Raw genomic sequence first — 56,896 nt, 5'->3', positions numbered from 1 at the left:
CGCCGAGTCGCCGCCGTCGTCGACGGGTTCGGCGCTACACCCGGCGACGAGCGCCGACACACCTGCTGCGCCTGCCGCTTTGATGAAGTTCCGTCGTCTCATTACGTGGTTGTTACACCGAGTGATATTTAACGGCGGTGGTACGCCTCTGCTCGACTGCCGGACCCATGTACTCTCACACGCAGAAACGCCTCATTCGAACCGGTGGGTCGGACCACACCCGAACGGCTATTAGGGTCTCCTCGGAACCTCCGGCGTGACTTTCGACAGACGGTACGTGCTCGGCGGACTGTTCGTCGTCACGGCGCTTCTCGCCGCAGTGATACTCGCCGACGTGTTGGCGACAGTGTTCTTCGCAATTACGGTGGCGTATCTGCTCTCGCCGCTCCGGCGGGAACTGACTCGCCGCGGTCTCTCCGCGTGGACGGCGAGCGCCGTCGCCACCGCGGGGGCGTTTCTCGGCGTCGTCGTCGTCGCGGCACCGCTCGTCGGTGTTCTCGTCCTCCGATTCGAGGCGCTTCGTGGGTTGCTCGATATCGTTCCGGACGCGGTGACGCTGGAGTTGGCAGGCTACGTGTACACCGTGACGTTCGACGAGGCGACGGCGGTGACGCTCTCGGTGCTGCGGTCGCTCGCACAGGACGTGGTGGTCGCCGCACCGGTTCTTCTCATCAAACTCTCGGTGTTCGCGCTCGTCGTCTTCGCCCTCCTCATTCGAGCGGGGACGACGCGGGAGTCGGTGTTCGCACTCGTCCCACCCGGCTATCGGGACGTGGCGACGGCGCTCGACGAACGCGCACGCGACACGCTGTTCGCCATCTACGTGCTGCAGGCGGCGACGGCCGTGGGAACGTTTCTCGTCGCCATCGTCGTCTTCGCGCTCTTGGGCTACGACTTTCCGGTGGCACTCGCCACCGTCGCGGCGGTGTTGCAGTTCATCCCCGTACTCGGGCCAAGTCTTCTTCTCTTGCTTCTGGCGGCGTACCACCTCACCATCGGACAGACCGTCGCTGCGCTCCTCGTCCTCGTCGTCGGCGGGTTCTTCGTGGCGTTTCTCCCCGACGTTCTCATCCGGCCGCGTCTCGCCCAGCGAACCGCGAACCTCCCCGGAAGCATCTACTTCGTCGGCTTCGTCGGCGGACTGTTGAGTCTCGGTGCGCTCGGCGTCATCGTCGGACCGCTCGTCGTCGCCCTCGTGTTGGAGTCCGCCGAACTGTTGTCCTCGGAACTCAAAGCCGACGCCTCGAATAAATTAAACTGATACGTCCCCGGTCTTTTCCGTCGTCAGTGACTAGATACGGGCCGTGTTTACGCAATGACTCTCTACGCCGAGTTCACCCTCCCACCCGACGTTCTCCCGTTCGGGTCGATTCTTGCGGCGTCCTCGGACGTACGCATCGAACTCGTCCGGGTCATCCCCACGAGACCGGACGTCTTCCCGTACTTTCGCGTCAGCGGTGCCGACGAAGACGCGGTTGTCGACGTATTCGCCACGCACGACGCCTTCGAGAGCGTCGAGGTGCTCGGCCCCGACGGCGACGGCACGCTGTTTCGGAGCCGCTGGACGGACGCCGCAGACGAACTCCTCGCGGGCTTTGCCCGCCTCGACGTAGCGCTTCTGAATGCGACGGGCACCTCCGACGGTTGGACGTTCAAGTGCCGCGCGCCGACGCGCGACGGACTCTCGGCGTTTCGGGAGTACTGTGAGAACTGCAACATTCCCCTGAGTCTTCGCCAACTCCGGCGACTCGACGGTACTCAGCCACAGTCGGAAGGGCTGACCAAGGCACAGCGGGAAGCGCTGTTGCTCGCATTCCACCGTGGCTACTTCGACGTTCCCCGACAGGCCTCACTCGACACGTTGGCCGACGAGTTCGACATCAGCAGACAGGCCGTCGCCGACCGCCTCCGTCGCGGCTACCGCAACTTGGTCCGTCGGAGCCTCATCGAGCAGTGACCGCGGATACGGGGGTGATAAATGACGTTACATAATCAGAGGACAGACTCTCTAAGTTCCACGGATACCCGATGTTGTGACAATCACCTCCCCGCTTATCACTCCCGGGCCAAACGCGAAAACTTACGAATGCCGCAAAGGCGAACGACCGAGCGACACCGTCGTCAGGGCCGTCGCCGACGCGACGACGACGGACGAACTCTCGCTGCCGCCGCTCCTTGACGCTCTCGACCCCGACGCACTGGACGACCTTCTCCGCCCGTTCGAGGCGAATCCCACGCGTGGCCGAGTCGTCGAGTTCCACTACGCAGGCGTTCACGTCTCGGCGTTCGCCGACGGCCGCGTCGTCGTTCAACCACACTGACTACGCTGTCGTTCGACGTGCCGACTCCGTCGGTTCCTCTTTCGTTCTCTCTCGGTCGTCCTTACTCGGCTTCGTCGCCTTCGAGCGGGCCACCGCGCTCTCGCCACTCGGTGAGACTCCCCTCGTAGAACGCGAGGTCCTCGTAGCCCAGATGACGAAGCACGAGGTAGGTGTGGCTGATGCGGCGGGCAGTGTTGCAGTATAGAAGCACCCGTTGGTCCACCGAAACCCCGTTGTCGGCGAGAATCGATTCGAGTTCCTCGCGCGGTTTCAACCCGCGCGTCTCGTCGTCGACGAACTCGCGCCAGTCGAGTTGCACCGCCCCGGGGAGATGCGCTTCCTCGTACTCCCACGCTTCGCGCGTGTCGACGATGGTGACGGCGTCGTCGTCGAGGCTCTCGCGCACCGTCTCGTAGTCGACGAGCGTCGCCCGGTCGGGAGTTCGGACCTCGTACGTCGTCTCCTCGGGGTCCGGTGTCTCCGTCGTCGTCTCGTACTCCCGACTCCACGCGCTGTAATCGCCGTCGAGCAGGTGGAGACGGTCGGTGTCGTGGCCGTACAGTTCGGCAGTCACGAGAAACCGAGCGGCGAACACGCCGTGGGTGTCGTCATAGGCGACGAGATGGTCGTCGATTTGGACGCCGGCCTCGCTCAGCAGTCGTTCCCACGTCTCCTCGCCCGGGAGCATCCCTTCATCGTCTGCTCCGGCGGGTTCGCCACCTTCGTCAGGAGACGTCTCCGACGTCTCGCCGCTTCGGAACTCGTCGAACGGAACGTTTACCGCACCCGGTAGATGGCCGATACCGTCGAACTCCCACGCGTCGCGCACGTCGACGACTCGCACCTCGTCCAGTCTGTCGGCGACCCACGACGCGCTCACGACGGCGTTCTCGTACATGACGCGGCCTACGGTCGGATGGGATTTAGCTGTCGGCGTCGCGGTCAGGGTCGCGTCCCGTCACGAATACCAGACGATTTTGCCGCAATTGGCGGGGTCCGGACCGGTGCACGCATCGACCGAGTGACACGGCTACGAACAATGGGCAAAAATCACCGCTACAACTCACGAACGGCCGTACATGCCGGGGGTGTTGGCATTATGCTTTTGCACGTCCTACTCGCGGATGCGATGGCAGATTACGCAAAAGACGTACTCGTCTCGGCGGACTGGGTGGAAGACCATCTCGACGAATTCGAGAGCGACGACCCCGCGTATCGACTCGTGGAAGTCGACGTCGACACCGAGGCGTACGACGACGCTCACGCGCCCGGCGCGATTGGGTTCAACTGGGAGACCCAGTTGCAAGACCAGACGACCCGCGACATTCTCACCAAGGAGGACTTCGAGGACCTCCTCGGCTCTCACGGCATCAGCGAGGATTCGACGGTCGTACTCTACGGCGACAACTCGAACTGGTTCGCGGCGTACACCTACTGGCAGTTCAAATACTACGGCCACGAGGACGTCCGCCTGATGAACGGCGGCCGCGACTACTGGGTCGACAACGACTACCCGACGACCGACGACGTCCCCGAACTCCCCGAACAGGAGTACGACTCCCGCGGCCCGTTCGAGTCCATCCGCGCGTACCGCGACGACGTCGAGAAAGCCATCGACCGTGGTCTGCCGCTCGTCGACGTTCGCTCCCCCGAGGAGTTCTCCGGCGAGATTCTCGCCCCGCCGGGACTGCAGGAGACGGCCCAGCGCGGCGGCCACGTCCCCGGCGCGCGTAACATCTCGTGGGCGGCCACCGTCAACGACGACGGCACGTTCAAATCCGCCGACGAACTCCGCGAACTCTACGAGTCCGAGGGCGTCGACGACAATCAGGACGTCATCGCGTACTGCCGCATCGGCGAGCGCTCCTCTATCGCGTGGTTTGCGCTCCACGAACTGCTCGGCTACGACAACGTCACCAACTACGATGGTTCGTGGACCGAGTGGGGCAACCTCGTCGGCGCACCCGTCGAAACCGGCAGCAACGACGACTAACTGTCTAAGCGGTCGTCACTCCGACTTCGATTTTTCTGCGAGAAGACTGCCCCGACGAGCGACAGCGCTCGTCGAATAGTTTTCTGAGGATGGGGGGGGTACGAGGCGAGGGGCGCCTCGTCGAACGCGGCGCACCGAGACTGCATGGCTTGGCTTAGTTCGTTGGCACGCGAACTGTGGTGGGGGTTCGGCACGCCCGCGTTTCGCATCTGTCACTTGCCGTCCCATCCACTAAACGACGCCCCCAAACATGTTAGGCTTCTAGTTAGATTCGAACACAGTTAGGACTCACAACTCGTTGTAGGTACTACTGTGAGGTGAGGAGACGCATCGCTCGGGGTCTGTTAGTTCGAGGATGGGGGAGAACGAGGCTACTGCCTCGCTTCACTGCACACGGCACGTCCGGATTGCATGGCTTTGGCAAGTTCGTTGGCACGCGAACTGTGGGTGTCCGGGGCGTCCGTGTTCGCATATTGTAGTAAGCGCCCTATTCACTAAACGACTTTGCCCAACAAATGAGGTATCGGTCCGAGTGACCACCATCGACTGGTGAATAACTGGACCGGTACTCTGACCCTACATCTGCCTCAGGTGGCCTTCTGAGGGCATCCGGGCGCCTCGGAGCGACGTCTCGGAAAGTCAAACCGAATCAGTGACACCACGAACGTCTCTCGTCCGGTGGAGTCCGGACGTCTGACCTTCGAGTGTCGAGACGCGTTGCTCGGAGAGTTGGTCCGAAGAGAAGTACGAGGCTGATGCCTCGTCGAACGCAGCGCACCGGGACAGCATGGCTTGGCTTAGTTCGTTGGCACGCGAACTGTGTTGTGGTCCGGCGCGTCCGCGTTTCGCATATTTGGATAGTAACTCTGTCCACTAAACTCTCCCACCCAACAAATTAGGTTTCCTAGCTGTAGAAACGAAACTCACTCAAAGACAAAAATAACGCAGAGATGATTGTATTCGAAGTCGACTATCCACCGAGGACGAACGCGGCGATTCGGGGCGTCAGGAACGCCTCGACGAACGAGGCGACGACGAAGACGACGGCCAACCCGACGAGTACGCGGAACGCGTCCCGCAGCGCTTCCGCCACCCCCGCCGCGTCGGTTCGTCCGCGGAAGGCACGCCAGCCGACAGCACCGAGGTGTAACCCGAGTGCGCCGGCGACGACCAGTCCGGGTAGTTCGATAACGCCGTGCGGGGCGACGAGCGCCAGAAACGGCGTCAACTCGAAAATTCCGGCGAGCGCTCCGATGAGGAGACCGTTAAATGCGAGACTCACCGCCGCCGGAACCCCGAAAACGAGGCCACCGTAGGCGCTTGCGGCCCCGACGAGCCAGTTGTTCGCCGCGATGTTGACGAACGTGTCGATGGGGAAGACGCCGAACACGCCGGCGACGTCGCCCGGCGTGCCGATTTGGATGCCGTAGCCCGCCGTCGCGGCGTATCCCGCGAGGATGCTCCCACCGAGGACGAGCGTCGAGACGAGATTCCACACCGGGTGGTCGACGACGAACCGCCCGAGTGCGCCGACACCGTCTCGCGTGCGCGCGGACACGCGACTGCGATACCCCGGTCGGTCGGCACCGTACTCGTCGTCGCGTTCGCCGAGTCCGCGTTCGGCGTACAGCGACATTTTGAACCCGTCGAAAATCGGCGAGACGAGAAGCACCAACAGCAAGGCTCCGGCCTGTGTTACGCCGAGGAAGCCGGCGGTTCCGACGACGATGCCGTTGGCGACGAACGCCGCTCCGGCGACGAGCACGTAGAACAGGAAATCGACCGGGCGCCGAATCGGAAACCGAACGCTCGCTCTCAGTGCATCCACCAGGCCGTCGCCGTCGGCGACGAGTGCCTGTTCGGTGAACGCCAAGAGGAGGGTGACGACGACAGCCAACACGACACCGACGACGGCGACGAGCACACTCAGCGCCGCGCCAACCGGACCGAGCACGACGAAGAGTGCCGCGACGAACACCGTTGCGACGACGATACTACCAATCAGCAGTCCCCGAAACAGGAGGTAGGTGACGAACGAGAGCCAGAACCGTCTCGCCCCACGAACGCCTTCGACTGTCGGCTCTCGGTCGTCGATTGCCGCCAGTACCGCCGAGAGCGTGCCGGCGCGAACGCCGGCGGTCACGAGCAGGCTGACCGCCACCGCTACCAGTGCCGAGAGCGCGAAAACGGTGACCGTCACCGGTGTCACGAGTACGGCCAGTGCCTCGGCTAATCCGGTCGGAGGGGTCGGTTCGGCGGCGTTGAGCGTGGTGAAATCGACCTGCTGGATTCGTTCGGCGAAGGTGTCGAGACGGCCGCTCGACGAGAGAACGGCGACGACGACGGCGATACCGACGAACAGCGGCACGCGGGTGACGACGCCGACGCTCGCCGTCAGCAGGTAGAACGGCAGGACTGCGATGGGATACCGGTCCGGGAGACGGAATCCCGAACGGAGGGCTGTGGAGATGCGCACGTTCGACAGTTGACACCCATCCCCGTAACTGTATCTCCCGGTGACCATTTTCCAGCATGCGTCGGACGCCCGAGAGAGTTACGACCGATTCAACTACGAACGGCCCAATCACGACCGACTCAACCACGACCGACCCTGTCGCCCCACACAGATACAGACACAGGCGCAGGCGCAGACGCGGAGACGAAGGGAACGGATTGACGACGACGGAGGTTACAAACGCCCGACCCGCGTACGTCGTCACATGAACGGCAACCGACTCATCGAGACGCTGCGCGACGACCACGAGACCGCTCTCTCCCGACTCGGTTCCTCGAAGGCGCTGTACGCACTTACTGGCGGCGAGATGGACGCACCGGCGGTTCGCGCGGCCGCCGCCGACGAAGCGGAGACGGCTGCCCGCCTCTTCGAGGAGTGGGCCGACACCGAGAGTCACGACGACGCCGCGGGCCTGTTCTCGTCTGTCGCCGACGCGGAGGCCGACCACCGAGACGCCGTCGACAGCGACGAGACGACCCCGGACACGAATCGCCCGATGTACGAGACGCTCGACGGCTTCGAGACGACAGAAGAACGCGTCGGTGGCTTGCTCGCGCGCTCTATCGTCGGCGACCGCCTCGCCGGCCAGATGGTCGGCTTCTTCGTCGGCAGCGCCGACACCTCTTCGGCGGACGCCTTCCGGAGCATCCGCGACGACTACGACGACCAACTGGACCGCGCCGCCGAGACGCTCGACTCAGTCTGCGAAGACGACGCCGACTGGGAACACGCTCGCGCCGCCGCCGACGCCGTCGTCGACGCGGCTTACGACCACTACGTCGAGACGCTCGAGTCGATGGGCGTCAAGCCGAAGAACGTCTGCTGACCGTTTCCCCGACTGTTTCGCCCAGCTGACGCTCTCGAATCTCCACGCGAACTGAAGGGGTTCGACCGATGTTTCGGCGGGTCGTCGTGCTTGCTTAGCGACCAGTACGTGCGCGTTGGCGACCCGCGCGTCGACAACTCGCGCGCCGGCGACTCACACGCCCGCGACGCCGGAACGGTACTCTGTGATGGCTTCGCTTGCGTTCTCGACGTGCGTTTTCGCCTCGCCGTCGAGTTGCGCTTCGAGTTCTCGGAGCGCGTTCAGATGTCTGTCGAGGCGGCCGTGGTCCGGCCCGCGTGACCGGTCTGCGAGGCTGGCTAACTGGTCGGACTGGTTCTGCAATCGCTCTCGGAGTTCCCCGTTGGCCTGTTCGCTTGCTCGGCGAAGTTCGTCGCTCGCGTCCTGCAGTGGCGTTCGGTCCATGTCGAACTGTAGCACACACCGGCGCAAAACGCTTCGGACGGCTCGCTTGCCTCGACGACTCACTGACCGACGGCTCACCTGCGGCGACTCGTCTCTCGTCTCGCCGTGTTTGGACCCACTTACGCCCGAGTATGGTGTGAGTAACAATGCTGTTTCTCTCGGAACTCGGAGTGATGACCGTATCGACCAACGAGCGTCGCAATGGCGAGGCTCGTCCCGACTCGGGTTCGACCGCCGACACCACAGGCGACGACCCTCAGTCGTCCGACATCGCCCCGTCGTCGGAGGGCTCCGCGCCCGCACCCGCCCCCGACGGCGGCGACCCCACAGACGCCGCTTCCGCGGCAGTCGACTCCACCGACACCTCTACGCCCGTCTTCCGCCCGTACGACTCGACCGACCGAGATGCAGTCCACTCGCTGTACGAGGCGGCGACCGGCGACCCGATGGATTCGGCGTGGTTCGACCGACTGTTCGTCGACAACCCGTTCACCTCCGACGGGGTTCCGATACACGTCGCCGAAGACGGCGACGAACTCGTCGGCGCACACCTATCGACTGCCGTCCGCGTTCGCGTCGGCACCGATGTCGTGACGGCACTCCACGCTATCGACTGTGTCGTCCACCCTGACTGCGAGGAGACCGACCTCTCGGAGCAGCTTTCGACGGCCGCCGAGGAGCGGTACGCCGACTCGTCGGCCGCCTTCGCCTTCGACTTCCTCGGCGGCGACGCCCTCGGTGACGTGCTGGATTCGGGTTTCCGCGTCGTCGGCGAGGTGCCGACGTACTACCGCATCCAGAACCCCGCGGCGCTCGCGGCGCAGCGAGGACCGGTCGCCGGCACACTCGGTCGACTCGGCGGCGTCGTCACCCGTGGCTACCTCGGCGCGAAACGTCGACGGGCCGCTGTCGACCACGACGTGACCGTCTCCCGCGTCGACGGCGTTCCCGCCGAGCGACTCGGGGCGCTGGCCGAGCGAGTAGACACCGAGGCCGCTCGCGTCGTCCGCGACGCCGAGTTCTACGGCTGGCGCTTCGACGACGACGAGACGTACCGGACGTACGTCGCCGCTCGTGACGGCGAACCGGTCGCCGCCGTCGTCGTCGCCGACCGCACCGAGGAGCAGGGACGCGTCAGTCTCGTCGACGTGCTCCCGGCCGACACGAGTTCGTCCTCGTCCGCCGAGGTGGACGACTCGACGCTGTCGGGCGACTCGACGCTCTCATCCGACGATGCCGCGCTCCGGACCCTCCTCGTCGCTGTCGCCGAGCAACACGCCGACGCGAACCTCCTAACGGCGTTCGGGACGGCGTTCCCCGAGGCCGCCATGCGTGCGGCCGGATTCGTCCGCGACAGCGACTACCCGCTGTCGGTGCTGACCTCGCCGGCGGCGCTCGTCGCGTACCCCTACGTCGACGGCGACGCGGGCAACGCCGACTCGTGGCGCTGTGGCGGCGAGATGCTCACCGACGGAACCGTCTGGTCGACGACGATGGCCGACCACCTCTTCTAGCCGACGCCTTTTTAGACAGACTCAGAGGCCCGAAACGAGCGCCCGCCGTGTCGGTAAAGTAGCTCCGTCACGTACCACGGTCGATGAGTGACACCGACTCCGGACCGCTGTCGCCCGACCGGCCGGAGGCAGACCGTCGGTTCCGCGTCGACGCGCCGTTCGACCCCGCAGGCGACCAACCGGAGGCCATCGAACAGTTGGCGTCCGGCTACGCCGAGGGGATGCAGAAACAGACGCTGCTCGGGGTGACCGGCAGCGGGAAAACCAACACCGTCTCGTGGACCATCGAGGAGATTCAGAAACCGACGCTCGTCCTCGCACACAACAAGACGCTCGCCGCCCAGTTGTACGAGGAGTTTCGCAATCTCTTTCCAGAGAACGCCGTCGAGTACTTCGTCTCCTACTACGACTACTACCAACCCGAGGCGTATCTCGAACAGACCGACACGTACATCGACAAGGACATGTCCATCAACGAGGAAATCGACCGCCTCCGCCACTCGGCGACGCGGTCGCTTCTCACCCGCGACGACGTCATCGTCGTCGCCTCCGTTTCGGCTATTTACGGCCTCGGTGACCCGCACAACTACAAGGACATGGCGCTGGAGTTGGAAGTCGGCGAAGAGATAGACCGCGACGAGTTGTTGAAGCGACTCGTCGACCTCAACTACGAGCGAAACGACGTCGACTTCTCACAGGGCACCTTCCGCGTGCGTGGCGACACCGTCGAGGTGTTCCCGATGTACGGCCGCTACGCCGTCCGCGTCGAGTTCTGGGGCGACGAAGTCGACCGGATGATGAAAATAGACACCCTGCAGGGCGAAGTCGTCTCCCAAGAACCCGCCGTGCTGTTCCACCCGGCGGAGCACTACTCCATCCCCGAAGGGCGTCTCGAACGCGCCACCGAGGAGATAGAGGAACTGATGGACCAACGCGTGCGGTACTTCGAACGCAACGGGGATTTGGTCGCCGCCCAGCGCATCGAGGAACGAACGACGTTCGACCTCGAAATGCTCAGAGAAACGGGCTACTGCTCGGGCATCGAGAACTACTCGGTGCATATGTCCGACCGCGAGTCGGGCGAAGCGCCGTACACGCTTCTCGACTACTTCCCCGACGACTTCCTCTGCGTCGTCGACGAGAGCCACGTCACACTGCCCCAAATCAAGGGCCAGTTCGCCGGCGACAAATCCAGAAAGGACTCGCTCGTCGGCAACGGCTTCCGCCTTCCCACCGCCTACGACAACCGCCCGCTGACGTTCGAGGAGTTCGAGGAGAAGACCTCCAACCTGCTCTTCGTCTCGGCGACACCGAGCGATTACGAACGCGAGCAGTCGGAGCAAATCGTCGAACAGATCGTCCGCCCGACTCACCTCGTCGACCCGAAAGTCGAACTCTCGGACGCGACAGGGCAAGTGGACGACCTGATGGACCGCATCGACGCCCGCATCGAACGCGACGAGCGGGTACTCGTGACGACGCTCACGAAGCGGATGGCCGAGGACCTCACCGAGTATCTGGAGGAAGCGGGCGTCGAAGTCGCGTACATGCACGACGAGACCGACACGCTCGAACGCCACGAACTCATCCGCGACCTGCGACTCGGAAACATCGACGTGCTCGTCGGTATCAACCTCCTGCGCGAAGGACTGGACATCCCCGAAGTGTCGTTGGTCGCCATCCTCGACGCCGACCAAGAAGGGTTCTTACGCTCGGAGACGACGCTCGTCCAGACGATGGGCCGCGCCGCCCGCAACGTCAACGGCGAAGTCGTCCTCTACGCCGACGAGATGACGAACTCGATGGAAGCCGCCATCGAAGAGACCCAGCGCCGCCGCGAGATTCAGACCGAGTTCAACGAGGAACACGGCTACACGCCCGAGACCATCCAGAAAGAAGTCGGCGAGACCAGTCTGCCCGGCAGCGACACCGACACCTCCGACACGTCGGTCGACGACGTCGAAGACGCTGACGACGCCGCTCGGAAGGTCGAACTGCTCGAAGAGCGGATGGACGAGGCCGCGAGCAACCTCGAATTCGAACTCGCCGCGGACATCCGCGACCGGATTCAGGAACTCCGCCGAACGTTCGACCTCGACAACCCCGACGACGGCGTCGCCCCCGAAATCGACCCCGAGTTCTGAACCGTCTCGGGTTTCTACGGCATCGAAAACGGTTTGTAGTTCCTGTCAGACTGCTATGACGAGATGAACCCGCCGTCTGACGCCTCCACCGCGCTCCAGTTGCTCGCCAGATACACCCCGGACACTCGTCGGTGGCGACGAGTCGTCGGCGGTGTCGCCGCTATCGGGGGTGTGCTCGCGGTGTGGGCGCTGTTCGCCGTCGCCTCCGGCGTCAAAACCGGCGCCGTCTACTATTGGTTCATGTTTCTGTTTTCGATACTCGCACTCACGCTTCCGGCGTTCGGAACCGCCGCCCTGCTCGCCCCCGACTCCGGTCTCACGAGGACGACGGCCACCGAGGACGACGACGCGACGGAGACGCTCAAACAGCGGTACGCCGCCGGCGACATCTCTCGTGAGGAGTTCGAGCGACGACTCGACGGCCTCATCGAGAACACCGACACCGAACTCACGCAGCACCCTCGGCCGGGAGTACACTCACAGATGGAACGCGAGCCAACACTCGACTCAGCCAACACACAGAAGTAGACAATCACGGCGAAAGTCAGTCGAATATCGAGTATTGTGTAGAATTCATCACGGTCTTCTATCGTGTTTATTTCAGGCCACAAACCTTTTTGACGACCTTCACCAACTGAGTTCCACGATGATTCTTGACCGGGCTACGTCACACGTAGCGATGCCTACCCAATCGGATGCGGTACGCACGGTTCGGAACCACGGACAGCCAGTCTCTCAGGAGGGTATCGTTTAGATGCCCGACGGAACACCCTCGACGCGACATCAGTTGCAGGAGGGCTTTCTGCGTAACCAGCACTGGTTCGTCTTCGCCGCGCCCGTCCTGTTCGTGGCTGCGGTGCTGACAATCGCGCCGACGCCTGCCGACGCCGGCCTCGACTACTGGGTGGAGTACTGGTGGCTGTTCCCGGCGTTCCTCGCAGGGGCGACCATCGTCAACACGGTCGGTATCAGCGGGTCGGCCATCTTCGTGCCGTTTCTCATCTTCATCTTCCCGTTGTTCGCCCAGCCACTCGAACCCGAGACGCTGGTGAAAATCGGCCTCATCAGCGAAGCGTTCGGCCTGTCGAGTTCGTCGGTCGCGTTCGTCCAGTACGGACTGGTCGACCGGAAACTGGCGCTGACGCTCGTCGCCGGCGGCCTCCCGTTCGTCGTCGGCGGGGCGCTGCTGTCGTTCGTCATCCCGGAAGTGGTGTTTCACGCACTGCTCGGGATTGCGCTCTTGGCGGCGTCGTACATGCTGTTCAAAGCCGACTTGGACCACGGCGGCGGGTCGAGCGACGACTCCGGCGCGACTGCGGCCACCGACGGCGGGACAAACGTCGACCTGCCGAACGACCACGGCAAACTCGGTCCGGCGGGCGTCCACACCGCCGACGACGGAAGCGTGACGCGCGTCGACCGCGAGGGCGACGACTACCGATACGACCGTGGCGGCTACCTGCGTCGGTTCGGCAACTACAGCATCGGCGGCGTGTTCCAGGGACTTGCCGGCTTCGGCATCGGTGAACTCGGTATCATCTCGATGCTGAAAACCAAAGTCCCGGTCCGCGTCGCCATCGGCACGAACCACATCGTCGTCGCGGTCACTGCGGTCATCGCGTCGCTCGTCCACGTGTTCGGCGGCGGCCTCGTCGGCGGCCACGGGATGAACCTGGCGACGACGCCGTGGAACATGGTCGTCTTCACCGTTCCGGCGACGGTCACCGGCGGCCAAATCGCGCCGTACGTCTCCGCCGCACTGGAGACCGAGACCATCAAGACGTTCGTCGGTGGCCTGTTCGCCGTCATCTCCGTCGCGCTGTTCCTGATGGCGTTCGGCGGGTTCTAAAGCCCGCACAGGACCGATACGGCGGGCGCTTTTCTCATCTACTTTCACCTCTCTCACCCGCTCTCGACGCTTCAGCCCTGCGCTAACTCCTTGGTGTAGACGTTCTCTCTGTAGCTTTCGCCGCCCATCGTCACCTCTCCCTCACCAGTGTGCTCGAAGCCGAGGTGTCGGTAGAACTCGTTGCCCATCTCGTTGTCCGCGAGAACGATAGCCTCGACACGCTTCATGTTGAAATCTTCGAGGTCCGAGCGAAGGCGGTCGTAGAGCGCCGACCCGACGCCCTCGCGCCAGTGGTCGGGGTCGACGTAGAGACGGACGACGTCGCCCTGTTCGGCTTCGACGACGCCGTGACAGAAGCCAATCAGTTTGCCGCCATCGTCGACACTGCCATCGCCTATTTCGGCGACGAGAAACGCCGTTCCGGGTCTGTCGAGTGCGTCCGAGAGCGTCTCGTCGGAGTACCACTCCGAGACGGTCTCTTCGACCGTCTCGCTGCCGAGGATGTCGTCGTACGTCGCCGCCCATGACTGCCGGGCGACGCGTCGAATCGCCTCGATATCGTTCGTCTTCGCCGGTCGTATCTCCATGTCGTTCAGTACCACACCGCCACCGAAAGCCGTTGTCCGCGTCGAGCGGTACGAGAGGTTCTCGAACACCCCTATGTTGGGGGTGTCGCTTCCCGTTATTCGGCGTTCGCGTTACCTCCGCCCGCCTCGTCGGCGTCGCCGTCTTTGCTCTTGTCGACGAGTCCTTCGCCGTCGTCTACCTCGCCGTCGCCGTCGAACCCCTCGTCCACGAGTTCTTCCTTCGGTGGCGTCGCGTGGTCGTCGACGTACAGGTCGGCGTGGCCTTTCTCCATCCGGATGCCGTGCCAGTCGACGCCCCACTCAGTGAGACGAGCGACCGTCTCTTGGGCGGCCTCCCACGGCCGCGCGGTCCAGATGATGATAGTGTGGCCCTGACGGTACTGGTAGTTCACCCACTCGACCATCTCCTCGTCGGGTTCCTCGGCCTCGCTCGTGATGTACGACTCCCCGCCTTTCGTCAGCGTTTTGTCGAAATCGACGGCGATTCGTTCGTGGTCGGCCTCGAACGGTTCTTCGCCCTCCGGCATCACACTCTCTCCGTCGCCGTCGCTGTCGTTCATCCCGTCAAAACTCGGCGGCAGCACAGTTAGAGATGGTGGCACCCCGGAGGTCGCGTCTCAGTTCCGCTCGGTTTCGAGTTCGGCTTCTTCGGGTACGACGTCGACTATCTGTTCTCGGTCACCGTTGTCGATGCCGTCGAGAATCTCTTCGACGTCGTCGAGGCCGAGCATCTCGCGGGTCTCCTCGTCGAACGACTGCGAGTCGAGTTGCGGGACCGACTCGCTCACGTCGCTTCCCGACAACTGCTTGCCGTAGCGACCGACGAGCGAGGTGAGTTCCTGGGGAAGGATGAACGTCGTCGACTCGCTGGAGCCGATTTTACCGAGCGTCTCCATTCCTTTATCGATGATGGCGCGTTCGCCCATCGATTCGGCCGACCGCGCCCGCAACACCGTCGAGACGGCGTCACCTTGGGCTTCGAGAATCTGGGCCTGCTTTTCACCCTGTGCGCGGATGATGTTCGACTGTTTCTCACCCTCGGCGCGTTCGACGGCGCTCCGGCGCTCACCTTGGGCTTCGAGAATCATCGCGCGACGGCGACGCTCGGCGGAGGTCTGCTGCTCCATCGCGGATTCGACGTCTCTGCTGGGTTTCACCTCGCGGACCTCGACCGATTCGACGCGGATTCCCCACTCGTCGGTGGGTTCGTCGAGTTCCTCTCTGATTCTCGCGTTGATTTCGGCGCGCCGCGACAGCGTCTCGTCGAGTTGCATGTCGCCCAGCACCGCGCGGAGCGTCGTCTGTGCGAGATTCGAGGTGGCCGTCACGTAGTCTTCGACCTCCAAGAAGGCTTTCTTGGCGTCCATCACGCGGATGTAGACGACGGCGTCGGCGGTCACGGGAGAGTTGTCCTCGGTGATCGCTTCCTGTCGCGGGACGTCCAGCGTCTGGGTGCGCATGTCGAAGCGGTGTGCTTGCGAGACGAACGGCGGGACGATGTTGAGGCCGGGTTCGAGCAGTTTACGGTACTCGCCGAACACCGTCAGCGCGCGTTTCTCGTACGCGTTGACGATTTCGACGGCGCTGACCAGCGTTGCGACGGCCAGCGCCAGCACCAGGAGGCCGACGATGGTCGCCGGGGTGATGGGGACGAACGTCAGTGCCAGCGACGCGGCGACGACGAGAAAGAGGACTGTCCACAGTTGCTTGGGGACGCCCCCCGCTGTCGCGCGCCCGACTTCGCGGAAGAGGCTTGCCATACAGTGGCTAGCGACCGACCGAAGATAAGTGTCACTCGTGATTCACCGCCTCGCCGGACCCCTTCGCTTCCACTGCAACGTGTGCGTCGACACTCGCCACACCTCCGGACCCCGCCTCGCCGCACCTGTCGAACTTATGTGCTCCCGCACGTAGTCGGTGCCGATGAGAGACTCCCCCAGTTCGCGGCGGACGGTTCTCCGCCGCCTCGGCGCGGTGGGAGCATTCGGTGCACTCGGCGGGGCGGCGACTGGTTGTCTCGGTCGTGCGCCACCCGTTTTCGTCGCTAACGCGAGCGAGTCGACGTCGCTTTCGGCCGACACGAAACGACTCGACGAAACCACTTTCGACGGCTACGTCTCGCGGATGGGCCGTCGATACGGCGAGAGCGGCGTCTGGGGAACTGGGGCCGCTCCCGCGCCGACCGAAGCCGACTTCGAGCGCGCGACACGCCTCTCGCTTCGGGCCACGTCCGACGGTGAGGAGTACGCCGTCGCCGACGCCGCCGTCGCCCGCTACGGACTTCGACGGTTCGACACCGAGGGTCGCCGTCACGTCGCCTACTGGCTCTGGTGTGCGGCGAAACCGCTCGCCGACTCGGTGTGGGTCGACACGCTCGACCGCTCGCTTGCGGTGACGCTGTCGAGTTTCGAGGTCGGTCTCGACTTCGACTCCAGCGCCGACCTGTTCGACTCCGCGCCGTCGACGCGGGTAAGCGGTCCGCAGGCGGTGTCCGTGGCGACGCCCGGCGAGACTGGCGGCGGCGACGTGTTCGACGTCGACTTCCCGCTCCACGAAGGCCGAGTTCGACCCCGCGTCTCCGGCGGAGACGACGCTGTGAGTAGCGGAGACGACGGCAGTAACGCAGACGGAGAAGACGACCACGACAGCTACCGATTGGGGTGGCGTGGCCGCTTCGACGGTATTCAGTCGGTGAACGGACTCTGTGTCGCCGGCGAGTCGGTCTCCGACTCCGACGCTACTGCCGACTGGCACGTCTCGCTCTCGGCGTCGGGGTGGGCCTGACGTGAGCTACAGTCTCAACGTCCCGGTTCCGGGGGCCGTCGAGCGGCTGACGACCGACCTCTATCCACAGTTGACCGCGTTCGACACGATACGTGACCGCCACACACTCGTCGTCAAGCGATTCGAGAACCAGTCGTACGACCGCCTCCGCGAGACGCTCCGAACACCGCTGGCGAATGAACCGGCGTTCGAGGCCCGTATCACGGGAATCGACACGTTCGAGCGACCGACTCGCGGCGACGGTCCCGTCGTCTACCTCACCGTCGACAGTCCCGGACTGTTCGCGCTTCACGACCGACTCGTCGACCGGTTCGGCGCAATCGAGGGACTCGAAGGCGACGACTACGTTCCGCACGTGACGCTCGCTCGCGGCGGGTCGCCGTCCGCAGTAGAGGCACTCCGAGACGTCGAGTTCGACCCGGTGAGGTGGACCGTCACCGAACTCGATATCTGGAGCGCCGAGTACAGAGAAGTCGCCGGGTCGATTCCGCTTCGGGGTTGATGTTAGATATCCGGATAATCTATTACCACCGACTTCAGAAAACCGGCCATGAAAATGGACGATACGTATCTCAGGCTGAGGTCAAGAGAAGACTTACTTCAGATTATACAGGACAAACTCATCCCCCATCTCGACAACACAGAGTGGAGAGAAGAATATCACCCCGACAATGACTCCGTCGAACAGTCGGCTGAAGCACTGGCAGAAGAGTTCTATGATTTGGCAGTGCCAGGATGCTACAGTCTGGTGGTCGTCGTTATCCTCCTTAGCGCAGTCGACTATCTAATACACCTAAACCCACAAGTATACGGTCTCTTCATTGATGTTTGGGCTGCTTTGTTTTTCGTCTTTCCGTCACTGAAGGGAAGATACGTAATGGCTACTGCCGTCGATGGACTGCCAAGAGAGGCAATGAACCGGTTGGAAGCTCAAAATATGGTTTCGAATACTGTTGGGTTCGTCATGCTGGCAGTTGGTTTCTTGTTACAGATTGTGGCTGTACAGATGTTCTCGTCATCCGAATTTCTTCAGTCTAATATTCTGGGTGATTTTGCTCCCAACTGGATAGCACTGCTGTTCCTTGGGTTTGTGCTGTTCTTTGGATTCAAATCACTCTACCACTTTCGCGGAAAGCGGCTTTCGGGCCGAGACTCTCTACACTCGCGGTAAGGACCTATCTTGAGTGCAACTGCATCTCCATCGGATTCCGCGGATGCATCGTCAGCGACCCCCGCAGCGTCAGCGAGTCGTCCTCGCCGACGTAGTCGAGCGAGTACTTTTGCGCGACGGTCCCCAGAATGAGCTTCGCCTCCAACATCGAGAACTGCTTGCCGATGCAGTGGCGCGGACCGGCCCCGAACGGGAAGTACGAGAGCCGAGGCCGTTTCGAGCGCTCGGCGGGCGTCCAGCGGTCCGGGTCGAACTCCAGCGGGTTGTCGTAGTACCGCGACGAGCGGTGGACGGCCCACTGCGGGAGCATCACCGCCGCACCCTCCGGCACCCGATAGCCGCCGAGTTTCACGTCGACGAGCGGTTCGCGGAACAGCGTGTACACCGGCGGGTAGAGGCGCATCGTCTCCTGTAACACTTGGTCGGTGTACCGCATCTTCCGGGTGTCTCGCGCTGTGGGTGCGTCACCGCCGAGCACCTCGTCGAGTTCGGCGTGGACTTTCTCTTCTACCTCGGGATGCTGCGAGAGCATGAACCACGCGTACGTGAGCGTCAGCGCGGTGGTGTCGTGGCCCGCGAGCAACATCGTCATCATCTCGTCGCGCAGTTGCTTGTCCGTCTGTTCGCCGCGCGCCTGCGCGCGCATGAGAATCGAGAGGAGGTCCATCCGCTCGGGGTCGCTCTCGGTACCGCGGCGGTCGGAAACGATGTCGTCGATGATGTCTTCGAGCACCGAGATGGCCTCGTGGTACTCGCGGTTCTCGCGCGTCGGTGCCCAGTCGGGAATCAGAAACCTCCGTGGGTCCGGTTCGAAGCGAGCACCGAGCGGTTCGAGGTGTTCTTGAACGCGCTGGACGCGTTCGTCGCCAGCCGAGGAGCCGAACATCGCCTCGACGATGATTTTCACCGTCAAGCGCGCCATCTCAATCTGGACGTTCAGCGTCTCGCCGTCGTGCCAGTCGTCGAGCATCGCCTCGGTGTAGTCGGTCATCGTCTCGTCGAGCGAGGCGATGCGCTGCATGTTGAACGCCGGTTGCGCCAACTCGCGCTGCTCGCGCCACGTCTCGCCCTCGCTCATCAACAGTCCCTCTCCGAGCAGGTCGCCGATGGCGTCGTCCTGAAAGCGTGGTTTTCGGTACTTCTCGGCCTCGCTCACCAGTACCGTCTCGATGTCGTCGGGGTTGGTGAGCATATACGTCTCCAGCGGGCCGAGGTCGAAGTGGACCACGTCGCCGTAGGCGTCGGCGCAGGCGGTTAGAAAGCTGAAGGGGTCTTTCGCGTACTGCTGGCTGTTGCCGAACAGCGGCACACCGCGGGGACCCGGGGGTCGCGCTCGCATATCCCGGCTTAGGATGGAGTGCGGATAAGCGTTCGCCCGAACGCGCTTCTGACGCCCTCTCGTGGTCGGAATCGGTGAGTTAGGGCTTCGAGAGCATCGGGCAATCAGGGGCTCGGCGGTTCGCCGTCGTAGGCGTCGTGACCGGCGTAGAAGTTCAGCATGGCGAACTTCAACTTCTCGGGACCGACGTCGATGAGTTCCGCGCGCTCCTCGGGCGGGAACGTGTCGCGGACACCGTATTTGCCCATCGTGTCGCTCGCCGACGTGTAGCGTTTGTCCACCAGCGCACGGACGCCGAAGTCCTCCGGCGAGCGGATGACGCGTCCGAGCGCCTGTCTGGTCTTACGAATCGTCGGAATTTCGACGGCGTAGCGCCACCCGGGGTCGCGGCCTCTGTCGGCGTACGCCCGGTCGTACGCATCCTGCACCGCCTCCATCCGCTCGGAGAGGTGCGGGTAGGGGACGCCGACGACGAGCACTGTTCGCGCGTCGTCGCCGTCGAAGCTCACCCCTTCGGCGAGCGTTCCCCACAGAGAAGTGAACAGCGTCGCGTTCCCGTTCGAGACGAACCGCTGGCGGAGGTCCTCGGTTCGTGTGCCCGCCTCGTCGAGCATCAGCGAACCGAGCGACGCGCCGGTCAGACCGCCACCGCCGCCGAGCATCTCGTGATACCGCTGGGCCTCGGCGTAGGAGGGGAAGAAGACGAGCGTGTTGCCCGGCGTAAACCGAATCGCGTCCGAGAGGACGCCCGCGATGGTCTCCTGCGTCGACTCGTCGTTTCGCTCCTTGGCGAACAGCGCCGGCGTCTGCACCGCAAACGTACGTCTGTTCTCCTCGGGATACTCCATTCCGTAGGCGAGCGTGACGGCGTCTTCGATGCCGAGAACGTCTTCGGTGACGTCGAAGGGGCGGAGCGTCGCGCTCATGAGGACGCTCGCGTGGACCTCCTCGAACAGCGTCTCGGTCACCTGCCGGGGGATGCAGGTATAGAGTTCGGCACGGCCGTAGATTTCCTCAGTACCGCCGTCGCGACGGACCGACACCATCGGATGTTGGCCGAGTTTCGTGCCGTCTTCCATCCACGAGGAGAGAAACGCCGCCGCCTGCAGCGTCTGACACTCCTTTCGGCTGGTCGTCTCGCCGTCTTTGTACGCCTGTTCGTACTGCTCGTCGAGCGATTTGCCCAACTGGAGCGCGAGTTCGACCTCCACGTCGATGCCGCGACCCTCGTAGTTCTGGAGGAATTCGAGCGTCAGGTCGTCGCGGCGGTCAGGGTTGGCGATGCCGATGTCCGACCAGTTCTCGCCGACTTGCTCGCGTTCGCCGAACCCGAAGCTGTCGTCGTAGGTTCGTCGGAGCGCTTCCACGAACGCTTCGAGCACGTTCGCCGCGGGTTCGCTCCGGGAGTCGTCGGCCTCCTCCAGTTCGTGCAGTGCGCTCTCGATGGTGTTCTCGGTGAGCGTTCGACTGGCGTGGTCGCGTGCCGCGCCTTCGATGTTGTGCGCCTCGTCGAACACCGTGATGACGTCGCTGGGGTCGCGGTCCAACCACCGGAAAAACTGCTCGCGAATCATCGGGTCGAGCAGGTGGTGGTAGTTGCAGACGACGAGGTCGACGCCCTCCATTCCCTCCTTCAGCAACTCGTAGCCACAGAGGTGGTGTTCGTCGGCGTACTCGTAGACGTCGTCGGGCGTGCGAACGTCGTCGAACAGCCACGAGAAGAACTCCGTGGTGTCCTGCATCAGGTTGTTGTAGTAGTGCTCGCAGACGTTCGTCTCGCGGAGGTCGTCGAGTTCGTCGCCTATCTGGTCGAGTTCGTCCATGACGGCGCTGCGGGCTTCTGCGGCACCCGAGTCGCCGTCGCGGCTCTGCTCCAGTAACTGCTCTTGGCGGCGTTCGAGTTGCTGTTTGTCCTCCTCCTTTTCGACGACAGAGCGCGTCGTGTCGCGGAGGCTCTGACACTCCTCGTAGCCCACGTCGATGTGACACATCGACGCCTTCCCGCGGAACACCACGGCGCGAATCGGTTCGGTGCGCGTGATGGCGCGGGCATCCTCGACGAACTGGCGCATCTGCTGGTGGACGTTCGTCGTGATGACGACGGTTTTGTCGTTTTCGCGGGCGAACTCCAGTGCGGGGACGAGCGCCGAGAGCGTCTTGCCAGTGCCGGGTGCGCCCTCGATGAGCACGTCCTGCTCGCGTGCGAACGCGTTGGCGATGCCGTCCATCGCCGCTCGCTGGTTGGGGTAGGGCTCCTCGTACGGGAAGAACCGCATGTGTCCGTTCGTCTCAGCCACTACTCCTCGCTTGCGCGTCACCGGGTTAAAAGGCTCGGACAGGCGTGACCGTTCGCTGTCATCTCGTATATGAAACTACCTCCCCGGTGCGAGCGCGGCGCATCGCCGGCGCGTTGCTATGTCAACTCATACCAAATATTCTCTCGCAATGTCGACACGAACTGAGACACCCACTGCAACCGCACCGGTAACCGAACAAGACTCGTGGAGAGGCGGCGTCGTCGCCGGACTCGTCGGCGGTGCCGCGATGGGTCTGCTGCTTTCGGTGATGATGACGCCCGTCATCGAGATGGCGATTCCGGCGCTGTGGGGCCTCTCGGGGGGGTTCGCGGGCTGGGTCGTTCACATGGTCAACAGCGCGGTCCTCGGCGTCGTCTTCGCCGCAGTCGCCGGCGTTGCGAACGTCGGCGAGTCGACGGGTCGGAGCGCGGCCGCAGGTGTCGCCTACGGCGTCGTGCTCTGGGTCGTGCTCGCGGCGTTCGTGATGCCCATCTGGCTCGGAGCCGTCGGCTTCCCCGAGGTGCCGCCGCTGCCGAACTTCAACCTGATGAGCCTCGTCGGCCACGTCGTCTACGGCCTCGTCCTCGGCGCGGTGTACCCGAGCGTCCGTAATCTGTAGTATCGAGTCGTCGAATTTCCTTTTTCAGTCTTCCCCCGTCGTCCGAATCGTGTTCTGGCTAACACTGAGAGATGCGCCTTCGACGGAGTCGACTACGGCTGCCGGACACGGCGAGATGCCTCACCCTCCCCAACCGACTCCTTCGCTCGCGTCACGACGCTCGCTTAGTCGTCCACCGGAGCGGCATAGCCGCTTCGAGCCTTCGGTCGCTTCGCTCCCGAAGACCTCACGCGTCTCTCGCGCGGATAAACCGGCGCTCCGGCGCGCGCCGGAGGGCGGCTCCGTTCGCCCGACAGATGCGCGAGGGAGGTGGCGACTCGTGTGTCGCCACCGAGGCTGGGGAGGTCCGAGGCTTGGGAGGTCCGAGGCGGGCGGTGGCGGTGCGTCGTCTCGGTGCGCCCGGCAACACGCTTCGACCCAAAGTGAGTGTCTTGTGGTCTTTCCACCGTGCTTCGCCCGTCACGACCCCCGAATTCGAACAGCAACGCTTGCCGCCCCGAAAGCGTTTAATAGCGTCCCCATATTACGAATCCAGTAATGACGCGCACTCGCTGCGCCGGACCGGTCGCCCCTGTCCGAGCCGTGCGAGCGCCGCGACCGGGCCTCTAGGCCCTACTCTATCTCACCCCATCGTCGTCGCACTTGCTCCAACTGCCAAGTGCAGATTTTACCCTTTTCGGCCGCGTAGCCTCCAGTATCCGTATTTATTCCAAATATAGAAACGCAGAATTTAATACCCTGACTCTCCGACGATGGTGTAATGACACGCGTGGCACTCGCGTTTAGCGGCGGACTCGACACGACAGTCTGCGTCCCGCTCCTCGAAGAGGAGTACGGGTACGACGAAGTAATCGGCGTCACGGTCGACGTCGGACAACCCGAGGAAGAGTTCGACGAGGCCGAAGAGACGGCCGAAGCGTTGGACCTCGAACACTACGTCGTCGACGCGCGAGCCGAGTTCGCCGACCAGTGCCTCGACTCCGTCCGCGCGAACGCGGAGTACCAAGGCTACCCGCTCGGAACGGCGCTCGCACGCCCGGTCATCGCCGAAGCCATCCTCGACGTGGCGAAAGAACACGACTGCGAGGGCATCGCCCACGGTTGCACGGGCAAAGGTAACGACCAACTGCGCTTCGAGGCGGTCTGGCGCGCCTCCGACCTCGAAGTCATCGCCCCCGTGCGCGAACTCGGCCTCACCCGCGAGTGGGAGATGGAGTACGCCGCTGAGAAGGAACTGCCCGTCGAGGGCGGCAACGAAGGTGTCTGGTCCATCGACACCAACCTCTGGAGTCGCTCCATCGAGGGCGGCAACCTTGAAAACCCCAACTACGTTCCCCCGGAGAACATCTACGAGTGGACCGACGCACCCGGTAGCGAGACGGAACTCGTCGAAATCGAGTTCGAGGAGGGCTATCCGGTCGCCGTAAATGGACAAGAAATGGAACCGCTGGCGCTCATCGAACAGCTCAACGAGCTCGCGGGCGCGTACGGCGTCGGTCGCACCGACATGATGGAAGACCGCATGCTCGGCCTCAAAGTCCGCGAGAACTACGAACACCCCGCGGCAACCGTGCTTCTCACCGCCCACGAGGCGCTCGAAGGACTCGTCCTCACCAAAGAGGAGCGCGACTTCAAGACGACAATCGACAACGAGTGGGCCCAGAAGGGCTACGAAGGCCTCGTCGATGCCCCGCTGATGGACTCGCTGAACGCCTACATCGACGACAGCCAAGAGACTGTCACTGGTACGGTGACGGTCAAACTCCAAGGCGGCCAAGCCCGCCCCGTCGCCCGCGAGAGCGAATACGCCGTCTACTCCGAGTCGGCCGCCTCGTTCAACACCGAGACGGTCGACGGCATCGAACAGGCCGACGCGACGGGCGTCGCCAAGTACCACGGCTTCCAGTCGCGCCTCGCCAACGAAGTGGCGAACAACGTCGAAAAACCCGAACTCGCCGCCGATGGCGGCGAAGAAGAGGACGAGTAACCCATGACCGAGGAGTCCGCAGGCGACGTCATCCGCCGCGACCGGTTCAGCGGCGGCCCCGCCCGCGACTTCCTCTCCAGCCTCGCGGCCGACAAACGGATTTTCGACGCCGACCTCGCCGTCGACCGCGCACACGTCGTGATGCTTGCCGAGCAAGGAATCATAAGCGACGGCGACGCCGCCGACATCCTCGTCGCCCTCGAATCAGTCGAAGAGGCGGGACACGCCGAACTCTCCGGCGGCGAGGACGTCCACGAGGCCATCGAGGCCGCGGTTATCGGACGCGTCGGCGAACGTGGTGGAAAGATGCACACCGCCCGCAGTCGCAACGACGAGGTGGCGACCTGTATCCGCTACCGCCTCCGTGAGGACGTCCTCGACGCTATCGAGGGGACACTCGCACTGCGCGAGGCGCTCCGCGAAACCGCCGCCGAGCACACCGAGACGGTGATGCCGGGCTACACGCATCTGCAACCCGCCCAACCCATCACCGTCGCGCACTTCCTGCTGTCGTACGAGGCGGCGGTCGCCCGCGACACCGCCCGCCTCTTGGACGCCTACGGCCGCATCAACCACTCTCCCTTGGGAGGCGCAGCCTTCGCGGGCACGCCGTTCGACATCGACCGCGAGCGCACCGCCGACCTGCTCGGCTTCGACTCCCTCTTGGGGAACTCGATGGACGCGTCGTCCTCTCGGGATTTCCTCGCGGAGACGCTCGCCGCGTTAGCGACGCACGCGACGACCATTTCGGGACTCGCAGAAGACCTCATCATCTTCGCCAACAAGGGGTACGTCGACCTCTCGGACGACTACTCCTCGACTTCCTCGATTATGCCGCAGAAGAAGAACCCCGACACGCTCGAACTCGTCCGGGGAACCGCGGGCGACGCCGTCGGCGGCCTCACCGGCCTCTTGACCAACCTCAAGGGTCTCCCCCGCGCGTACAACCGTGACCTGCAACTGGCGCATCCACACGCGTTCCGCGCCGTCGACGCCGTCGTCAACGCGACGGACGTGGCGGCGGGCGCAGTCGCCACCGCGACGTGGAACTCCGAGGAACTGGCGGCGGACGCCGGCGACGGCTTCTCGACGGCGACGGGCGTCGCCGACGCGTTGGCGATGACGGGGATGCCGTTCCGTACGGCCCACGAAATCGTCGCCGCCGCCGCGGAAGATATCGGCGATACGGACGACGCGGCAACTACTGCTGCAAAACTTGACGCGGCCGCAGAAGCGGTATTAGGTGAGTCCCTCTGGTCGCGCGTGAACCGCGAGACCGTCGAATCGCTGCTGGACCCCGACGAGAGCGTCGCCAGCCGCGACTCCCTCGGCGGACCCGCAGCGTCGGCGGTCGAAACCCAACTCGACGAGGCGGGCGCACGCTTCGACGCCGACGCTCATTCCGTATCTGCGTGCCGCGAGGCGCTGGCCGAGGCAGACGAGAGATTACAGGCGGAGGTCGACAGCTATGTCTGAGCGCCTGCGGCGACTTCGGCGACTCCGACGACCGCGAGCCTCGGCTCCGCGACTCCCGCGACTCCCGCGACCACGACCGAGCGCGGACCGACCACGCCCGCCGCGACGAACGCCGATTCGACTCGTCGCGGGCGTGCCGGTCCGAACGCTCGCTGGTGTGCCACTGCCGCCGCCGTCCCCCTCGGGGGACAACATCACTCGGAATCTCGACACCGAATTCCAAAACGGCGGCTACGAACACTCTATCCTCGCTTAGCGACGACTTCGTTATTAAATTTCAGTTATAAATTCGCTGCATTTAAGGTGGGTAACCCACAAGAAGTGGATACACCATGACCGAAGCAGAATGCGCCGAGTGCGGGGCCACACTGGACCTCGCCGACGACCTCGAAACGGGCGAAATCATCGACTGCGGCACCTGCGGTGCGGAACTCGAAGTCATCGACGTCAACCCGCCAGTCCTCGACCGAGCCCCCGAGCTCGAAGAGGACTGGGGGGAGTAGCTGTGAAGATAGGAATCCTCTACTCGCGCATCCGCAAGGACGAGAAGCTCCTCCTCTCGGAGCTTCGTGAGCGCGGCCACGACGTCACGAAAATCGACGTTCGCAAGCACCAGTTCGGGCTGCACGACACGACCGCACCCGTCGACGACCTCGACATCGTCGTCGACCGTTGTCTCGCGACGTCGCGCTCGCTGTACGCGACGCGCTTCATCGAGAGCTACGGCGTGCCCGTCGTCAACTCGCCCGAAACGGCCGAAATCTGCGCCGACAAGGCGAAGAACAGTCTCGCGCTCGCGGAGGCGGGCGTGCCCACGCCCGAGACGAAAGTCGCGTTCACCAAGGAGAGCGCGATGGACGCTATCGAGTCGTTCGGCTACCCTTGCGTGTTGAAACCCGTCGTCGGCTCGTGGGGTCGTCTGATGGCGAAAATCGACTCCAGAAGCGCCGCCGAAGCGATTCTCGAGCACAAAGCGACGCTGGGCCACTACGAGCACAAAGTGTTCTACGTCCAGGAGTTCGTCGAGAAACCCGGCCGCGACATCCGCGTGCTTTCGACCGACGGCGAACCCGTCGCCGCGATGACTCGCTCGTCGGACCACTGGCTCACGAACGCCGCGAAAGGTGGCGAAACACAAGCATTTGAGTTGGACGACGAGGCACTCGAACTCGTCGCAAAGGCCAGCGACGCCGTCGGCGGCGGCCTGCTCGGGGTCGACCTCATGGAGACCGGTGACTCCTACACCGTCCACGAGGTAAACCACACCGTCGAGTTCAAGGCGCTGAACGGAACGACCGACGTGGACGTTCCCGCGACAGTCGTCGACTGGCTGGAAGCCAAAGCATCAGAAAAAACGGCCGCGGAGGCAGTCGCGTGACGCTCTCGGCGGCCGTTGTCGGCGGTTCCGGCTTCACCGGCGGCGAACTCCTTCGCCTGCTCGCGGGTCACCCCGAGTTCGAGGTGGCGCAGGCGACGAGCCGTCAGTACGACCGCAAGACGGTTGGCTCCGTCCACCCCAATCTGAGAGAACTGGACCTCCGCTTTTCGTCGCCCGAGGACCTCGACTCGGTCGACGTGCTGTTCGCGGCGACACCCCACGGCGTCTCGATGGAGCACATCGACACGTTTCAGGACGCCGCGGACACCGTCGTCGACCTCTCGGCGGATTTCCGCCTCCAAAGTGAGGAGCAGTACGACGAGTGGTACGACGGCCACGTCGCAGCCGAGTACTTGGAGAAATCGGTCTACGCGCTCCCCGAACTGACGCGCGACGAACTCCCCGGTGCGGACCTCATCGCCGCCGGGGGCTGTAACGCGACGGCGACGATTCTCGGCCTGAAACCCTTGTTCGACGCCGGAATTATGAACGGCGACGAGCAGGTCGTCGTCGACGTGAAAGTCGGGTCCTCGGAAGGTGGCGCGTCGGCCGGCAAAGCCTCCTCGCACGCCGAGCGCTCGGGCGTCGTCCGCCCGTACGCGCCGACCGGACACCGCCACGAGGCCGAAATCGAGCAGTTCCTCGGGCTCTCGGTGTCGTTCACCGTTCACGCGGTGGACATGGTGCGCGGGGCGTCGGCGACGTGTCACGTCTTTCCCAGTTCCCCTGTTACGAAAGGCGACCTCTGGGGGGCGTACCGCGAGAGCTACGAGGACGAACCGTTCATGCGCATGGTCGCCGGCGGCGGTGGCGTCTACCGCTACCCCGAACCGAAGGCCGTCGCCGGAACGAACTACGGCGAGGTCGGCTTCGAGGTCGACCCCGCGAACAAGCGTCTCGTCGTCTTCTCGGCCATCGATAACATGATGAAAGGCTCCGCCGGGCAGGCGGTCCACGCGGCGAACGTCGCGCTCGGACTCGACGAAACGGCTGGACTCGAATTCTCGGGTCTGCACCCGGTCGGGACGCCCTGAACCGAGAACCGAACTCGACCGAACCGACCCGAACAGAACCGAACCACAGAGACACACCGATGACACAGAGCACCTACACGCGCGAGGAGTTGCTTGCGGCTCACGAGCAACTCGTCGACAACGACTGCGGCACAGCCGACGACCACCTGTACACGGACGGAGGCACCGCCTCGCCACGGGCCGACGGCGGTTCCGCGAGCGACGCGAGCGGAATCTCGTCGGGAGCGAAGCGAACCGACGGCGGGAGCCGAGAGCCGCCGGTCGTCGTCAAAGTCGGCGGCGCGAGAGCCGTCGACCCCGCGGGCGCAGTCGCCGACGTGGCCCACCTCGTCGCAAATGGACGAGAAGTGGTCGTCGTCCACGGCGGGTCGACGGCCGTCGACGACACCCTCGAAGACCTCGGCGAGGAACCGACGTACGTCGAGACGCCGTCTGGCGTCGTCGGCCGCTTCACCGACGAGCGCGCGATGGAGGTGTTCTCGATGGTGATGCCCGGCAAACTCAACACCGACCTGACGGCCACGCTCCGCAACGCCGGTGTCGACGCGGTCGGTCTCTCGGGTGTCGATGGCGGCCTCCTCAGTGGTAAGCGTAAATCGGCTGTTCGCGTCGTCGAAGACGGCAAGAAGAAAATCAAGCGCGGCGACCACTCCGGGAAGATAGAGTCCGTCAACGCACAACTCCTCGAAACGCTGCTCGGAGACGGCTACACGCCGGTCGTCACGGTCCCGATGCTCGGAGAAGAGCAAGACGGTTCGGTTACACCCGTCAACGCCGACGCCGACCGCGCCGCCGCCGCCGTCGCGGGCGCACTCGGCGCGGAACTCGTCGTTCTGACGGACGTTTCGGGCATATACAAAAATCCCGACGACGAGACGACACTCATCGATTCGGCGAAGACGCCGGAGGAACTGAAGAGCGTGGAGACCGCTGCCGAGGGGTTCATGACGAAGAAAGTGATGGCGGCCAAAGAGGCACTGACCGGCGGCGCGTCCGCAGTAATCGTCTCCGATGCGAACGTCAACGACCCCATCGTCTCGGCGCTCACCGGCGCGGGGACGCGCATCGAACCCGGTGCGCTCGGCGAGAACGCGCCCGGCCTCGACAGCGCGGGTGCGACGCTCGGGGGTGACTCCGCGTGAGCGGTTTCGTCTTCTCGGAGAAACCCATCCAGATACAGTCGGGCGAGGGGATGTCGCTCTTTGCCGACGACGGGACCGAGTATCTCGATTTCGGCGCGAGCTACGCCGTCGCGGCGACGGGCCACTGTCACCCGGACGTCGTCGACGCGGTCCAGAAGCAGGCCGGCGAGTTACTCTACGTCCAAGGGTCGTACCCCGTCGCCGCACGGACCGAACTCTACGACAAGTTAGCGACGCTCGCCCCCGGCGACGTCTCGAACGTCTGGCTCTGTAACTCGGGCACCGAAGCCAACGAAGCGGCGATGAAGTTCGCCCGCAGCGCCACTGGTCGCTCGAAAATCGTCGCCACCAAACGCGGCTTCCACGGCCGCACCCTCGGCGCGCTGGCGATGACGTGGAAACAGAAGTACAAGAAGCCGTTCGAACCCCTTGCGGGAGGGGTGGAGTTCGTCTCCTACGGCGACAGCGAGGAACTGGCCGAGGCCGTCGACGACGAGACGGCCGCAGTCTTTCTCGAACCCGTGCAGGGCGAAGGCGGCATCCACGCCGCCGACACGGAGTACCTGCAGTCGGCCCGCGAGATAACCGAAGAGACCGGGTCGGCGCTCGTTTTCGACGAGATTCAGACCGGCGTCGGCCGGACGGGAACGCTGTGGGCCTGTGAGCAAGCGAACGTGACGCCCGATATCCTCACGACGGCGAAAGGCATCGCCTCGGGGCTGCCGCTCGGCGCGACGCTCTGTGCGGACTGGATTGCCGAGGCGTGCGGCGACCACGGGTCGACCTTTTCGGGCGGTCCGGTCGTCTGCGCCGCCGCCAACGCGACGCTCGACGTTATCGTCGACGAAGACCTTCCGACGCACGCCAGCGACGTGGGTGCGTATCTCGCCGAGTCGCTCGAAGCAGCCACCGAAAAACACGACCTACCCGTCCGCGAGGTGCGCGGACAGGGGCTGATGCTCGGCGTCGAGGTCAAGCGCGGGTCGAACCGCATCCTTCGTGATTTGGCGCTCTCCGAGCAGATTCTCGCGCTACCGGCGGGTCGGTCGGTCGTCCGCCTGTTGCCGCCGCTGGTCGCCGAGCAGGAACACGCCGACCGCTTCGTCGAAGCGTTCACGGAGGTGCTCGGATGAACGCCCTCGGCACCGCCGAGAGAAACGAAGCATATCACGACGCCCTCGACACCGCGGGCAAGCAACTGCTGTTCGACCTCGTCTCGACGCCCTCGGTCTCGGGTGACGAAGCCGACGCCGCTGCGGTGCTCGTCGACTTCTTCGAGGCCCACGACCGCGAGGTGTGGGTCGACGAGGTGGGTAACGTCCGCGCGCCCGCTGACGACTCCGTGCTCTTGACCTCGCACATCGACACCGTTCCCGGCCAAGTGCCCGTCGAAATCCGCGCGGGCGACGAGAGCGGCGGCGACGCCGACGACGGCCCCCAACTCTGGGGGAGAGGCAGCGTCGACGCGACCGGTCCCCTCGCGGCGATGGCCGCCGCAGCGGTCGAAACCGGCGTGAGCTTCGTCGGCGTCGTCGGCGAGGAGACCGACTCACGCGGTGCGCGCCACCTCGCGGCGACACGCGACGAACCCGACGCCGTCGTCAACGGCGAACCCAGCGGGTGGGACGGCATCACCTTGGGCTACCGCGGTTTCCTCGCGGGGACGTACGTCGGCACGAGCGAACTCGGTCACTCCTCGCGCCCGGAGAACAACGCCATCCAGTCGGCGGTCGACTGGTGGTCGCGCGTGGCCGACTTCTTCGAGTCCGAGGACTCGGAGGGCGTCTTCGACACGGTGACGACGAAACCCATCACCTTCGACGGCGGCCCCACCGAGGACGGTTTCGCCGTCGAAGCGACCGTCGACGTGCAGTTCCGCGTCCCGCCCAGTCTCACCATCGACGACGTCCGCGAAGTCGCCGAGGGCGAACTCACCGACGGCAGCGTCCACTGGCAGGAACCCATCCCGCCCGTCATGGAGAGTCCCCGCACCGACGTAGCGCGGGCGTTCCGCGTCGCGATTCGACAGGCCGGCGGCGACCCCCGTCTGCTCAGAAAGACCGGAACCAGCGACATGAACCTCTTCGCGGGTGTCTGGGACTGCCCGATGGTCACCTACGGACCCGGCGACTCGGACCTCGACCACGCGCCCAACGAACATCTCTCGCTGTCGGAGTTCGACAACTCCGTGTCGGTTCTCACCACCGTCGCCGAGAAACTCGGAGGTGCGAACTGATGGCTACCGTGGGTGAACTGGAGACGACGAACGTCCTCGATATCGACGACCTCTCTCCGACGGAGGTCGAGACGGTCCTCGACCGGGCGGCGGCGCTCAAAGCCGGCGAAGACGACGTGCAGTTCCCGCAGGCGACGCTGGCGATGCTGTTCGAGAAACCGAGTACTCGGACGAGGGTGTCGTTCGAGACGGGGATGACGCAACTCGGCGGCCACGCCATCTTCCTCGGCCCCGACGACGTCCACCTCGGCCACGGCGAACCGGTCAAGGACACCGCCCGCGCGCTGTCGGGCTACGTCGACGCCATCATGGCGCGACTGTTCGACCACGCCGACCTCGAAGAACTCGCCGAATATGCGACCGTGCCGGTCGTCAACGGCCTCACCGACGACGCCCACCCCTGTCAGACGCTCGCGGACCTACTGACGATTCGCGAGACGTTCGGTGACTTCGACGTGCAGGCAACGTGGGTCGGCGACGGCAACAACGTCGCGCAGTCGTTCGTTCTCGGCTGTGCGCTCGCGGGTGTCGACCTCACGGTGGCGACGCCCGAGGGCTACGGTATCGACGACGCGGTGCTGTCGCAGGCGGCCGAACTCGGCGGGACTCCCGAGACGACGACGGACCCCGAATCGGCTGTCGCCGACGCCGACGTGGTGTACACCGACGTCTGGGTGAGCATGGGCCAAGAGAGCCAACGCGAGGAGAAACTGGCGGCGTTCGACGACTTCCAGTTGAACGACGGCCTACTCGCCGATACCGACGCGAAAGTGATGCACTGTCTGCCCGCCCACCGCGGCGAGGAAATCACGGACGGAGTACTCGAATCCGAGCGCTCGCTCGTCTGGCAACAGGCCGAAAACCGTCTCCACGCCCAGAACGGGTTGTTGGCAGAGTTGCTGTCGTAGCCCCCGCCTCGCCCACGAACGCCAAATCGCCGCTTCTATCCCGTCGTCTCCGACTTCCGACGTTCGAGAATGCCCTCGAACACCTCCGAGTACTGCATCAGCACGGTCCCCAGAATGCTCATCACGAGCACGTAGCCGACGGCGAACGCCGGAATCACCTGCGTCATGATTGGGCCGCTGCCGGTCGCGGCGACGGTGGCGATGATGAGCGAGAACTCCCCCCGAGTGACCATCCCGAGGCCGACGCGGAGCGAGCGGCGGTCGTCGAGGTCGTAGATGCGGCCGCTGTAGAAGCCCGAGAGAATTTTCGTCGGCGTCGTCGCCACGACGGCGACGGCCAGAATCCCCACAGTCGTCGCCACGAGCAGCGGGTCGGTGCCGAGGCCGATGTAGAAGAAGAAGACGGCGGCGAAGATGTCGCGGACGGGCGTCAGCAGTCGCTCGATACGCTCGACGTGGTCGGTACTGGAGAAGCCCATCCCGACGAAAAAGGCCGCGACGGCCTCGCTCACACCGATGGCGAGCGCGATGCCCGCGACGAACACCGCCATCGCAAGTACCCGAAGAACGAACAGTTCGCTCGAATCGGCGTCGAAGACGCGCTCGAACAGCGGGCCGCCGAACCAGACGCCGGCGAGCAGGATTCCCAAGAACGCGACGGCGATAGCGACGTCGGTGGCCGCGGATTCGAGGCCGCCGCTGCCGCCGACGAGCGCCGCGACGACGGCGAGATAGATGGCGATAAAGAGGTCCTCGAAGACGAGCGTTCCGAGCATCGGTTCGCTCTCGCTGTTGGCAATCCAGCCGAGGTCGATGAGCGACTTCGTGATGACGGCGCTCGACGAGATGTAGACGATACCACCCAGAAGCACCGATTCGAGCAGGCTCCACCCGAACAGGAGACCTAAGCCGACCCCGACGGGGAAGTTGATGCCGAGGTCTAACAGCCCCGACCCGGTGATTCGTCTCCGGGCTTCCAACAGGCGGTCGAGGCTGAACTCCAAGCCGAGGAAAAACAGTAAGAGGACGATGCCGATTTCCGCCAGAATCGTCACGATGTCGCCGGCGGGGACGGCGAACTCGGCGGCGTAGCGTCCGAGCACGTTCGGGCCGACGAGCATTCCGACGAGAACGTACAACGGAATCACCGACAAGCCGACCCGGGTAGCTATCGCGCCTGCGACGGCGATGCCGACGAACAGCGCGCCGACCTGCCACAGTTCCATCGCCGCCGCCATCTAGCCGCCACCTCCGCCGGGAGCCGTCGTTTTCGGCTCAGCCATCGCTGTCGCCTGAGCCGTCGTTTTCGGCTCAGCCGTCGCTGTCGGGTCGTCCGTTTTCCGCCGCGTCTTCCGACTCATTCGTTGGACGATGATTCGGCGGTTGCGTACTCTTGGAACTCCCGGCAGGCGTCCTGCCCACCGATGACGACGAGCGTGTCACCCTCTTGGAGCGTCAGGTCCGCTTCGGGGTTCGAGATGGTCTCGTCGCCGCGCTGGACAGCGATAACGGAGACGCCGACGCGCTGTCGAACGTGCGATTCGGCGAGCGTCTTACCGACCAGCGGCGACTCCGCGGAGAGTTTCACCCACTCGATGAGCGTGTCGTCCGACAGCACGGTGTCGATGGTCTCGGTTCGAATCGGCTGGAAGTACGCTCCCTCCATGATGGTGCCGACCTGCCGCGAGAGGCGGTCCGAGAGCTCGAACAGTTTGTCGGAGTCCGCATCCGGTGACTCGCGGAGATACAGCTCTCGTTTGCCGGTGTTGTGGATGACGATGACGAGTTGGCTCCCGTCGTTCAGTTCCACCTCGAACTTCTTGCCGACGCCGGGAAGGTCGCTCTCGTAGACGGTCATACCCTGAAAGATTGAACGCCGACACTAAGGCTCTACCGTCGTCGAATTTCCGCGGCCGACGTGTCAGCCGATTACGCGAGCAGCCACAGCGCCGCCGCGATGCCGAGACACGCGGTGGGCGGAATCGAGAGGTTGTCGTCGATGACGTAGCCCGCGACGACGGGTTTGACGCCGTCGGCGAACGTCGCGCCCGCCGCGCCCGCCGCCGCCGCACCGAGGCCGACGAGACGCGTCGTCTCCGCGGGACCCGTTGTGAAGGGGACCGCCAGCGCGAAACAGACGAGGAACATGATGGTGAGCACGCCCAGTTCCTTCGCGCGGCCGGCCTCGTTGCTGCCCAGAATCCCGCTAATCGGGTCGCCGATAGTGAGCATCAACATCCCCGGAATCGCGACGAACCACGGGAACAGCCACGCGACGGCGGTCAGACTGTACATGTACAGCGCGTAGCCCGCGACGTTCTCCTGTTCGTACTCACGAGTCAGGTTTCGGTACACCCACCAGTCGAGGCCGACACCGAGGCGGACGAGTTCGAGCACCGACACGAGCGCCGAGAGGCCCAGAAGAACGTAGCCGAGTTCTTCCCACGTGACGACGCCGAGCAGGTACAGCGCCGGGATGCCCGTCCCGCTGACGTGGACGCCGCGGCGCGCGAGTTCGCTCACGCCTCCGCGGTGTCGGCGTCGACCCGCTCGTAGCTGTCGAGCAGGTCGTCGAACGTCTTGCGACCCTCGCGCACCGCCGTCAGTTCGTCGACCAGCGCGTCGACCGGCAGGCGGATTTGGGCAGTGGTGTCGCGTTCGCGGACGGTCACTGTCGTCTCGCCCTCGCTCTCGACGCCGTCGCGGTCGACGGTCACACAGAACGGCGTGCCAATTTCGTCTTTGCGGCGGTAGCGACGGCCGATGTTCCCCGAGTCGTCGTACTCCGCGGAGAGACCGGCCTCGCGCACGTCGCGCACAAGTTCCGTTGCGAGGTCGGTCAGTCGCTCGTCGTTGCCGACCAGCGGGAAGACGCCGACGTAGGTCGGCGCGACTTCGGGTTCGAGCGCGAGATACGTGCGCTCCTCGCCCGCGACTTCGTCCTCCCGGTACGCGTGTTCGAGCACGGTGTACACCGTCCGGCCGACGCCGAACGACGGTTCGACGACGTGCGGGGTGATGTGCTCGCCCGATTCGGTCTGCTCTTCGACGCGGAAGTCGGCGACCTCCGTCGAGACGGTGTACGTTTCGCCGTCGGCGTCGACGGTCACCTCGTCGCCGTCGAAGGCGTCGGGGTCGCGGGCGGCGAGGTCACGAAGCGCGTCGGCGATGTCGGCGGCCGCGCCGCCGAACTCCGGACCGAGCGTGCTCATGTCGGGGTCGACGACGGCGCGTTCGACCGTCTTCGGTTCGTCGTACTGTTTGAAGACGGTGAAGTCGTCGTCGCCGTACTCGCCGTGTTTCGAGAGGTCGTAGTCGCCGCGGTAGGCGAAACCGGCGATTTCGACCCAGTCGCCACCGAGTTCGGATTCGGCGTCCCAGCAGTCGCTGGCGTAGTGGGCGCGTTCGCCCGCCAGATGTTGGCGGAAGCGGAAGCGGTCCATGTCGACGCCGATGCGCTCGTACCACTCTTGGGAGATGCCGAGGTAGTAGGCGACCCACTCGTTGGCGATGACGCCCGCCTCGACGGCCTCGCCGATGGTCGTTTCGAGGTAGCCGCCGTCGTCTTTGTTCTGCTCTTCGGCGGAGTACAAGCGAACCTCGACATCAGCCACGGCGTCGAGGTTCGGTTCGTCCTCCTCCGGGTCGATGAACTGCTCTAACTCCGCTTGCGTGAACTCGCGGACGCGGACGAGACCTTTGCGGGGGCTGATTTCGTTGCGGTAGGCGCGGCCGATTTGTGTGACGCCGAACGGCAACTGATTTCGGGCGTACTCCTTGAGTCGCGGGAACTCCACGAAGATACCTTGGGCCGTCTCCGGACGGAGGTAGCCGGGTTGGTCGCCGCCGGGGCCGATGTCGGTGCTGAACATGAGGTTGAAGTTCTCGACGGCTTGGCCCGCGAGCGGTTCGCCGCAGTTCGGACAGTGGATGTCGTGGTCGGCGATGAGGTCTGCGACTTCCGAGTTGGGAAGCGCCTCGGCGTCTTCGATGTCGGTGACGTCCTCGACGAGGTGGTCGGCGCGGTGGCTCTCGCCGCAGGACGCGCACTCGACGAGCATGTCGTTGAAGCCGTCGAGATGGCCCGACGCCTCGAAGACCGGTTCGGGCATGATGGTCGGCGCTTCGATTTCGCGGTTACCCTCCTTGACGGTGTAGCGGTCGCGCCACGCCGACTCGACGTTCGCCTTCAGCGCCGCACCCTGCGGGCCGAACGTGTAGAACCCGGCGACGCCGCCGTAGGCGTCGCTGGAGAGAAAGAAGAAGCCGCGGCGCTTCGACAGTTCGGTGATGGCTTGCGTATCGGCCATCTCAGAGCGCCTCCAGCAAGTTCACGTCGCGGACGACGCCGACGAGTTCGTCGCCCGAAACCATCGGAATCTGTTCGATGTCGTTCGTAATCATCTGCTGGGCGGCTTCCTTGGCCGTCCGGCGGCGCGACAGCGTCACGAGGTCGGTCGTCATGAATTCGGCCGTGGGTTCGGCGGGAATCTCGACGTTTCGGGTCGGGATGTAGCGCTTGCCGACGGCTTTGATGCCCTCCCACATCCACTCGTCGTCCTGGTTGGCCATCGAGTCACCGGTGTCGTCCTCGCCTTCGACGACGCGAGCGACTTCGATGATGTCGACTTCGGTGAGGATACCCGACATGCTCCCTTCTTCGTCGAGCGTGATAGCGTACGGGACGTTCGCGTAGTAGATTTCGCGTTCGGCGACGGTCAGCGGCGTCTGCGCGTACGTCGTGTTGATGTCCGTTGCGGCGAGCCCACCGACTTCCGTCTCGCCGTCGGCGTCGCCGCGGGCGATGGCGTGGACCACGTCGGTGACGGTGACGATGCCGACGAGCGTCGTCGCGCCGTCGACTTCGACGACGGGGACGCGGCGTGCGCCCTCACGGAGCATCAGTCGTGCGGCGTCGGTCAGGTCGGTGTCGGGCGTCGTCGTCGGCACCTCTCGCATCAAAATGGCGAGTTGGTCCTCGTCGGGGTGTTCGATAAGGTCGTCGCGGGAGACCAGTCCACGGTACTCCTCGCCGTCGTCGGTCTGTTTGACTACGGGGACGGAGGAGAACCCGCGCTCTTGGAGATATTCGAGTACGTCGTCCCGCGTGCCTGGGAGTTCGACCGTCACGACCTCCTCGCGGGGCGTCATGGCGTCGGCGACTTGCATAGCGTCGCGTACTCTCTCGCACACCTTGTACTCTGCGAAGGTGTGGTGGACCCTCTCGCCCGGGGCGTCGGTTCTCTGTTAATACCGTTTCGCTTCCTGTAAACTCGTTTTCTATTCTAGTCGAGACCGACCGTTCGCCGCTAATCGGTGTCTCAGGGCGCTCTGGTGGCCGTCCGACACCGAAAACTTACCCACAGTGGAACGGGACAACTGGCCTGTCGTTTCGGTGTGTTTATTACCCCATGCGATAACATCCCATACATGACGCCGGAAGCGACGGCAGCCGTCGATGCCCCGGACGCCGAGGTCATGGCCTCGGTGGATTCCTCCTCCCCCCGCAGTTCGGAGTTCATTATCGCGGACATCACGCGAGACGACGCCTGGCTGTCGATGCGAGCGGCCGACGCACCGGTACTCGACGAGTGGTGCTGACCGTCCGCGACTCGCCTCCCTCCGCGATTTTTCGACACTGACCGCCGAGCCAGCGTCGAGCGACGGCCCTCATCCGCGCCGACCTGACACCGACCCGCGAACACTGAACTTTTTTGACGGTCCCCCGCAACCAGTGGTCCATGAACTACCGGGAGGTCACCACGAGTCGGGAGTTTCTGGCGCGACTCGAAACCGGTGCGGACTGGCGCGAGGAGATAGAGGAGTTCGCCGAGCGGGAGGGAATCGACTCGGCGTGGTTCAACGCGATGGGCGCGGTGCAGGACGCCGACGTCTGGTTCTACGACCAAGACGACAAAGAGTACCGCTCGGTGCAGTTCGACGAACCGCTGGAAGTCGCCGCCTGCGTCGGCAACGTCTCGCTGCTCGACGGCGAACCGTTCGCGCACACCCACGCCGTGCTCTCGCGGCCCAGCGGGCAGGCGCTCGCGGGCCACCTCAACGCCGCAACGGTGTTCGCCGGCGAGGTGTATCTCCGCACGTTCGACGAGTCGCTCGAACGCGAGCACGACGACGTAACCGACCTCGACCTCTGGCTCTAACGTGAGACCGGACGACGAGCGCTACTTCGCGCGCATCGAGAACCGCCTCGACGAAGCGTTCGAACTCGCCGACGCCGCCCGCGAGCAGGGGAAAGACCCCGGCACGGAAGTCGAGATTCCAGTCGCCAAAGACATGGCCGACCGTGTCGAGAACATCCTCGAAATCGAGGGCGTCGCCGAACGGGTCCGCGAACTCGAAGAACAGATGTCCCGCGAGGAGGCCGCACTCGCACTGGCCGAGGACTTCGCGGAGGGCCGCGTCGGCGACTACGACACCCGAGCAGGCAAAGTCGAAGGCGCGGTTCGGACGGCCGTTGCTCTCCTCACCGAGGGTGTGGTCGCCGCGCCCATCGAAGGCATCGACCGGGTCGAAATCCTCTCGAACGACGACGGAACCGAGTTCGTCAACGTCTACTACGCCGGCCCGATTCGCTCCGCCGGCGGGACCGCACAGGCGCTCTCGGTTCTGGTCGCCGACTACACGCGGACGCTCATCGGCCTCGACGAGTACAAAGCCCGCGACGACGAGGTCGAACGCTACGTCGAGGAGGTCGACCTCTACGACAAGGAAACCGGATTACAGTACTCGCCGAAGGACAAGGAGACGCGCTTTATCGCGCGGAACATGCCCATCATGCTCGACGGTGAGGCGACCGGCGACGAGGAGGTGTCGGGGTATCGGGACCTCGACCGCGTCGACACCAACTCCGCCCGCGGCGGGATGTGTCTCGTCATGGCCGAGGGTATCGCGCTGAAAGCACCGAAGATTCAACGTTACACCCGCCAACTCGACGAAGTCGACTGGCCGTGGCTCCAAGACCTCATCGACGGCACCATCGGCAAAGACGACGACAAGGAGGCCGAGACAGAAGCCGAGGGCGACGAGGAATCGGCAGACGCAGCGGACGCGCCGGACGCAGACGAGGAGGCCGTCGACGCCGAAGGCCTCGACTCCATCGAACCCGACGGCCCGCCGCGCGTCGAACCCGCGACCAAGTTCCTCCGCGACCTCATCGCCGGTCGCCCCGTCTTCGGTCACCCGTCCGAGGAAGGCGGCTTCCGCCTCAGATACGGCCGGGCGCGGAACCACGGTTTCGCGACGGCGGGCGTCCACCCGGCGACGATGCACATCGTCGACGACTTCATCGCCACCGGCACCCAGATAAAGACCGAACGGCCCGGCAAAGCGGGCGGTGTCGTCCCCGTCGACTCCATCGAAGGGCCGACCGTCCGCCTCGCCAACGGCGACGTTCGGCGCGTCGACGACCCCGAGGAGGCACTGGAGATTCGAAACGGCGTCGAGAAGATTCTGGACCTCGGCGAGTATCTCGTCAATTTTGGAGAATTCATCGAGAACAACCACCCGCTCGCGCCCGCCTCCTACACGCCCGAGTGGTGGATACAGGACCTCGACCACGCCGGCGCGGACGTACAGGCGCTCCGAGACTCGCCGCGGGTCGACCTCGAATCGCCGACCGCCGAACAAGCGCTAGAGTGGGCCACGGAGTACGACGCGCCGCTGCACCCCGAGTTCACCTACCTCTGGCACGACATTTCTGTCACTGAGTTCGAGGCACTCGCCGACGCCGTCGCCGCCGGCGAACTGACCGACGGATTGCTCGCCATCGAACGCACCGAGACCACGAGGAAGACGCTCGAACATCTGCTCGTCGAACACTCCCAGACCGAAGACGCGCTTCGGATTCCGGCGTGGCGACTGCTCGCGCGGACGCTCGGCGTCGACGACGGCCTTCGAAAGACGTGGGACGCAGACGACCTGTCGGCGGAGGCCCGTGAGTGGGACGGCGGCGACAACGCGATGAAAGCGGTCAACGAGATTGCACCGTTTACGATACAGGAGCGCGCGCCGACCCGAATCGGCAACCGGATGGGCCGACCGGAGAAGTCGATGAGCCGTGACCTCTCGCCGGCGGTTCACACGCTGTTCCCCATCGGCGAGGCCGGCGGCAGCCAACGCGACGTAGGTGAGGCCGCTCGAAAGATGGACGACCGGGGCCGACGCGGTATCGTCGGCGTGCGGGTCGGCCGCCGCGAGTGCGCCGCCTGCGGCGAACACACGTACAAGCCGAACTGTCCGTCCTGCGGCGGCCACACCGAACCGTACTACGAGTGCATCGACTGCGAAATCGAGGTCGAACCCGACGAAGCGGGTCGCGTCGTCTGCCCACGCTGTGAGCGCGAAGTCGAGAGTCCCGACTGGCACGACGTCGACGTCGGCGGCGAACTCTCGGATGCGCTGGACGCCGTCGGCGAGCGCAAAGCCTCCTACAAGATTCTGAAAGGGGTCAAGGGACTCACGTCGGCACACAAAACGCCGGAGGCAATGGAGAAAGGCATCCTCCGTGCGAAACACGGCGTCACGGCGTTCAAGGACGGAACCGTCCGCTACGACATGACGGACCTGCCGGTCACCGCCGTTCGACCCGAGGAACTCGACGTGACGGCCGAACATTTCCGCGAACTCGGCTACGACCGCGACATCGACGGCGAACCGCTGCGCCACGACGACCAACTGCTCGAACTCAGAGTCCAAGACATCGTGCTCTCGGACGGCGCGGCCGAACACATGCTGAAGACCGCGAACTTCGTCGACGACCTCTTGGAGAGCTACTACGGGCTTCCAGCGTTCTACGAGGTGAACGAGCGCGACGACCTCATCGGCGAACTCGTGTTCGGGATGGCTCCGCACACGAGCGCAGCGGTCGTCGGACGGGTCGTCGGGTTCACGTCGGCGGCTGTCGGCTACGCACATCCGTACTTTCACGCAGCGAAACGTCGCAACTGCTTCCACCCGGAGACGAGGGTCTGGTTCGAGGACGAAGCGGGTGAATGGCACTACGACGACATCGAATCGCTCGTCGAAGCGCGACTCGACAACCCCGAGACGGACGATTTCGGGACGCTGGTGCAGGAACTGGAGAGAGACGTATTCGTTCCTGCAGTCGGTCCCGACGACAGTCCGTGTTTGAGTCGTGTAGAGTCGGTCTCGAAGCACCAGTCGCCCGACCACTTGGTACAGGTGGAGACACGGAGCGGTCGCACACTCACTGTAACGGCAGACCACAAACTCCGCCGATGGAACCAAGGACTCGAACCAGTGGAGGCCCACTCTCTCCAAGTTGGTGACGAACTCCCGGCGCCAGAGGCTGTCTCCTTCGACGGAGAACGGGCCGAATTCGACCTCTTAGAGGAGTTCCTCGCGGTTGAGTCGATTCCAAACGACGACCTCGTGATTCGTGGTCTCGGCGCTGAGCGGCTCAAAACACTGTTAGACGACGTGACGCCCGGCAAAGGTTACTGTAAGGCTACCGCCGAGACGCTCGGGGTTAGTCAATCGACAGTTTACAACTGGGTCGGTAGAGACAGTGTTCCCGTCAGCGTCCTCAGCGAACTGGTAGGCGAACAGAGCGTCGCTAAACGCGTTCCCACCGACGTCAAGCTTGGTATCCGCCGGGATACAACAACCGTGTCTCGCCAGTTGACGGTCGACGAAGACGTCGGTACTCTTCTCGGATACTACGCGGCTGAGGGGTTCACCCGTCGCAAAGCTGGCCAGTTCTATCAGACGACAATCTGCACCCCAGACACGGAGGCACGTACGGCAGTCATAGACGCTTTCGCAAACGCGCTCGGGATTGAGGCTTACGAGGAGAACAAGTGGAAAGTGACAGCATCGAGCCGCCTCGTCGCAGCGCTGTTCTCCGACATCCTCGACGTTGGCGCCCGAGCCGAATCGAAGCGCGTTCCCAACTGCGTCACTTCGTCGACTCGTGGGGTTGTTGCCGCGTTCCTCTCCGCATACTTCAGCGGCGATGGAAGTGCGTCGAGTGACCGTGTCGAGATTCGCGCCCACACGGTTAGTGACAAACTTTCGCAGGACGTCATCGGTCTCCTCAAGCGGTTTGGAATCGCCACGAAGACGTACTCTGAGGCACGTACCATCAGTTCGGGTGTCGTTGCTGACTTCTACGATGAGTCACCGACGTTCGAAGCAACCGTCCTCAAGATAACCTCCGAAAACGCCGCACGCTTCGCCGAAGAAATCGGATTCCATCTCGACCGAAAACAGGCTACGATAGAGACTGCGCTGGCCGCGACCGAACTCCGTTCACAACGACTCTTCGGTGACGGTGGCGACGTACTCCTTGACGAAGTCGTTTCGGTCGAGTACGTCAAGAGCGATGTCGACCACACGTACTGTCTTACTGTTGAGCAGACGCATACTCTCGTCGCTAACGACCTCTACGTCGGCCAATGCGACGGCGACGAAGACTGCGTCATGCTCCTCATGGACGGTCTCCTGAACTTCTCGAAGGAGTTTCTGCCCGACAAACGCGGCGGGCAGATGGACGCGCCGCTCGTGATGTCCTCGCGCATCGACCCCTCCGAAATCGACGACGAGGCGCACAACATGGACATCGTCCGACAGTACCCCAGAGAGTTCTACGAGGCCACCCGCGAGATGGCCGACCCCGGCGAGGTAGAGGAACTCATCACCATCGCCGAGGACAATCTGGGGACGGACCTCGAATACACGGAGTTCTACCACACCCACGACACCACGGACATCCACCTCGGGCCGGCGCTGTCGGCGTACAAGACGCTCGGGTCGATGACCGAGAAGATGGACGCCCAACTTCACCTCGCGCGTAAACTTCGCGCCGTCGACGAGACGGACGTCGCAGAGCGGGTCATCGAGTACCACTTCTTGCCGGACCTCATCGGCAACCTCCGGGCGTTCTCGCGGCAGAAAACGCGCTGTCTCGACTGCGGCGAGAAATACCGACGAATGCCGCTCACCGGTGACTGCCGCGAGTGCGGTGGCCGCGTCAATCTCACAGTCCATCAGGGCTCGGTGAACAAGTACATGGACACCTCCATCGAGGTGGCCGAAGAGTTCGGCTGTCGCGACTACACGAAACAGCGCCTCGAAGTGCTCAAGAAGAGCTTAGAGAGCGTTTTCGAGAACGACAAGAACAAACAAAGCGGTATCGCGGACTTCATGTAACGCTCTCTCGGTCCCCGATTCCGTAGCGAAATACGCGCAGCGCACAGGCGTCACGTGACTTCCCCGACGGCGACCTGCGGGTTCGCCGACGCGAGCAGCTATCGTCGACCGCTGCAGTAACACGGTATGGACGTACTCATCACCGGCGGCCACGGCGTCGTCGGAACCGCTATCACCGACCACCTCGGCGACGACGAGGCGTACGAGTTTACGCTGCTCGACGTCGACCCGCCCGCCGAGGACACTCCGCACGACAGCGTCGTCGCCGACGTGCGCGACTACGACGCGATTCGCCCGCACTTCGAAGGGAAAGACGCAGTCGTCCATCTGGCGCTCGTCCCCGGAACCGGCGGCCCCGACTCGCGCGAACTCGGCTGGTCGAAGCCGCAGTCGGACAATCTCGAGGCGCTTCACAACGTCTACGAGGCGGCCGTCGACGCCGCTCTCGACAGTATCGTCTTCGCCTCCTCGAACCACGCCGTCGGCATGGTCGAGGTACGGAACGCGCCCGAGGTGTACCACGATGCAGGAGTCAAAGTCGACCACACCGAACCGCATCGCCCGGACTCGCGGTACGGCCTGACGAAGAGCTACGGCGAAGACCTCGGCCGCCTCGCCGCCGAATCCCACGGCATCCGATTCTACGCGCTCCGTATCGGGTCGGTTCGTGCGCCCGAGTACGACCACCCCTACGGCGACGCCGAACGCGGCGTCGAAGATGGAAAGTGGGAACGCGGCAGCGACGCCTACGAGGAACAGGTCGCCCGACTCAAGGGTCTGTGGCAGTCCCGCCGTGACCTCGCGCACCTCGTCGACTGCTGTCTTCGCGACGACTCCGTCGAGTGGGACCAGTTCTACGGCGTCAGCGAAAACAGCCGACGATGGCTCGACGACCTCGACCACGCCCGCGAGACCGTCGGCTACGACCCGCAAGACGCCGGTGAGGAGTGGGACGCGCCGCCGGAGTAAGCGCGAAACGCATTCGGGAGCGCAATCGGCCGGCCGCTCACCCTCGAATCGCGGACGTGGCGTCGAACAGCGGTCCGAAGATAGCCTCGAACACTGGCTCCACGACGTTCGAGACGCCCGCGACGTCGAAGACGACGAGCAGGTAGTACGCCGAGACGAGGAGCATTATCGCACCCGTCACCCGGTTTATCGGGTCGCTCCGTCGCGCGAGCCATCGGGTCGCCCGTTGTCCGGCCGACTGTGAGACGACGCCGAACGCCAGAAGCGGGGTTCCCATGCCGAGGCCGAAGCAGAGAAAGCCCACGAATCCTGCCAGCGGTGTGTCGAACAGCACCGGGGCACGCGCGAAGAAGAGCGCGAGTAGGCCGGGATTACAGGGGAGGACGATAGCTCCGAAGAAGAAGCCGTAGCCGAGCGCCGAGAGCACCGGGTGACTCGACTGCGGCGGTTCTCGCGTCGGAATCCGGTGAGTAAGGTCGCCACCAACGAGTAGTACGCCGCCGAAGACGGCGAGCACCGCGAAGGCGACGGGCGAGACGACTTCGACGACGAGCGTCAGCGACACCTGCAGGAGAAACGAGAAGACGACGCCGATGAGGCCCATGAACGCGACGACGCCGGTGGTGACGAGCGCTGCCAGCACGACCGACGGAATCGGGCGCGATTCGTCCTGCGAGGAGAGATACGCGAGAAACCCCGGATACAGTGGGAGCGCGCAGGCGGCGGTCAGCGGCGTCGCCGCACCGAGGAGGAACACCTCGACGAACCGGCCTAACATCCGTTCGTCCGCTCGCGGAGGAAAGACGTAGACTTCTGCCCGTCTTTCAGTCGACGGGCGCTCCCGTCGGGACACCGCAACACCATCGGCACCGACGGCGGGTTCGTCATACTCACCCCGAACTCGTCGACGAGTGCGTTCGTTACCTCGGGCGGCGAGATGGCGTATCGCCAGTCGTAGCCGTTTTCGTCGGCGTGCGTCCGCACTTTTTCAGCATCCTCGTTCTGGTCGACGTTCAACGCGACGCTGACGACGTCGTCACCGACTGCCTCGTGGAACGCGATGAGTTCGTCCTGCTGGCGCTTGCAGTTCGAACACCAGACGGCGAACGTCTCGACGAGTACGGGTCGGTCGAACTGGTCGATGGTGAACGTCTCGTCGGTTCGCACGTCGGTGAGCGTCGTCGTCGCCCACAGACTCGCTTCGGCCTCGTCGGTTCCCGTTGTCGTTCCCGTCCCCATTGCGTCCGACCCCGCCGTCTCCGCACCCGGGTCGGGACTGTCTGCTTTCCCTTCATCGGCCCCTGCCTCTCTCCCCCCAAGGCAACCGGCGACTCCACTCGTCGAGACACCGACCGCCCCAACACCTGCGAACCGGAGATACTCTCGTCGAGTGTACCTGTCCATGCGCCGAAAGGAAGACTCGAACTCATATCGCTGTTGCGCGGTTACGCACACAAGACGCGAAACCGCCGAACGGATGGGACAGGTGACCGTCCGTCTTCTCCGACCGACCGTTCACCGGACTGTTGACTTTCTCGGACCGACTGCTTGCGGGGTGTCGACACAGCGCAGAATTTTATCCCCGTCGACACCGAACCCTCGACTATGGTTGGAGATGGTGGCGAGACTCCAGACGACGTGTCCGAATCGGAACTCGAACGACTCGACTTGGGCGAGGCCGTCTACGACTCCGACGGCACCCAACTCGGGACCATCCGCGGCTTCGACGAAGGCGGCTTCTACGTGACGATGCGCGAGGGGATGGAAGCGCTGAGCGTCGAACACGCCCGCGTCGGTCAGGAGTTCGGCGAGGGCTACCTGATGTGGCGCTGTACCGAGTGCGGCGAGATGGGGTCGATAGACGACGGACTCCCCGACGAGTGTCCCAACTGTTCGTCGCCAAAAGAGGACCTCTACTACTGGACCGAGGACTGAGTCCGTCGACGAACGGTAGTCGAACAGGGTCGAGTACCGTCGAACCGCGGTCGGCCCCCAACTGAACGCCTTTTTATCGCCCGCTTCGAGAGAGGCGGTATGGACGTCGTCGTCTTCGGTGCTGGGAGTCTCGGCAGTCTCGTCGGCGGGTTGCTCGCGCGCGCACACGACGTGACGCTCGTCGCCCGCGACCCCCACGCGAGTCGCGTCCGCGAGTCCGGCCTCCGCGTCTCGGGGGCCGTCGAGACCCACACCACGCCCGACGCGACGACCGACGGCGCGAATCTCTCGGCGGACCTCGCGTTGGTGACGGTGAAGGCGTTCGACACCGCCGAGGCGGCGAACACACTCGCCACCGGCGAGTTCGGCGCCGTCCTCTCACTGCAGAACGGTCTCACCGAAGAGATACTCACCGACGAACTTGACGCGCCCGTCCTTGCCGGGACCGCCACCTACGGCGCACGACTGCTCGAACCGGGCCACGTCGACTGCACGGGCGTCGGCCGAATCGTTCTCGGCTCGCTCGACGGCGGTCCCGACCCGGTCGCCGAGCGAGTCGGGCGGGCGTTTCGCGCCGCCGGTCTCGAAACGCTCGTCGCCACGGATATGCCGCGGCGTCGCTGGACGAAACTCGCGGTCAACGCCGGTATCAACGCGGTGACGGCGCTCTCACGGGTGGAAAACGGCGCGCTCACCGACGGCGACGCTGCGGAGTTGGCACACGCTGCCGCCCGCGAGACAGCCCGTGTCGCCCGTGCTGAAGGCGTCTCACTCCCGAACCGCCGCGCACGAACCGCGCTTTCGCGGGTCGTCGACGCGACGGCAGACAACCGGTCGTCGATGCTGCAGGATATCGACGCCGGACGCCGGACGGAAGTCGACGCCATTTCGGGAGAAGTCGTCGCTCGCGCGGAGCGACATCGTCTCGACGTTCCGACGAATCGGACGCTTGCGGCGCTGTTGCGGGCGTGGGAAGCGGGGAGAGGGCTTCGTTAACCACCGATTGCGGGAGCTTTCGGACTCTACTCCATGTAGCCGAGGTCCCGAAGCCGTTCTTGGGTCGTGTCGTCCATGTCGTCCAGCGCGTCGTCGGTCACTTCGACGTCGTCCGCACCGGTCCACGCGCCGCCGGCGGCCTCTTCGAAGCGCGCCAGCGCCTGTTCTGCGGCCTCGATTTTCTCGTCGCCCTTGCCGGCGAGGTTCGTCAGTTCGCCGGGGTCCTCGTCCAGACGGTACGCTTCGTTCGGGATGCGGTCGATGCGGACGTACTTGACGTCCGGGCGGCGCACCGCGCGCATCCGCGAGTAAAAGCGGGAGTCCTCGGGAAGCGTGACGCCGCCGGCTTTCGCCTTCTCCTCCAGTTGTTTGAGTTCGACGATAGGTCGGGAGTACTCGACGAAGGCGTAGTCGCCGTCGGGTGACCCCTTCTGCCCGGGGTCGGGCGAGTCGGCGTCTGCGAACTCGCGGTACGATGCGGAGAGCAACGACCGTGTCTCGTCGCGGGCGACCACGTCTTCGCCGGGGGAGGCGGGTTTGCCGCCTTCGACGTTGAGTGCGTCGAGAACGGTGTGATAGAGGTCGACCAGTTCGACTTGGTCGTCGCGGCGACCCGTGCCGAGTTCGGGATGTTTGACCATCAGCGGGACGTTGATGAGCGGGTCGTACAGGCAGAACTCGTGGCCGTACAGGTCGTGTTCGCCGTGGAGTTCGCCGTGGTCCGCACAGACGACGACCATCGTGTCGTCCCAGCGGTCGGTCTCTTTGAGCCAGTCGAACAGCCGAGTCAGTTGGTCGTCGATGTGGGCGATTTCGGCGTCGTACAGCCCGCGGATATCCTCCCACTCGCTGTCGGTGATGTCGCGTGCGCCGGAGTTGTACTCCTTGGAGTTCTGGCAGACCTCCGTCGAGTCGACGCCGGGTGCGAACTTCTCTCTGTACTCTTTCGGCGGGTGGTACGGGAGATGAGCGTCCATCAGGTTGATGAAGGCGAACGACCGGTCGCTCTTCTCGATGAACTCCATCGTCTGGTCGATGACGGCGGGCGTCTTCGAGTCAGCACCCTCACCGTCGGCGAGATACTCGTGGGCGGTGTTGCCGAGGCTGACCAACTTGTCGGCGACGGCGCGAAGGCGTTCGTTGTCGTTGAGGGTCTTCCACGCTTTCGCCAGCGGCCCCGAGAGCAAGTCACCGGGCATCACCTCGAAGAAGTTGTTCTGGTCGTCGAAACCGTCGGTGAGGTGGGTGTAGGGTGTAATCCACGCGTTCGAGGAGTAACAGGCCGTGTCGTAGCCTGCGGCCGACAGCGTCTCCGCGAGCGTGGTTGCGTTGTCGAGATACGGCGTCTCCTGGTCGGCACCGTGACGACTCGGGTACATCCCGGTGAACATCGACGCGTGGACCGGCAGCGTCCACGGCGCGGGTGCGACGGCTTGTTCGAACACCATCGACTCCTCGGCGAACGATTCGAGGCCGGGCGTCGTGGGTCGCTCGTAGCCGTACGGGGTCAGGTGGTCCTTTCGAACCGTGTCCATCACCACGAACAACACGTTCGTGGGAGACTCGTCGCTCATACCTCACTGTCCGTCGCTAACGGGAATAAAACACGGGTATGTTTCCGGGTGCTAAGCCGACGCTACTGCAGTGTAGACGAGCCTAAAACGGCGTTAGAAGGGGGCTTGGGGGCCTTCGTCGCTGCCGCCGTCGTCGTCGCCGGTCGTCTCGCCGGGGAACGACGGACTCATGCCGCCGTCGCCACCCATGCCACCGCCGCCGCCCATTCCGGTGTCGGCGTTGACTTTGTTGATTTCGGGAATCTCTTTGACCATTCGGCTCTTGATAGCCTGGATGGTCATCGGCGAGATGCCACATCCCGAGCAGGCACCGCCGAGGGCGATGCTCACTTCGCCGTTCTCTCGGTCGAGGTGCTGGATGGCGGCGCTGCCGCCGTGCATCTGAATCTGCGGGAAGTTACGTCGCAGGAAGTTGGTGACGCGCTCTTTGAGGTCGTCGTCGGCGTCCTGTGGCTCCGTGCTCATGTGCGCGGCTTGGCGGTGTGGCGTCTTATGCCTTTGGTTCGTCCGGTCATCACGCAGACGAAACTCTGGACTCAGCGTTCCAACTGCCCGTTTAGGGTCGTTCGACGCCGAACACCCGGTGGTGTTCTGCCTCCAGTTCGTCGACGTAGCGCTCCAGTGTTGCATCCAGTTTCTCGTCGTCGACGACGACGCTCGTGAGTCGACCGTGGGGGTCTTCGGGAAGTCGAATCCGGAACCGACCGTTCTCGAAGACCGGTTCGGATTCGTTGAGAATCTGCTGGTCGATGCCGTGGATGAGCGTCGAGTCGTACTCCTCGTTCATCGTCTCGAAGGCGCTCTTGTACGCACGCTGGAGTTGCGGGAAGTAGTGGACGTACTTGTCCTCGAACTTCTCGGGGTCGAAATCGGTCATACCGGTGAGTCGGCGGGCCGAGCGCAAAAGTCGGACGGTCCGACGCTCCGAACGCTCATTCCATATCTCGATATCTAGTTTATCGTAGCGCTCCGACGTGTCGCTCGCACACAGACGCTCGGCGGCCTGCACACCGTCGCTGCCTGCCTCGTCACTTCGTTCGTGACCTCGACTGCTAGGCGTTCCGAGATAGAATTCCACGTGGTGACGCCGGGGGAGTTACTCGACGCTACGCACTGCGGTGGGCGAGCGGTCGGCCGACTACGACACTGTCTCTCCTCGCGCGCTGTGTTTCGTTCTCCGGGACGACTTCGCCACGTTATCGATCCCATACACTATATGTCGATATACGAATTGGCACACCGGCCGTGAATTGGCGCGTGTCGGCCCATCACGAGTGCAAAGCCATCGATACGTCGGCTATGCGGTGGCTCTATCCGACACCTGCTCGTCGAGGAACCCGACCCGAACCGCGATATCGAGACCGGTTGCTTCGGTGAGATGGTCGTCGAACTGCTGGGCGAGGTCCGGCGGGACGGCCGTCCCTTCTTCGACGCCGACGAGAATTTCGATTTCGTACGCCTCCGAAGTCGCGTAATCGACGAAGTCGAACTCGGTGGTGATTCCCTCGTAGTTCAGCCCGTCGTATTCGGGGTCGTCGAGCATCGCCGCCGCTTCACGCGTCAGTTCGATTTCGATTTCGTGGGTGAGATACTCGGCGGCGGTGACCCCACCGAGAACGACCGACAGGAGGAGCATCCCGACGCCGATTCCTGCGAGACGTTTGATGACGCTTCGTCGAATCGCCCGTTGGTCGAACGACTCGTCGCCGACGGGCCGGTAGCCCGCGAGGTAGAAGAGAACGAGCGCCGAGAGGTTGATTGCGAGCAGGTTCACGAGAACGAGCGTTCCGGCGGCGAGTGCGACGCCATCGAACCCCCACGCGAGACCCAACCCAGCGGTGGCTGCCGGCGGGATGAGTGCGACGGCGATGGCGACGCCGACGAGTGCCGACCCGGCGTTGCGCATCACACTGATTGCACCGGCGATTCCCGACCCGAGCGCGAGAAACAGCGAGAGAAACGTCGGAGTGGTCCGTTCGGCGACTTGGGGTATCTCTCGGATGTCGAGTTCCGGGGGGAGCATGAAGGTGTCTTTGAGCAGGAATCCCATCGTCGCACCGACGGCGATGGCGAGGCACAGTCCGAACACTTGGAACGTCACCCCTCGGGATGCGAGTCGTTCGTCACCGAGAACGGTCCCGACGCTGGCAGTGATTGCCGGACCCATCAAGGGAGCGACGACCATCGCACCGATAATCGTCGCCGCCGAATCGGAGAGCAACCCCGCAGTGGCAATCATCGTACTCAACACGAGGAACGCGACGTACGTCGACCCCGCCGGAGCGAGTTCTTCGGCCCGCGCAACGAGTTCCTCGCGTGAAATCCGGAGCCCCTTGTAGCGCTTCTCCAAGAGATTGGTCCGCTCGGAGATGACCGTCTCCGTCGCCATCACAATCGTGTAGGCGTCTTCGCGGATGCCCGCCGATTCGAGTCTGTCGAGAACCGGTTCGACGCCGCTTTCGGGGATGGGAAACGAGACGAGCGCTTCGAAGTCACCACGCCCTGTCTCCTCCCACACCGCGTAGTCGATGGTCTCCTCGTCGAGCGCAGCGAGGACCGATTCGCGTGTACCGTTGGGAATGAGAACCTGTACGAGCCGCATACCATTCGTAGGATGGATGACAATATAACGTTCGCGTAGGTTATCGCTGAATTATGCTCTCGAGACTCACGCTCCCGTTCGGAGTTCGCTGCCCGCTCTCGAACTCTGTTTTACTTCCCGTGGTTACTCCAACTGCTCGCCGACGATACGGTCCACCTCGGCGACGAACGCCTCCCGTTTCCCGTTCGGAATCGTCGCCCCGGCGGCGACGTTGTGGCCGCCGCCGTCGCCGCCGACGGCGCGGGAGGCGTCGCGCATCGCCACCGAGAGGTCGAGTCCCTCGCGGGTGAGGAAATGTGACCCACGTGCGGAGACTTTGACCTCCTCGTCGTTCTTCTCGGCGAACGCGACGATGGGTTTGCTCCGGCTGATTCCGCTCGCACCGACGGCCATCCCGGCGACGATGCCGACGATAGTCTCTCTGATTCGACTTCCGGCGTCGAACCACTGCACGTGTTCCTCGCTCGTGACGCCCTCGGTCTTGACCCACTGCAACCCTTCCGACAGGTTTCGGCGGTGGTTGCGAAGCAGTTTCTGGGCTCTGTCGAGCGCGCCGTCTCGATTCCCGAGACACACGGCGAGTCCGACGTCGGCGCGGTCGTATCTGGCCGTCGCGTTCAGAAGGGTGGAGAACTCGCTCACGTCGCGGAGTTCCGTACCCGTCTCCTCGCCGACGAGGGTGTACGCCGTCCCGACGAGCGAGTTGATTCGCTCGGCGGGCACGCCGCTGGCGACGGCGCGGCGGACGAGCGCACTGGCGACAGTCTGTCGCTCTTCGGCGGTGAGGTCGGCCCACCGCCGCCATTCGCCGTCGGCTTTCAGGTCCAAATCGAGGTCGTCGAGGAATTTGATGGAGCCGGCGTGGTCGTTCGAAATGCCGGGAATGCGTACGTCGCTGGCGTATTCGAGCAACTTGGGCAAGGGACGAGTCTGCTTGCCGTACAGCGTGAGGTCGGTGTTCGATTCGAGTACACCTGCTTCGACACCCTCCTCGACGATTCCCTCGTTCGCGCCGTGAAGCGCGCCGTCAGAGTCCTGCATGTCGCCGACCGCGCCGACGACGGCCAGCGCCGCCAAATCGCGGTTGTCGCCCTCCGCTCCTTCGAGCGCTCGGGCGAGCACGTAACTCGCGCCCGCACCGGAGAGCTCCGACGCGCCGTCGAGGCCGAACAACAGCGGGTTGAGGTGGAACTCGGTGTCGGCGTCGGCGGGTTGGTGGTGGTCGGCGACGACGGGCGTGAACGCGCCCCCGGACTCGTGGTCGGCGATGATATCGAGTTGGCCGCTGCCGAAGTCGGTGAACAGCACCGTCTCGTGGTCCGTCGCAGCGATGGCGGCGACTTCGTCGGCGTCGAGTTGCTTCGAGAAGACGGTGTCGAAGGGAATCTCCGCGCGTTCGAGCGCGCTCGAAGCGACGGCGGCGCTCGTCAACCCGTCGGCGTCGATGTGGGAGGCGAGAAGCACGGAGTCGGCGCTTCGGAGGTGGTCGGCACAGGCCTCGGCGCGTGCGCGGAGTTCGGGGACGGGACCGGCGGACATCGACGGAGGATGGGTCGGCTTCGGGTTTAAACGCTCGCCTCCGCCGGAGGAAAATGGCCATAGCCATCGACGGCGTATCGGCCGTCCATGACGACTCGGTCGCCGGCGCTTCGGTCGCCACTGTTGACGATGACTGCTCGCAACGTCTTACTCGCCCACTGGCCGGTCGACCCCGAGTCGATTCGTCGGCGAGTGCCGTACCCGCTGGAACTGGCGGTCCGCGACGAGACAGCGTGGCTCTCCGTCGTCGCGTTTCTCGCCGACCGACTCGGCGTCCGTGGGCTGTCGCATCTGCCCGGCCGGACGTTTCCCGAACTCCGACTGCAGACGTACGTCCGCCACCGTGGCCACGAAGGACGCTACCTGTTCAGCGTCGACGCCGGTGACCATCTTCTGGCACCCTTGTTCCGCCACAGTTCGGCCGTTCCGTACGTCGCAAGCGACGCGACGTTCGAGTACGTCGACGAAGGGTTTCGCTTCCGGAGCGACCGCAGACGCGTCGGCGCTCCGTCGGCGACGTTCGATGCGACGTACGCACCGAAACTCGACAGTCTCGATGCCGGCGACACCGAACTCGACCGGTGGCTCGCCGAGCACGGACGAGTGTTCGGCGCGGCCGGTGGGAGCCTCCGGTCGCTCGATATCCATCGCAACGTTCCGGTGTTCGCCCCGGCAACGGCGACAATCGACGAAAACGAGCTCTTTGCGGCCGCTGGACTCTCCGGTCCGGACACCGAGCCGCTACTCAGATTCTGTTCGTCGTGGCCGATGCGTGCGTCGATGCCCCTGCCTGTTCGCGCGTAACGGCGACTTGCCCGTCAGTGTCGTTCGTCCGAGGACTCGTGTCCGGGCTGACTAGGTTTTTCGTGATGCTTGTGGCTAGCTAGGATATGTCTCTCACGGACGACCTCGGTGAGGTCGATGACGGGAAAACCGTCCCTACGGAGGCGGAGACGGTGGAGACGACTGCCGAGACGACGGTGTACGAGGAGAGCGTCGAACTGGAGCGCACTATCGGACTCACGGGTGCACTCGCCATCGGCGTCGGCACGATGGTCGGCGCGGGCATCTTCGTCTTCCCCGGTCTCGCCGCCGGACGGGCGGGTCCCGCCGCGGCGATATCGTTCGCTATCGGTGCGGTCGTCGCCCTCGCCGTCGCGCTACCGACCGCGGAGTTGGCGACGGCGATGCCGAGAAGCGGCGGCGGCTACTTTTTCATCTCACGTGGTCTCGGCTCCGGATTCGGCACCGTCGTCGGCACGAGTCTCTGGCTCGGTCTCGTCTTCGCCTCGGCGTTCTATCTCGTCGGCTTCGGCAGCTACGCCGCGGCCGTGTTCGCCGAAGCCGGTATCTCGCTTAGTGGTCTCGTGACACCGCTTGGGCTGCTCTTCGGAGCCGTTCTGACGCTGTTGAGCGTCACGGGAACCGAGAACGCCGCGAAACTACAGAACGTCGTCGTCGGCGTTCTGCTCACGATTCTCGTCACGTTTCTCGGCTACGGGTCGCTCTCGGCGCTCGGCGTCGTCGGCAGTCGGGCCGTCCCCGAGACGTTCGCGCCGTTCGGCACCGCGCCGATTCTGACGACGGCCGCGCTCGTCTTCACGTCGTACCTCGGGTTCGCACAGGTGGCGACCGTCGCCGGCGAAGTGAAGAACCCCGCTCGAAATCTCCCGTTGGCGATGGTCGGGTCGGTGCTCGCCGTCGGCGCGCTCTACGTGACGACCATCTTCGTCGCCACCAGCGCCTTCGGGAGCGAGCGTCTCTCCGAGTTCGGCCAGACCGCCATCGTCGAGGTCGCCCGCTCCTTTTTCGGCTTCGGGGGCGCGGTCGCCATTCTCGTCGCCGGACTGCTCGCCACGCTGTCGAGCGCGAACGCCTCCATTCTGAGTTCGTCGAGAGCGGTGTACGCGCTCAGTCGCGACCGCCTCGTCCCGCGGTGGCCCGCTCGACTCAACCTCCGCTACGGCACGCCGCACATCGCGCTCGTCGCCGCCGGCGGCCCGGTGCTCGTACTCGTCGCCGTCGGCGAGGTTCAGGTGCTCGCGGAGGTCGCGTCGTTTCTCCATCTCGTGATGTACGCGCTGATGTGTGTCGCGCTACTCGTGTTGCGTCGCTCGCCGCCGGAGTGGTACGACCCGGCGTTCCGGACACCCGGCCATCCCGTGACTCCCGCCGTCGGCGCACTCGCCAGTTTCGCGCTCGTCTTCTTCATGCGCCCGCTCTCGCAGTTCGTCGGCCTCCTCGTCATGGTCGTCTCCGGCGGCTGGTATCTGTACTACGCCCGCGACGTTCGACTGAAGGGGGTGTTCTGATGGCCGACACACCGCGAATCCTGATTCCGCTGCGCGTTCTCGAAGGCGAGTCGTTGCCGACGGGACTGGCGACGTTTCTCGCCCCGGCGTCGGTCGTCGTCTTGGGGTACTACGTCGTCCCCGAGCAGACGCCGCCCGGACAGGCGCGAATGGAGTTCGAAGAGCTCGCGCAGTCGAAAATCGACGAAGTGACCACGCTCTTCGAAGACGAGGTAGAGAGTCGGCTGGTGTTCACCCACGGCGAAGAACAGACGGTCGACCGAGTCGCCGACGAACTCGACTGCGACGCCTACCTCATCAGCAACCCTGCACCCGACGTCAAGCGTCTGCTCGTTCCGCTGCACCCGGACGTCGATATCGACCACGTCGGGCGTGTCGTCGCTTCGCTCGTCGCCGGACGCGACGTGACGGTGACGCTGTTTCGCGCCGTCTCCTCGGCGGCGGACCCGGCGGTCGAATCGCCCGACGAGGACCCACTCGTCGCCGACGTGACGGCGACGATTATCGACGGCGGTGTCTCTCCCGAACAGCTTTCGGCGGCGGTCGTCGCCACCGACGACCCCGTCTCGGACACCGCCGACGTCGCCGCCGACCACGACGTGGTCGTGATGGGTGAACGCGCGCCGTCGCTGCGCTCGCTCGTCTTCGGCGAAGAGACCGAACGCGTCGCCGACCGTTCGCTCGGCCCGGTTCTCGTCGTCCGCCGCCGACGAACCCAAGAACCGGAGCGCGGGGGGACAGACGTGACGACGTGACCTGCCGAACAGTTCGGGTCGTGTCGCAGTGTGTGACTCACGTTCGCTGGCGACCGAGGAAACCCCGATAGAAAGCGCCGTCTCTCTCGTTTACTCGTGATACGTCGGTGCGGCCGCTTCGACGGCAGCGCACGCCAACTCCTCGAAGTCGGCGGCGTCTGGAACCACGTCGACATCGATACCCTGTGCTTCGGCCGTCTCGCGCGTCGGGTCGCCGATAGCGCCGACGACGGCGTCGTTCAGCCCTGCAATCGCCTCGTCTCGGACACCGCGTTCGGCCGCGGCGTCGAGGAAGTGTCCGACGGTCAGAGAGGAGGTGAACAGTGCGGCCTCTAGCTCTCCTTTTGCGGCCATCTCGGCCGATTTTCCGGATTCCGGCGGTCTGACGAGTCGGTAGAGAACCGTCTCGTGGACGTAGCTACCGGCGGCTTCGAGGCCGTCGGTCAACACGGGTGAGCCGTGGTCGCTGCGGGCGACTTCG

Annotated in this window: 54 protein-coding genes (2 of these 54 cut by a window edge); 32 read left to right on the top strand and 22 right to left on the bottom strand. The window is 64.4% G+C overall.

Going from position 1 to position 56,896, the window contains the following annotated elements; genetic code table 11:
• On the bottom strand, window positions 1–102 hold the beginning of the coding sequence (locus AUR64_RS18205) for a thiamine ABC transporter substrate-binding protein (RefSeq protein WP_058583391.1). 1,029 nt of this gene lie to the left of the window's left edge; only the first 102 of its 1,131 coding nucleotides appear in the window; it begins with the start codon at window positions 100–102; its stop codon lies beyond the left edge, outside the window.
• A 154-nt stretch (window positions 103–256) separates the two neighbouring features.
• On the opposite strand from AUR64_RS18205, the gene AUR64_RS18200 reads away from it, so the two are divergent.
• The 3 genes from AUR64_RS18200 (at window position 257) to AUR64_RS18190 (ending at window position 2,321) form a co-directional block, all read left to right on the top strand.
• The gene (locus AUR64_RS18200) at window positions 257–1,261 is read left to right on the top strand and encodes an AI-2E family transporter (protein ID WP_058583390.1); all 1,005 of its coding nucleotides are present in this window, start codon (window positions 257–259) and stop codon (window positions 1,259–1,261) included.
• 54 nt (window positions 1,262–1,315) lie between these two features.
• Entirely contained in the window at window positions 1,316–1,957 is a 642-nt protein-coding gene (locus AUR64_RS18195; protein ID WP_058583389.1) for a helix-turn-helix domain-containing protein, read from the top strand.
• A gap of 76 nt (window positions 1,958–2,033) precedes the next feature.
• The gene (locus tag AUR64_RS18190; protein WP_240479632.1) at window positions 2,034–2,321 is read left to right on the top strand and encodes a HalOD1 output domain-containing protein; all 288 of its coding nucleotides are present in this window, start codon (window positions 2,034–2,036) and stop codon (window positions 2,319–2,321) included.
• Between the two features lie 61 nt (window positions 2,322–2,382).
• Here the strand turns inward: AUR64_RS18190 and AUR64_RS18185 are convergent, their stop codons facing one another.
• Window positions 2,383–3,219, bottom strand: a complete 837-nt coding sequence (locus AUR64_RS18185; protein ID WP_058583388.1) for a sulfurtransferase — start codon at window positions 3,217–3,219, stop codon at window positions 2,383–2,385.
• A gap of 231 nt (window positions 3,220–3,450) precedes the next feature.
• Here AUR64_RS18185 and AUR64_RS18180 point away from each other — a divergent pair, with 231 nt between their 5' ends.
• Window positions 3,451–4,314, top strand: coding sequence for a sulfurtransferase (locus tag AUR64_RS18180; protein WP_155120661.1), 864 nt, complete (start codon window positions 3,451–3,453; stop codon window positions 4,312–4,314).
• 970 nt (window positions 4,315–5,284) lie between these two features.
• On the opposite strand, the gene AUR64_RS18170 is transcribed toward AUR64_RS18180, so the two are convergent.
• The gene (locus tag AUR64_RS18170) at window positions 5,285–6,790 is read right to left on the bottom strand and encodes a stage II sporulation protein M (protein WP_058583385.1); all 1,506 of its coding nucleotides are present in this window, start codon (window positions 6,788–6,790) and stop codon (window positions 5,285–5,287) included.
• A gap of 244 nt (window positions 6,791–7,034) precedes the next feature.
• On the opposite strand from AUR64_RS18170, the gene AUR64_RS18165 reads away from it, so the two are divergent.
• The gene (locus tag AUR64_RS18165) at window positions 7,035–7,655 is read left to right on the top strand and encodes a hypothetical protein (protein WP_058583442.1); all 621 of its coding nucleotides are present in this window, start codon (window positions 7,035–7,037) and stop codon (window positions 7,653–7,655) included.
• 153 nt (window positions 7,656–7,808) lie between these two features.
• Here the strand turns inward: AUR64_RS18165 and AUR64_RS18160 are convergent, their stop codons facing one another.
• On the bottom strand, window positions 7,809–8,078 hold the full coding sequence (locus AUR64_RS18160) for a DUF7553 family protein (protein WP_058583384.1): 270 nt from the start codon (window positions 8,076–8,078) through the stop codon (window positions 7,809–7,811).
• A gap of 146 nt (window positions 8,079–8,224) precedes the next feature.
• Here AUR64_RS18160 and AUR64_RS18155 point away from each other — a divergent pair, with 146 nt between their 5' ends.
• The 4 genes from AUR64_RS18155 to AUR64_RS18140 all read left to right on the top strand — a co-directional run bounded on the left by AUR64_RS18155 (window position 8,225) and on the right by AUR64_RS18140 (window position 13,585).
• Window positions 8,225–9,592 carry a GNAT family N-acetyltransferase gene (locus AUR64_RS18155; RefSeq protein WP_058583383.1) on the top strand — a complete coding sequence of 456 codons (1,368 nt, stop codon included), beginning with the start codon at window positions 8,225–8,227 and terminating at the stop codon, window positions 9,590–9,592.
• A gap of 83 nt (window positions 9,593–9,675) precedes the next feature.
• The gene (gene uvrB / locus AUR64_RS18150; protein ID WP_058583382.1) at window positions 9,676–11,736 is read left to right on the top strand and encodes an excinuclease ABC subunit UvrB; all 2,061 of its coding nucleotides are present in this window, start codon (window positions 9,676–9,678) and stop codon (window positions 11,734–11,736) included.
• Window positions 11,737–11,799: 63 nt separating this feature from the next.
• Window positions 11,800–12,264, top strand: coding sequence for an SHOCT domain-containing protein (locus AUR64_RS18145; protein ID WP_058583381.1), 465 nt, complete (start codon window positions 11,800–11,802; stop codon window positions 12,262–12,264).
• A 226-nt stretch (window positions 12,265–12,490) separates the two neighbouring features.
• A complete protein-coding gene (locus AUR64_RS18140; RefSeq protein WP_058583380.1) occupies window positions 12,491–13,585 on the top strand; it encodes a sulfite exporter TauE/SafE family protein in 1,095 nt (364 codons plus the stop codon).
• A gap of 71 nt (window positions 13,586–13,656) precedes the next feature.
• Here AUR64_RS18140 and AUR64_RS18135 read toward each other — a convergent pair whose 3' ends face one another.
• The 3 genes from AUR64_RS18135 to AUR64_RS18125 all read right to left on the bottom strand — a co-directional run bounded on the left by AUR64_RS18135 (window position 13,657) and on the right by AUR64_RS18125 (window position 15,932).
• On the bottom strand, window positions 13,657–14,172 hold the full coding sequence (locus tag AUR64_RS18135; protein ID WP_058583441.1) for a GNAT family N-acetyltransferase: 516 nt from the start codon (window positions 14,170–14,172) through the stop codon (window positions 13,657–13,659).
• Window positions 14,173–14,267: 95 nt separating this feature from the next.
• Window positions 14,268–14,732, bottom strand: coding sequence for a hypothetical protein (locus AUR64_RS18130; RefSeq protein ID WP_058583379.1), 465 nt, complete (start codon window positions 14,730–14,732; stop codon window positions 14,268–14,270).
• 57 nt (window positions 14,733–14,789) lie between these two features.
• A complete protein-coding gene (locus tag AUR64_RS18125; RefSeq protein ID WP_058583378.1) occupies window positions 14,790–15,932 on the bottom strand; it encodes an SPFH domain-containing protein in 1,143 nt (380 codons plus the stop codon).
• Between the two features lie 163 nt (window positions 15,933–16,095).
• Between AUR64_RS18125 and AUR64_RS18120 the strand changes: the two genes are divergently transcribed.
• The 3 genes from AUR64_RS18120 to AUR64_RS18110 are packed head-to-tail and all read left to right on the top strand — an operon-like array spanning window position 16,096 to window position 18,127.
• Complete coding sequence (locus tag AUR64_RS18120) at window positions 16,096–16,956, top strand: hypothetical protein (RefSeq protein WP_058583377.1); 861 nt, start codon at window positions 16,096–16,098, stop codon at window positions 16,954–16,956.
• 1 nt (window position 16,957) lies between these two features.
• Entirely contained in the window at window positions 16,958–17,458 is a 501-nt protein-coding gene (locus AUR64_RS18115; protein ID WP_058583376.1) for a 2'-5' RNA ligase family protein, read from the top strand.
• A 48-nt stretch (window positions 17,459–17,506) separates the two neighbouring features.
• Entirely contained in the window at window positions 17,507–18,127 is a 621-nt protein-coding gene (locus tag AUR64_RS18110; RefSeq protein ID WP_058583375.1) for a hypothetical protein, read from the top strand.
• Between the two features lie 4 nt (window positions 18,128–18,131).
• On the opposite strand, the gene AUR64_RS18105 is transcribed toward AUR64_RS18110, so the two are convergent.
• The gene (locus AUR64_RS18105) at window positions 18,132–19,466 is read right to left on the bottom strand and encodes a cytochrome P450 (protein WP_058583374.1); all 1,335 of its coding nucleotides are present in this window, start codon (window positions 19,464–19,466) and stop codon (window positions 18,132–18,134) included.
• Window positions 19,467–19,570: 104 nt separating this feature from the next.
• Complete coding sequence (locus tag AUR64_RS18100; protein WP_058583440.1) at window positions 19,571–21,742, bottom strand: ATP-dependent DNA helicase; 2,172 nt, start codon at window positions 21,740–21,742, stop codon at window positions 19,571–19,573.
• A 169-nt stretch (window positions 21,743–21,911) separates the two neighbouring features.
• Between AUR64_RS18100 and AUR64_RS18095 the strand changes: the two genes are divergently transcribed.
• The 11 genes from AUR64_RS18095 (at window position 21,912) to argF (ending at window position 32,543) form a co-directional block, all read left to right on the top strand.
• Entirely contained in the window at window positions 21,912–22,382 is a 471-nt protein-coding gene (locus tag AUR64_RS18095; protein ID WP_058583373.1) for a DUF6789 family protein, read from the top strand.
• Between the two features lie 760 nt (window positions 22,383–23,142).
• Window positions 23,143–24,369 carry an argininosuccinate synthase gene (locus AUR64_RS18090; protein ID WP_058583372.1) on the top strand — a complete coding sequence of 409 codons (1,227 nt, stop codon included), beginning with the start codon at window positions 23,143–23,145 and terminating at the stop codon, window positions 24,367–24,369.
• 3 nt (window positions 24,370–24,372) lie between these two features.
• Window positions 24,373–25,845, top strand: coding sequence for an argininosuccinate lyase (gene argH / locus AUR64_RS18085; protein WP_058583371.1), 1,473 nt, complete (start codon window positions 24,373–24,375; stop codon window positions 25,843–25,845).
• Window positions 25,838–26,101, top strand: a complete 264-nt coding sequence (locus AUR64_RS20650) for a hypothetical protein (protein ID WP_155120656.1) — start codon at window positions 25,838–25,840, stop codon at window positions 26,099–26,101. The genes argH and AUR64_RS20650 overlap by 8 nt, the downstream gene beginning before the upstream one ends.
• 76 nt (window positions 26,102–26,177) lie before the next feature.
• On the top strand, window positions 26,178–26,348 hold the full coding sequence (gene lysW, locus AUR64_RS18080) for a lysine biosynthesis protein LysW (RefSeq protein WP_058583370.1): 171 nt from the start codon (window positions 26,178–26,180) through the stop codon (window positions 26,346–26,348).
• A gap of 2 nt (window positions 26,349–26,350) precedes the next feature.
• Window positions 26,351–27,223, top strand: coding sequence for a lysine biosynthesis protein LysX (gene lysX / locus AUR64_RS18075; protein WP_058583369.1), 873 nt, complete (start codon window positions 26,351–26,353; stop codon window positions 27,221–27,223).
• The gene (gene argC / locus AUR64_RS18070; RefSeq protein ID WP_058583368.1) at window positions 27,220–28,257 is read left to right on the top strand and encodes an N-acetyl-gamma-glutamyl-phosphate reductase; all 1,038 of its coding nucleotides are present in this window, start codon (window positions 27,220–27,222) and stop codon (window positions 28,255–28,257) included. Before lysX ends, argC begins: the two co-directional genes overlap by 4 nt.
• Before the next feature lie 59 nt (window positions 28,258–28,316).
• Window positions 28,317–29,399, top strand: coding sequence for an acetylglutamate/acetylaminoadipate kinase (locus AUR64_RS18065; RefSeq protein ID WP_058583367.1), 1,083 nt, complete (start codon window positions 28,317–28,319; stop codon window positions 29,397–29,399).
• Window positions 29,396–30,532: an aspartate aminotransferase family protein gene (locus AUR64_RS18060; protein ID WP_058583366.1), complete on the top strand. Its 1,137-nt coding sequence runs from the start codon at window positions 29,396–29,398 to the stop codon at window positions 30,530–30,532. Before AUR64_RS18065 ends, AUR64_RS18060 begins: the two co-directional genes overlap by 4 nt.
• Window positions 30,529–31,635 carry a [LysW]-lysine hydrolase gene (locus AUR64_RS18055; RefSeq protein WP_058583365.1) on the top strand — a complete coding sequence of 369 codons (1,107 nt, stop codon included), beginning with the start codon at window positions 30,529–30,531 and terminating at the stop codon, window positions 31,633–31,635. The genes AUR64_RS18060 and AUR64_RS18055 overlap by 4 nt, the downstream gene beginning before the upstream one ends.
• Window positions 31,635–32,543 (top strand): ornithine carbamoyltransferase, encoded by a 909-nt coding sequence (gene argF / locus AUR64_RS18050; RefSeq protein ID WP_058583364.1) that lies wholly within the window; start codon window positions 31,635–31,637, stop codon window positions 32,541–32,543. The genes AUR64_RS18055 and argF overlap by 1 nt, the downstream gene beginning before the upstream one ends.
• Before the next feature lie 35 nt (window positions 32,544–32,578).
• On the opposite strand, the gene AUR64_RS18045 is transcribed toward argF, so the two are convergent.
• From AUR64_RS18045 to AUR64_RS18025, 5 genes are all read right to left on the bottom strand, one after another.
• Window positions 32,579–33,781, bottom strand: a complete 1,203-nt coding sequence (locus AUR64_RS18045; protein WP_058583363.1) for a cation:proton antiporter — start codon at window positions 33,779–33,781, stop codon at window positions 32,579–32,581.
• A gap of 119 nt (window positions 33,782–33,900) precedes the next feature.
• A complete protein-coding gene (locus AUR64_RS18040; protein WP_058583362.1) occupies window positions 33,901–34,401 on the bottom strand; it encodes a cation:proton antiporter regulatory subunit in 501 nt (166 codons plus the stop codon).
• Between the two features lie 71 nt (window positions 34,402–34,472).
• Entirely contained in the window at window positions 34,473–35,066 is a 594-nt protein-coding gene (locus AUR64_RS18035) for a hypothetical protein (RefSeq protein ID WP_058583361.1), read from the bottom strand.
• On the bottom strand, window positions 35,063–36,853 hold the full coding sequence (gene glyS / locus AUR64_RS18030) for a glycine--tRNA ligase (RefSeq protein ID WP_058583360.1): 1,791 nt from the start codon (window positions 36,851–36,853) through the stop codon (window positions 35,063–35,065). Before glyS ends, AUR64_RS18035 begins: the two co-directional genes overlap by 4 nt.
• 1 nt (window position 36,854) lies before the next feature.
• Complete coding sequence (locus tag AUR64_RS18025; protein ID WP_058583359.1) at window positions 36,855–37,712, bottom strand: CBS domain-containing protein; 858 nt, start codon at window positions 37,710–37,712, stop codon at window positions 36,855–36,857.
• Between the two features lie 261 nt (window positions 37,713–37,973).
• Between AUR64_RS18025 and AUR64_RS20990 the strand changes: the two genes are divergently transcribed.
• From AUR64_RS20990 to AUR64_RS18010, 4 genes are all read left to right on the top strand, one after another.
• Window positions 37,974–38,144 carry a DUF7556 family protein gene (locus AUR64_RS20990; RefSeq protein WP_169794676.1) on the top strand — a complete coding sequence of 57 codons (171 nt, stop codon included), beginning with the start codon at window positions 37,974–37,976 and terminating at the stop codon, window positions 38,142–38,144.
• Between the two features lie 140 nt (window positions 38,145–38,284).
• Complete coding sequence (locus AUR64_RS18020; protein WP_058583358.1) at window positions 38,285–38,704, top strand: PPC domain-containing DNA-binding protein; 420 nt, start codon at window positions 38,285–38,287, stop codon at window positions 38,702–38,704.
• Window position 38,705: 1 nt separating this feature from the next.
• Entirely contained in the window at window positions 38,706–43,733 is a 5,028-nt protein-coding gene (locus AUR64_RS18015; RefSeq protein WP_058583357.1) for a DNA polymerase II large subunit, read from the top strand.
• Between the two features lie 126 nt (window positions 43,734–43,859).
• On the top strand, window positions 43,860–44,702 hold the full coding sequence (locus AUR64_RS18010; RefSeq protein WP_058583356.1) for an NAD-dependent epimerase/dehydratase family protein: 843 nt from the start codon (window positions 43,860–43,862) through the stop codon (window positions 44,700–44,702).
• A 37-nt stretch (window positions 44,703–44,739) separates the two neighbouring features.
• Here the strand turns inward: AUR64_RS18010 and AUR64_RS18005 are convergent, their stop codons facing one another.
• Together AUR64_RS18005 and AUR64_RS18000 are read right to left on the bottom strand one after the other, a co-directional pair.
• Window positions 44,740–45,480 carry a cytochrome c biogenesis CcdA family protein gene (locus AUR64_RS18005; protein WP_058583355.1) on the bottom strand — a complete coding sequence of 247 codons (741 nt, stop codon included), beginning with the start codon at window positions 45,478–45,480 and terminating at the stop codon, window positions 44,740–44,742.
• Window positions 45,474–46,106 carry a TlpA family protein disulfide reductase gene (locus AUR64_RS18000; protein ID WP_058583354.1) on the bottom strand — a complete coding sequence of 211 codons (633 nt, stop codon included), beginning with the start codon at window positions 46,104–46,106 and terminating at the stop codon, window positions 45,474–45,476. Before AUR64_RS18000 ends, AUR64_RS18005 begins: the two co-directional genes overlap by 7 nt.
• A gap of 201 nt (window positions 46,107–46,307) precedes the next feature.
• On the opposite strand from AUR64_RS18000, the gene AUR64_RS17995 reads away from it, so the two are divergent.
• Complete coding sequence (locus AUR64_RS17995) at window positions 46,308–46,637, top strand: DUF7130 family rubredoxin-like protein (RefSeq protein ID WP_058583353.1); 330 nt, start codon at window positions 46,308–46,310, stop codon at window positions 46,635–46,637.
• A gap of 99 nt (window positions 46,638–46,736) precedes the next feature.
• Entirely contained in the window at window positions 46,737–47,633 is an 897-nt protein-coding gene (locus AUR64_RS17990; protein WP_058583352.1) for a ketopantoate reductase family protein, read from the top strand.
• 26 nt (window positions 47,634–47,659) lie between these two features.
• On the opposite strand, the gene AUR64_RS17985 is transcribed toward AUR64_RS17990, so the two are convergent.
• From AUR64_RS17985 to AUR64_RS17965, 5 genes are all read right to left on the bottom strand, one after another.
• Window positions 47,660–49,207, bottom strand: a complete 1,548-nt coding sequence (locus tag AUR64_RS17985) for a sulfatase (RefSeq protein WP_058583351.1) — start codon at window positions 49,205–49,207, stop codon at window positions 47,660–47,662.
• Between the two features lie 93 nt (window positions 49,208–49,300).
• Window positions 49,301–49,672, bottom strand: a complete 372-nt coding sequence (locus tag AUR64_RS17980; protein WP_058583350.1) for a NifU family protein — start codon at window positions 49,670–49,672, stop codon at window positions 49,301–49,303.
• Window positions 49,673–49,763: 91 nt separating this feature from the next.
• Window positions 49,764–50,084 (bottom strand): DUF5783 family protein, encoded by a 321-nt coding sequence (locus AUR64_RS17975; RefSeq protein WP_058583439.1) that lies wholly within the window; start codon window positions 50,082–50,084, stop codon window positions 49,764–49,766.
• 420 nt (window positions 50,085–50,504) lie between these two features.
• Entirely contained in the window at window positions 50,505–51,809 is a 1,305-nt protein-coding gene (locus AUR64_RS17970; protein ID WP_058583349.1) for a TIGR00341 family protein, read from the bottom strand.
• Between the two features lie 123 nt (window positions 51,810–51,932).
• A complete protein-coding gene (locus AUR64_RS17965) occupies window positions 51,933–53,348 on the bottom strand; it encodes a single-stranded-DNA-specific exonuclease RecJ (RefSeq protein ID WP_058583348.1) in 1,416 nt (471 codons plus the stop codon).
• A gap of 87 nt (window positions 53,349–53,435) precedes the next feature.
• On the opposite strand from AUR64_RS17965, the gene AUR64_RS17960 reads away from it, so the two are divergent.
• From AUR64_RS17960 to AUR64_RS17950, 3 genes are all read left to right on the top strand, one after another.
• Window positions 53,436–54,152, top strand: a complete 717-nt coding sequence (locus AUR64_RS17960) for a YqjF family protein (protein ID WP_058583347.1) — start codon at window positions 53,436–53,438, stop codon at window positions 54,150–54,152.
• Between the two features lie 86 nt (window positions 54,153–54,238).
• Entirely contained in the window at window positions 54,239–55,660 is a 1,422-nt protein-coding gene (locus tag AUR64_RS17955) for an APC family permease (RefSeq protein ID WP_058583346.1), read from the top strand.
• Window positions 55,660–56,415 carry a universal stress protein gene (locus tag AUR64_RS17950; protein ID WP_058583345.1) on the top strand — a complete coding sequence of 252 codons (756 nt, stop codon included), beginning with the start codon at window positions 55,660–55,662 and terminating at the stop codon, window positions 56,413–56,415. The genes AUR64_RS17955 and AUR64_RS17950 overlap by 1 nt, the downstream gene beginning before the upstream one ends.
• Before the next feature lie 90 nt (window positions 56,416–56,505).
• Here the strand turns inward: AUR64_RS17950 and AUR64_RS17945 are convergent, their stop codons facing one another.
• A protein-coding gene (locus tag AUR64_RS17945; protein ID WP_058583344.1) for a uroporphyrinogen-III synthase crosses the window boundary here: on the bottom strand, window positions 56,506–56,896 show its 3' portion. 356 nt of this gene lie beyond the right edge of the window; only the last 391 of its 747 coding nucleotides appear in the window; the start codon falls outside the window, past its right edge; it ends in the stop codon at window positions 56,506–56,508.

Source organism: Haloprofundus marisrubri (assembly GCF_001469955.1).
GTDB classification, from domain to species: Archaea; Halobacteriota; Halobacteria; order Halobacteriales; family Haloferacaceae; genus Haloprofundus; species Haloprofundus marisrubri.
Note: the sequence above shows the minus strand (reverse complement) of the source record. Positions and strands in the feature narration are given on the sequence as shown.

Excerpts from the sequence above, each read along its gene's own strand:
- AUR64_RS18020 (WP_058583358.1), top strand. The coding sequence starts at position 38,285 with ATGAACTACCGGGAGGTCACCACGAGTCGGGAGTTTCTGGCGCGACTC.
- AUR64_RS17975 (WP_058583439.1), bottom strand. The coding sequence starts at position 50,084 with ATGACCGATTTCGACCCCGAGAAGTTCGAGGACAAGTACGTCCACTAC.
- AUR64_RS18000 (WP_058583354.1), bottom strand. The coding sequence starts at position 46,106 with ATGGACAGGTACACTCGACGAGAGTATCTCCGGTTCGCAGGTGTTGGG.
- AUR64_RS18160 (WP_058583384.1), bottom strand. The coding sequence starts at position 8,078 with ATGGACCGAACGCCACTGCAGGACGCGAGCGACGAACTTCGCCGAGCA.
- AUR64_RS18130 (WP_058583379.1), bottom strand. The coding sequence starts at position 14,732 with ATGAACGACAGCGACGGCGACGGAGAGAGTGTGATGCCGGAGGGCGAA.
- AUR64_RS18195 (WP_058583389.1), top strand. The coding sequence starts at position 1,316 with ATGACTCTCTACGCCGAGTTCACCCTCCCACCCGACGTTCTCCCGTTC.
- AUR64_RS18105 (WP_058583374.1), bottom strand. The coding sequence starts at position 19,466 with ATGCGAGCGCGACCCCCGGGTCCCCGCGGTGTGCCGCTGTTCGGCAAC.
- AUR64_RS18045 (WP_058583363.1), bottom strand. The coding sequence starts at position 33,781 with ATGGCGGCGGCGATGGAACTGTGGCAGGTCGGCGCGCTGTTCGTCGGC.
- AUR64_RS18095 (WP_058583373.1), top strand. The coding sequence starts at position 21,912 with ATGTCGACACGAACTGAGACACCCACTGCAACCGCACCGGTAACCGAA.
- AUR64_RS18055 (WP_058583365.1), top strand. The coding sequence starts at position 30,529 with ATGAACGCCCTCGGCACCGCCGAGAGAAACGAAGCATATCACGACGCC.
- AUR64_RS20650 (WP_155120656.1), top strand. The coding sequence starts at position 25,838 with ATGTCTGAGCGCCTGCGGCGACTTCGGCGACTCCGACGACCGCGAGCC.
- AUR64_RS17985 (WP_058583351.1), bottom strand. The coding sequence starts at position 49,207 with ATGAGCGACGAGTCTCCCACGAACGTGTTGTTCGTGGTGATGGACACG.
- AUR64_RS18040 (WP_058583362.1), bottom strand. The coding sequence starts at position 34,401 with ATGACCGTCTACGAGAGCGACCTTCCCGGCGTCGGCAAGAAGTTCGAG.
- AUR64_RS18120 (WP_058583377.1), top strand. The coding sequence starts at position 16,096 with ATGAGAGACTCCCCCAGTTCGCGGCGGACGGTTCTCCGCCGCCTCGGC.
- AUR64_RS17950 (WP_058583345.1), top strand. The coding sequence starts at position 55,660 with ATGGCCGACACACCGCGAATCCTGATTCCGCTGCGCGTTCTCGAAGGC.
- AUR64_RS18165 (WP_058583442.1), top strand. The coding sequence starts at position 7,035 with ATGAACGGCAACCGACTCATCGAGACGCTGCGCGACGACCACGAGACC.
- AUR64_RS18110 (WP_058583375.1), top strand. The coding sequence starts at position 17,507 with ATGAAAATGGACGATACGTATCTCAGGCTGAGGTCAAGAGAAGACTTA.
- AUR64_RS18140 (WP_058583380.1), top strand. The coding sequence starts at position 12,491 with ATGCCCGACGGAACACCCTCGACGCGACATCAGTTGCAGGAGGGCTTT.
- AUR64_RS18065 (WP_058583367.1), top strand. The coding sequence starts at position 28,317 with ATGACACAGAGCACCTACACGCGCGAGGAGTTGCTTGCGGCTCACGAG.
- AUR64_RS18100 (WP_058583440.1), bottom strand. The coding sequence starts at position 21,742 with ATGCGGTTCTTCCCGTACGAGGAGCCCTACCCCAACCAGCGAGCGGCG.
- AUR64_RS18185 (WP_058583388.1), bottom strand. The coding sequence starts at position 3,219 with ATGTACGAGAACGCCGTCGTGAGCGCGTCGTGGGTCGCCGACAGACTG.
- AUR64_RS17990 (WP_058583352.1), top strand. The coding sequence starts at position 46,737 with ATGGACGTCGTCGTCTTCGGTGCTGGGAGTCTCGGCAGTCTCGTCGGC.
- AUR64_RS17965 (WP_058583348.1), bottom strand. The coding sequence starts at position 53,348 with ATGTCCGCCGGTCCCGTCCCCGAACTCCGCGCACGCGCCGAGGCCTGT.
- AUR64_RS17995 (WP_058583353.1), top strand. The coding sequence starts at position 46,308 with ATGGTTGGAGATGGTGGCGAGACTCCAGACGACGTGTCCGAATCGGAA.
- AUR64_RS18025 (WP_058583359.1), bottom strand. The coding sequence starts at position 37,712 with ATGCAAGTCGCCGACGCCATGACGCCCCGCGAGGAGGTCGTGACGGTC.
- AUR64_RS18005 (WP_058583355.1), bottom strand. The coding sequence starts at position 45,480 with ATGTTAGGCCGGTTCGTCGAGGTGTTCCTCCTCGGTGCGGCGACGCCG.
- uvrB (WP_058583382.1), top strand. The coding sequence starts at position 9,676 with ATGAGTGACACCGACTCCGGACCGCTGTCGCCCGACCGGCCGGAGGCA.
- AUR64_RS18090 (WP_058583372.1), top strand. The coding sequence starts at position 23,143 with ATGACACGCGTGGCACTCGCGTTTAGCGGCGGACTCGACACGACAGTC.
- AUR64_RS18180 (WP_155120661.1), top strand. The coding sequence starts at position 3,451 with ATGGCAGATTACGCAAAAGACGTACTCGTCTCGGCGGACTGGGTGGAA.
- AUR64_RS20990 (WP_169794676.1), top strand. The coding sequence starts at position 37,974 with ATGACGCCGGAAGCGACGGCAGCCGTCGATGCCCCGGACGCCGAGGTC.
- argH (WP_058583371.1), top strand. The coding sequence starts at position 24,373 with ATGACCGAGGAGTCCGCAGGCGACGTCATCCGCCGCGACCGGTTCAGC.
- glyS (WP_058583360.1), bottom strand. The coding sequence starts at position 36,853 with ATGGCCGATACGCAAGCCATCACCGAACTGTCGAAGCGCCGCGGCTTC.
- AUR64_RS18155 (WP_058583383.1), top strand. The coding sequence starts at position 8,225 with ATGCTGTTTCTCTCGGAACTCGGAGTGATGACCGTATCGACCAACGAG.
- AUR64_RS18125 (WP_058583378.1), bottom strand. The coding sequence starts at position 15,932 with ATGGCAAGCCTCTTCCGCGAAGTCGGGCGCGCGACAGCGGGGGGCGTC.
- AUR64_RS17960 (WP_058583347.1), top strand. The coding sequence starts at position 53,436 with ATGACGACTCGGTCGCCGGCGCTTCGGTCGCCACTGTTGACGATGACT.
- AUR64_RS17980 (WP_058583350.1), bottom strand. The coding sequence starts at position 49,672 with ATGAGCACGGAGCCACAGGACGCCGACGACGACCTCAAAGAGCGCGTC.
- AUR64_RS18135 (WP_058583441.1), bottom strand. The coding sequence starts at position 14,172 with ATGGAGATACGACCGGCGAAGACGAACGATATCGAGGCGATTCGACGC.
- AUR64_RS17955 (WP_058583346.1), top strand. The coding sequence starts at position 54,239 with ATGTCTCTCACGGACGACCTCGGTGAGGTCGATGACGGGAAAACCGTC.
- argF (WP_058583364.1), top strand. The coding sequence starts at position 31,635 with ATGGCTACCGTGGGTGAACTGGAGACGACGAACGTCCTCGATATCGAC.
- lysW (WP_058583370.1), top strand. The coding sequence starts at position 26,178 with ATGACCGAAGCAGAATGCGCCGAGTGCGGGGCCACACTGGACCTCGCC.
- AUR64_RS17970 (WP_058583349.1), bottom strand. The coding sequence starts at position 51,809 with ATGCGGCTCGTACAGGTTCTCATTCCCAACGGTACACGCGAATCGGTC.
- AUR64_RS18145 (WP_058583381.1), top strand. The coding sequence starts at position 11,800 with ATGAACCCGCCGTCTGACGCCTCCACCGCGCTCCAGTTGCTCGCCAGA.
- AUR64_RS18010 (WP_058583356.1), top strand. The coding sequence starts at position 43,860 with ATGGACGTACTCATCACCGGCGGCCACGGCGTCGTCGGAACCGCTATC.